The sequence below is a fragment of the Sphingomonas sp. LH128 genome (assembly GCF_000293195.2).
GTDB classification, from domain to species: domain Bacteria; phylum Pseudomonadota; class Alphaproteobacteria; order Sphingomonadales; family Sphingomonadaceae; genus Novosphingobium; species Novosphingobium resinovorum_A.
Window position 1 is genome coordinate 1 of sequence record NZ_ALVC01000397.1, and the last position, 51,989, is coordinate 51,989.

The 51,989-nt window shown below is 64.8% G+C and carries 49 protein-coding genes; 21 read left to right on the plus strand and 28 right to left on the minus strand.

Annotated elements, in window-relative coordinates:
- A partial coding sequence (locus LH128_RS26145; RefSeq protein WP_008829778.1) for an SDR family oxidoreductase occupies positions 1-276 on the plus strand: 276 nt, incomplete at its 5' end.
- 587 nt (positions 277-863) lie between these two features.
- On the opposite strand, the gene LH128_RS26150 is transcribed toward LH128_RS26145, so the two are convergent.
- The gene (locus tag LH128_RS26150) at positions 864-1,634 is read right to left on the minus strand and encodes an enoyl-CoA hydratase/isomerase family protein (RefSeq protein WP_008832702.1); all 771 of its coding nucleotides are present in this window, start codon (positions 1,632-1,634) and stop codon (positions 864-866) included.
- 33 nt (positions 1,635-1,667) lie between these two features.
- A complete protein-coding gene (locus LH128_RS26155) occupies positions 1,668-2,414 on the minus strand; it encodes an SDR family NAD(P)-dependent oxidoreductase (protein ID WP_008832703.1) in 747 nt (248 codons plus the stop codon).
- Positions 2,415-2,695: 281 nt separating this feature from the next.
- Here LH128_RS26155 and LH128_RS26160 point away from each other — a divergent pair, with 281 nt between their 5' ends.
- The 4 genes from LH128_RS26160 to LH128_RS26175 all read left to right on the plus strand — a co-directional run bounded on the left by LH128_RS26160 (position 2,696) and on the right by LH128_RS26175 (position 7,929).
- Positions 2,696-5,050: a TonB-dependent receptor gene (locus LH128_RS26160; RefSeq protein WP_008832704.1), complete on the plus strand. Its 2,355-nt coding sequence runs from the start codon at positions 2,696-2,698 to the stop codon at positions 5,048-5,050.
- Positions 5,051-5,113: 63 nt separating this feature from the next.
- Positions 5,114-6,196, plus strand: coding sequence for a zinc-binding dehydrogenase (locus LH128_RS26165; protein ID WP_008832705.1), 1,083 nt, complete (start codon positions 5,114-5,116; stop codon positions 6,194-6,196).
- A gap of 9 nt (positions 6,197-6,205) precedes the next feature.
- On the plus strand, positions 6,206-7,450 hold the full coding sequence (locus LH128_RS26170; RefSeq protein ID WP_008832706.1) for a cytochrome P450: 1,245 nt from the start codon (positions 6,206-6,208) through the stop codon (positions 7,448-7,450).
- Positions 7,447-7,929, plus strand: coding sequence for a flavin reductase family protein (locus tag LH128_RS26175; protein ID WP_008832707.1), 483 nt, complete (start codon positions 7,447-7,449; stop codon positions 7,927-7,929). The genes LH128_RS26170 and LH128_RS26175 overlap by 4 nt, the downstream gene beginning before the upstream one ends.
- Before the next feature lie 54 nt (positions 7,930-7,983).
- On the opposite strand, the gene ribB is transcribed toward LH128_RS26175, so the two are convergent.
- Both ribB and LH128_RS26185 read right to left on the minus strand, forming a co-directional pair.
- Positions 7,984-9,126 (minus strand): 3,4-dihydroxy-2-butanone-4-phosphate synthase, encoded by a 1,143-nt coding sequence (ribB, locus tag LH128_RS26180; protein WP_008832708.1) that lies wholly within the window; start codon positions 9,124-9,126, stop codon positions 7,984-7,986.
- Positions 9,127-9,152: 26 nt separating this feature from the next.
- Positions 9,153-10,856: a class I adenylate-forming enzyme family protein gene (locus LH128_RS26185; RefSeq protein WP_008832709.1), complete on the minus strand. Its 1,704-nt coding sequence runs from the start codon at positions 10,854-10,856 to the stop codon at positions 9,153-9,155.
- A gap of 265 nt (positions 10,857-11,121) precedes the next feature.
- Between LH128_RS26185 and LH128_RS26190 the strand changes: the two genes are divergently transcribed.
- Genes LH128_RS26190 through LH128_RS26200 form a run of 3 tightly spaced genes read left to right on the plus strand, consistent with a single transcriptional unit; the run spans position 11,122 to position 13,855 of the window.
- The gene (locus LH128_RS26190; protein WP_008832710.1) at positions 11,122-12,234 is read left to right on the plus strand and encodes an LLM class flavin-dependent oxidoreductase; all 1,113 of its coding nucleotides are present in this window, start codon (positions 11,122-11,124) and stop codon (positions 12,232-12,234) included.
- A gap of 55 nt (positions 12,235-12,289) precedes the next feature.
- Entirely contained in the window at positions 12,290-13,225 is a 936-nt protein-coding gene (locus LH128_RS26195; protein WP_008832711.1) for an SMP-30/gluconolactonase/LRE family protein, read from the plus strand.
- 54 nt (positions 13,226-13,279) lie between these two features.
- The gene (locus LH128_RS26200; protein ID WP_008832712.1) at positions 13,280-13,855 is read left to right on the plus strand and encodes a TetR/AcrR family transcriptional regulator; all 576 of its coding nucleotides are present in this window, start codon (positions 13,280-13,282) and stop codon (positions 13,853-13,855) included.
- Between the two features lie 116 nt (positions 13,856-13,971).
- Here the strand turns inward: LH128_RS26200 and LH128_RS26205 are convergent, their stop codons facing one another.
- The gene (locus LH128_RS26205; RefSeq protein ID WP_008832713.1) at positions 13,972-15,108 is read right to left on the minus strand and encodes an LLM class flavin-dependent oxidoreductase; all 1,137 of its coding nucleotides are present in this window, start codon (positions 15,106-15,108) and stop codon (positions 13,972-13,974) included.
- Between the two features lie 362 nt (positions 15,109-15,470).
- Here LH128_RS26205 and LH128_RS26210 point away from each other — a divergent pair, with 362 nt between their 5' ends.
- Together LH128_RS26210 and LH128_RS26215 are read left to right on the plus strand one after the other, a co-directional pair.
- Positions 15,471-16,121: a TetR/AcrR family transcriptional regulator gene (locus LH128_RS26210; RefSeq protein ID WP_008832714.1), complete on the plus strand. Its 651-nt coding sequence runs from the start codon at positions 15,471-15,473 to the stop codon at positions 16,119-16,121.
- Between the two features lie 50 nt (positions 16,122-16,171).
- On the plus strand, positions 16,172-17,014 hold the full coding sequence (locus LH128_RS26215) for an enoyl-CoA hydratase/isomerase family protein (RefSeq protein ID WP_008832715.1): 843 nt from the start codon (positions 16,172-16,174) through the stop codon (positions 17,012-17,014).
- Positions 17,015-17,224: 210 nt separating this feature from the next.
- On the opposite strand, the gene LH128_RS26220 is transcribed toward LH128_RS26215, so the two are convergent.
- A complete protein-coding gene (locus LH128_RS26220; protein ID WP_008832716.1) occupies positions 17,225-17,632 on the minus strand; it encodes a MarR family winged helix-turn-helix transcriptional regulator in 408 nt (135 codons plus the stop codon).
- A 91-nt stretch (positions 17,633-17,723) separates the two neighbouring features.
- On the opposite strand from LH128_RS26220, the gene LH128_RS26225 reads away from it, so the two are divergent.
- Positions 17,724-19,469, plus strand: a complete 1,746-nt coding sequence (locus tag LH128_RS26225; protein ID WP_037521493.1) for a chloride channel protein — start codon at positions 17,724-17,726, stop codon at positions 19,467-19,469.
- Positions 19,470-20,405: 936 nt separating this feature from the next.
- Here the strand turns inward: LH128_RS26225 and LH128_RS26230 are convergent.
- From LH128_RS26230 to acs, 4 genes are all read right to left on the minus strand, one after another.
- Entirely contained in the window at positions 20,406-21,323 is a 918-nt protein-coding gene (locus LH128_RS26230) for a TonB-dependent receptor (RefSeq protein ID WP_008832718.1), read from the minus strand.
- 50 nt (positions 21,324-21,373) lie between these two features.
- Complete coding sequence (locus tag LH128_RS26235; protein ID WP_008832719.1) at positions 21,374-22,249, minus strand: tyrosine-type recombinase/integrase; 876 nt, start codon at positions 22,247-22,249, stop codon at positions 21,374-21,376.
- On the minus strand, positions 22,198-22,365 hold the full coding sequence (locus LH128_RS34790) for an Arm DNA-binding domain-containing protein (protein ID WP_327195271.1): 168 nt from the start codon (positions 22,363-22,365) through the stop codon (positions 22,198-22,200). The genes LH128_RS26235 and LH128_RS34790 overlap by 52 nt, the downstream gene beginning before the upstream one ends.
- 560 nt (positions 22,366-22,925) lie before the next feature.
- A complete protein-coding gene (acs, locus tag LH128_RS26240; protein ID WP_008832720.1) occupies positions 22,926-24,875 on the minus strand; it encodes an acetate--CoA ligase in 1,950 nt (649 codons plus the stop codon).
- A gap of 216 nt (positions 24,876-25,091) precedes the next feature.
- On the opposite strand from acs, the gene LH128_RS26245 reads away from it, so the two are divergent.
- Positions 25,092-25,595 carry a GNAT family N-acetyltransferase gene (locus LH128_RS26245; protein WP_008832721.1) on the plus strand — a complete coding sequence of 168 codons (504 nt, stop codon included), beginning with the start codon at positions 25,092-25,094 and terminating at the stop codon, positions 25,593-25,595.
- Positions 25,596-25,680: 85 nt separating this feature from the next.
- Positions 25,681-25,998: a PilZ domain-containing protein gene (locus LH128_RS26250; RefSeq protein WP_008832722.1), complete on the plus strand. Its 318-nt coding sequence runs from the start codon at positions 25,681-25,683 to the stop codon at positions 25,996-25,998.
- A gap of 60 nt (positions 25,999-26,058) precedes the next feature.
- Here the strand turns inward: LH128_RS26250 and lpdA are convergent, their stop codons facing one another.
- The 4 genes from lpdA to LH128_RS26270 are packed head-to-tail and all read right to left on the minus strand — an operon-like array spanning position 26,059 to position 29,566.
- Entirely contained in the window at positions 26,059-27,474 is a 1,416-nt protein-coding gene (lpdA, locus tag LH128_RS26255) for a dihydrolipoyl dehydrogenase (RefSeq protein ID WP_008832723.1), read from the minus strand.
- Positions 27,475-27,476: 2 nt separating this feature from the next.
- Positions 27,477-27,857: an acyl-CoA thioesterase gene (locus tag LH128_RS26260; protein WP_008832724.1), complete on the minus strand. Its 381-nt coding sequence runs from the start codon at positions 27,855-27,857 to the stop codon at positions 27,477-27,479.
- 1 nt (position 27,858) lies between these two features.
- Complete coding sequence (locus LH128_RS26265) at positions 27,859-28,248, minus strand: acyl-CoA thioesterase (protein WP_008832725.1); 390 nt, start codon at positions 28,246-28,248, stop codon at positions 27,859-27,861.
- Position 28,249: 1 nt separating this feature from the next.
- On the minus strand, positions 28,250-29,566 hold the full coding sequence (locus tag LH128_RS26270) for a pyruvate dehydrogenase complex dihydrolipoamide acetyltransferase (protein ID WP_008832726.1): 1,317 nt from the start codon (positions 29,564-29,566) through the stop codon (positions 28,250-28,252).
- Between the two features lie 172 nt (positions 29,567-29,738).
- Here LH128_RS26270 and LH128_RS26275 point away from each other — a divergent pair, with 172 nt between their 5' ends.
- Positions 29,739-30,194, plus strand: coding sequence for a universal stress protein (locus LH128_RS26275; RefSeq protein ID WP_008832727.1), 456 nt, complete (start codon positions 29,739-29,741; stop codon positions 30,192-30,194).
- A 170-nt stretch (positions 30,195-30,364) separates the two neighbouring features.
- Here the strand turns inward: LH128_RS26275 and rnr are convergent, their stop codons facing one another.
- From rnr to radA, 9 genes are all read right to left on the minus strand, one after another.
- The gene (gene rnr, locus LH128_RS26280) at positions 30,365-32,695 is read right to left on the minus strand and encodes a ribonuclease R (RefSeq protein ID WP_008832728.1); all 2,331 of its coding nucleotides are present in this window, start codon (positions 32,693-32,695) and stop codon (positions 30,365-30,367) included.
- Between the two features lie 145 nt (positions 32,696-32,840).
- Positions 32,841-33,425 (minus strand): DUF805 domain-containing protein, encoded by a 585-nt coding sequence (locus LH128_RS26285; RefSeq protein WP_008832729.1) that lies wholly within the window; start codon positions 33,423-33,425, stop codon positions 32,841-32,843.
- A 34-nt stretch (positions 33,426-33,459) separates the two neighbouring features.
- Positions 33,460-35,007: a proline--tRNA ligase gene (proS, locus tag LH128_RS26290; protein ID WP_008832730.1), complete on the minus strand. Its 1,548-nt coding sequence runs from the start codon at positions 35,005-35,007 to the stop codon at positions 33,460-33,462.
- 155 nt (positions 35,008-35,162) lie between these two features.
- A complete protein-coding gene (locus LH128_RS26295; RefSeq protein WP_008832731.1) occupies positions 35,163-35,600 on the minus strand; it encodes an NUDIX hydrolase in 438 nt (145 codons plus the stop codon).
- Between the two features lie 21 nt (positions 35,601-35,621).
- On the minus strand, positions 35,622-36,182 hold the full coding sequence (gene phaR / locus LH128_RS26300; protein WP_008832732.1) for a polyhydroxyalkanoate synthesis repressor PhaR: 561 nt from the start codon (positions 36,180-36,182) through the stop codon (positions 35,622-35,624).
- Between the two features lie 106 nt (positions 36,183-36,288).
- A complete protein-coding gene (locus LH128_RS26305) occupies positions 36,289-37,278 on the minus strand; it encodes an alanine racemase (RefSeq protein WP_327195273.1) in 990 nt (329 codons plus the stop codon).
- Between the two features lie 112 nt (positions 37,279-37,390).
- Positions 37,391-37,810, minus strand: coding sequence for an iron-sulfur cluster assembly scaffold protein (locus tag LH128_RS26310; RefSeq protein ID WP_037521507.1), 420 nt, complete (start codon positions 37,808-37,810; stop codon positions 37,391-37,393).
- Between the two features lie 7 nt (positions 37,811-37,817).
- Positions 37,818-38,345 (minus strand): CvpA family protein, encoded by a 528-nt coding sequence (locus LH128_RS26315; protein WP_008832735.1) that lies wholly within the window; start codon positions 38,343-38,345, stop codon positions 37,818-37,820.
- 12 nt (positions 38,346-38,357) lie between these two features.
- The gene (gene radA, locus LH128_RS26320) at positions 38,358-39,725 is read right to left on the minus strand and encodes a DNA repair protein RadA (RefSeq protein ID WP_008832736.1); all 1,368 of its coding nucleotides are present in this window, start codon (positions 39,723-39,725) and stop codon (positions 38,358-38,360) included.
- Positions 39,726-39,795: 70 nt separating this feature from the next.
- On the opposite strand from radA, the gene LH128_RS26325 reads away from it, so the two are divergent.
- Complete coding sequence (locus LH128_RS26325) at positions 39,796-42,120, plus strand: patatin-like protein (protein WP_008832737.1); 2,325 nt, start codon at positions 39,796-39,798, stop codon at positions 42,118-42,120.
- A gap of 93 nt (positions 42,121-42,213) precedes the next feature.
- Here the strand turns inward: LH128_RS26325 and dnaJ are convergent, their stop codons facing one another.
- Positions 42,214-43,338 carry a molecular chaperone DnaJ gene (gene dnaJ / locus LH128_RS26330; protein ID WP_008832738.1) on the minus strand — a complete coding sequence of 375 codons (1,125 nt, stop codon included), beginning with the start codon at positions 43,336-43,338 and terminating at the stop codon, positions 42,214-42,216.
- Between the two features lie 81 nt (positions 43,339-43,419).
- Positions 43,420-45,324, minus strand: a complete 1,905-nt coding sequence (gene dnaK / locus LH128_RS26335) for a molecular chaperone DnaK (RefSeq protein ID WP_008832740.1) — start codon at positions 45,322-45,324, stop codon at positions 43,420-43,422.
- 188 nt (positions 45,325-45,512) lie between these two features.
- On the opposite strand from dnaK, the gene LH128_RS26340 reads away from it, so the two are divergent.
- Positions 45,513-46,085 (plus strand): copper chaperone PCu(A)C, encoded by a 573-nt coding sequence (locus LH128_RS26340; protein WP_037521497.1) that lies wholly within the window; start codon positions 45,513-45,515, stop codon positions 46,083-46,085.
- Between the two features lie 14 nt (positions 46,086-46,099).
- A complete protein-coding gene (locus tag LH128_RS26345; protein WP_008832742.1) occupies positions 46,100-46,570 on the plus strand; it encodes a hypothetical protein in 471 nt (156 codons plus the stop codon).
- A 187-nt stretch (positions 46,571-46,757) separates the two neighbouring features.
- Here LH128_RS26345 and LH128_RS26350 read toward each other — a convergent pair whose 3' ends face one another.
- From LH128_RS26350 to hrcA, 3 genes are all read right to left on the minus strand, one after another.
- Positions 46,758-47,018, minus strand: coding sequence for a hypothetical protein (locus LH128_RS26350; protein ID WP_008832743.1), 261 nt, complete (start codon positions 47,016-47,018; stop codon positions 46,758-46,760).
- Between the two features lie 140 nt (positions 47,019-47,158).
- Complete coding sequence (locus tag LH128_RS26355) at positions 47,159-47,725, minus strand: nucleotide exchange factor GrpE (protein ID WP_008832744.1); 567 nt, start codon at positions 47,723-47,725, stop codon at positions 47,159-47,161.
- 17 nt (positions 47,726-47,742) lie between these two features.
- Positions 47,743-48,786 carry a heat-inducible transcriptional repressor HrcA gene (hrcA, locus tag LH128_RS26360; protein WP_008832745.1) on the minus strand — a complete coding sequence of 348 codons (1,044 nt, stop codon included), beginning with the start codon at positions 48,784-48,786 and terminating at the stop codon, positions 47,743-47,745.
- Between the two features lie 89 nt (positions 48,787-48,875).
- Between hrcA and rph the strand changes: the two genes are divergently transcribed.
- The 4 genes from rph to LH128_RS26380 form a co-directional block, all read left to right on the plus strand.
- On the plus strand, positions 48,876-49,592 hold the full coding sequence (gene rph, locus LH128_RS26365) for a ribonuclease PH (RefSeq protein ID WP_008832746.1): 717 nt from the start codon (positions 48,876-48,878) through the stop codon (positions 49,590-49,592).
- Entirely contained in the window at positions 49,592-50,233 is a 642-nt protein-coding gene (gene rdgB / locus LH128_RS26370; RefSeq protein WP_008832747.1) for an RdgB/HAM1 family non-canonical purine NTP pyrophosphatase, read from the plus strand. Before rph ends, rdgB begins: the two co-directional genes overlap by 1 nt.
- Complete coding sequence (locus tag LH128_RS26375) at positions 50,217-51,725, plus strand: tetratricopeptide repeat-containing sulfotransferase family protein (protein WP_008832748.1); 1,509 nt, start codon at positions 50,217-50,219, stop codon at positions 51,723-51,725. Before rdgB ends, LH128_RS26375 begins: the two co-directional genes overlap by 17 nt.
- A gap of 31 nt (positions 51,726-51,756) precedes the next feature.
- Positions 51,757-51,989 (plus strand): radical SAM protein (locus tag LH128_RS26380; protein WP_008832749.1); only part of this gene is annotated, 233 nt, incomplete at its 3' end.

Here is a 51,989-nt window from a genome sequence, read left to right on the forward strand (position 1 = left end):
GTCTACAGCGCGACAAAATATGCAGTGCGCGCCATCTCGGAGGCGCTGCGCATGGAGCATGACGACATTCGCGTCACCATCATCGCGCCGGGCGTCGTGGAATCGGAACTGGCCCACACGATCACCGATCCGGTCGCGGCGCAGGCCATGGTCGATTTCCGCTCCATCGCGCTCACCCCGGACGCGATCGCGCGCGCCATCGCCTATGCGGTGGAGCAGCCGGCGGATGTGGACGTTAATACGCTGATCGTCCGGCCGGTCCGCTCAACAATCTGACGATGATGGGGGCATTCGCATATTGCCCCAATAACCCGCCAGCAGCCAAAGCCCTGCGCTCTCATGAATTTCTCGAAGCCTATAGAGGATAAAGGCGGCCAAACGGTGCAACCTCTCGAATTATTAATACAAAGCCGACTGCTCAAAATGGCGCTCGATCCGGTGCTCGCCCTTGCCCGAACCGACCCATGCCGGCCGTTCAGCGTCGAAATTATCGTTCCAACCTGCGCCCGGTCCGCTTTCACTTCTTGGACACTCAAGACGGGCCGAGGCGAAAGTCCGGTTCGAGGTTGGGTCGTGGGAATAACTGACATTCACGCCGCGTCGGCTGCCGCCCAAATGAAGCCTTTATAGCGCACAACCATGAACGGCGGCCCATACGATAGTCAGTCAATAGTTTGCTTGGCCACTGCTGAGCGGTGAAGTACTTTAGACTATTCGTTCGCGCAAGTAGAAGTGATGTTCCCGACACTGTACATTCGCTCAAGTGTCACTTGCTCGAACATTTTCCCCTGTTGCTAACGTGCTTTCTGATCAGATACCTTCGGTGAACCGCCAATCCGGAATTTCTCTCTTGTTCTAACCGATCAACGGCCAGTCCAAACAGGTCTTCGCCCTTGCACGATAGCGGCGTCGCGCTCGCGCGCATCGTTGCTGCCTGCGTAACGCTCGATCTCCTCGAAGCGGCTGCTCAGCGCCGCCTCGAGCGGGAGCGCCAACCCTCGCGCGACGGCGGCCTTGGCGGCCCGGTTCGCCAGCGGAGAGGCCTTGTTGATCCTCGCGGCCCAATCCATCGCCGCCTCGGACAACCCGGCAAGCGGAACCAGTTGATTGACGAGCCCGAAGCGTTCGGCCGCCCTGGCGTCGATCCGTTCCCCGGTGAGGATCATCGCCATCGCCACATGATGCGGCAACCGGCGCACAGCCCGATGCACCACGCCGCATTCGCCGATGATGCCCCGGCGGGTTTCCGGCAGGCCGAACTGCGCATTCTCCGCAGCGACTATGACGTCGGCGCACATCGCCAGTTCGAACCCCGCGCCGACGCAGAAACCCTGTACGGCCGCGACCAGCGGCTTGCTCAGGGGGACGAGCGGCCCGCCGATGCCGGTCAGGCCGCCGCCAACGGCCAGGCGCGGCGCCGCCGGTCTGGCTTCGGACATGTCCGCGCCGATGCAGAACGCCTCGTCGCCTTGCGCCGTCAGCACGACCGTCCAGATCTCCGGATCCTCGTCCACCTGCCGCCAGAACCGCGAGAGCAGGAGGTCCATCCCGAACGTCAGCGCGTTGCGGGCTTCGGGGCGATTGAGATGGACGCGCGCCGTGCGCCCTTCAACGAACAGTTCGACTTGCGCCATCGCCGCCCCCTTTCCCGCTTCCGGTCATGACGCTCAGTGAGCGAGCATGCCGGCATCGACGAGATGTTCGGCGCCGGTGATGTAGGACGATTCGTCCGAGGCCAGGAACAGCACCAGGTTCGAAACCTCCCGCGGGTCGGCGATCCGGCCCAGCGGGATCTGCGCCAGCGCCTCGCCGCCCACTTCGTCCGTCGCCTCGACCATCATCGGGGTCTGGATGAAGCCGGGATGGACCGAGTTCACGCGGATGTTGTGCTTCCCGAACTCCATCGCGGTCGCCTTGGTCATGCCCCGTACCGCGAACTTGCTGGCTACGTAGGCAAGGCTGGGGAAACCGTAGTTGGCCGCCATTCCCGCGATCGAGGAAATGTTCACGATCGAGCCGCCGCCCCGCTTGAGCATCGCCGGCAGCACCGACTTCATGCCCAGGAACACCGAATGCTGGTTCACCGCGCAGACGAGGTGATAGTCTTCCTCGGTCAAGTCCCTGGTATCGGCGAGCGGGCCGAGGATACCGGCGTTGTTGACCAGGATATCGACGCCGCCGAAGTTCGTGACGGCCGCGTCCACCACCGCCGGCCATTCGGCCAGCCTGGTCACGTCGTGCTTCACGAAGACGGCAGCGGCACCGATCTCGTCCGCCAGTGCCTGTCCCGCCGCTGCGTTCAGGTCGGTCAGCACCACCTTGGCCCCCTGCTCGGCGAAAAGCCGGGCATGTGAGGCGCCCATGCCCCGTCCTGCGCCCGTGATGATGGCCACTTTGCCAGCGAGTCGCGCCATTTGGATTCTCCCATGCGAGTTGTCGAATATCAGCCTATTATTGATTTGGCAGACAACAGGTTGTCAAGCCCATGGCGATCATAGTCACTCACAGATAGCGGAAATCCTGTCCGCCAGAAATCAGCGATTTACCTGTGATTTTCACGTTCGCCTCGCAAAATCCGGACAAATTCGTCCGCGCAGAAGCCTTTCCAAATTTCCGCTTGACCGTAGACTAATGGTTATTAGTTTAGAGCGAAGACCACGGGGCCTACGAGGGTCCGGGAAAGGGAGAAACTGCAATGACGTTCCGTTTCGGCGCGACCTCTACGATGGCCATCGCCACTGCGATGCTGGCGATGCCGGCTCATGCCCAGAGCGGCGCGGAGGCCGCCCAGGCCAAGGATGCCAAGCCCGAGATCGAGGAAATCGTGGTCACCGCGCAGCGCCGCGAACAGTCGCTTTCCAAGGTTCCGGTATCGGTCTCTGCATTCAACGCCGACGTGCTTCAGGACCGCAACGTCACCAGCGAACAGGGCCTTGCGGCGCTTGTCCCAGGCCTTGTCGTCAAGAGCGGGCAGAACTCCAACCAGCTCAGCTTCACCTTGCGCGGGCAGACACTCGATCCGTTCTCCGGCTCCAGCCCGGCAGTGCTGACCTACATCAACGACGCCCCGATGACCGAGGGCAACACCTCGACCGCCTTCTTCGACTTCAGTTCCGTGCAGGTGCTGAAAGGCCCGCAGGGCACGCTGTTCGGCCGCAACGCGACCGGCGGCGCGATCCTCTACGAGACGACCAAGCCCGGCGACGTGTTCGGCGGCTACCTCACGATCAAGGGTGGCGAGCGCAACTACATCCAGGCCCAGGGCGCCATCGACCTGCCGATCTCGGACGTCATCAAACTGCGCCTTGCGGGAGACTACAACAAGCAGGACGGCTACATCCGCAACGTCAACACCGGCAGCACGCTGGGCGACACCGATGCCAAGTCCGGCCGCGTTACCCTGGTGATCGAGCCGTCTTCCGGGTTCAAGATGACCACCGTTGCGCAGTACAGCGACTTCGGTGGAACAGAGGGTGCCGGCGGCCTCTATTCCTACCATGCCTGCGGCGAGACCAACAACGGCTACCAGCTCACCGCGACGCTGGACTGCGTCTACAGCATGAACAGCCCCTTCGCGCCGACGCTGGGCGACGGGCCGATGGGCGACGGCACCTGGCCCGGCGCGGTCGCCGGCTACCTCGCCTGGCAGCAAGCCAACCCCTACAAGGTCTGGCTGAGCTACGACCTGCCGCACAAGGCGCACACCGCCTTCGTTACTAACACCACGGAGATGGAACTGGGCGACGACGTTATGCTGAAGAACATCTTCAGCTATGCCGATGCCTTCGCCCGCACGCCCGGCATCCTTTCCGGATCGCCCTTCGGCTCGCTCAACCTCTACAACAACAGCGGTCTCGGCAACGGACCTCCGGGCGGCGAGGAATTCTCGACCAAGCGCATTTCCAACGAACTGCAGCTTCAGGGCAAGACCGGTCGCCTCGAATACATCGTCGGCGCGTACTACTCGTGGTCCCGCAAGAAGGAATACATCCCGGTCATCGTCGGATCGGAACTGGCGACGCCGCTGGCCGACATCGCCTATTATTATACCAACGACGATGAATCCAAGGCCCTGTTCGCCCAGCTCAGCTACGAGCTGACCGACAAGCTGACGGTGACTGCGGGCGGACGCTACACCTGGGAGCAGATGCGCCTGCGCCAGAACCCGGGCAGCCTGTTCAACCTCGATGGCGATACCCCGCTCAAGCAGAAGGCCAACCTCAAGGATCCGAGCTGGACGTTCAACATCCAGTACCAGATCAACCCGCAGAACATGGTCTACTTCGCGCAGCGCGGTTCTTTCCGGGCCGGCGGCTTCAACGGCGCGGTCGTGCCTTACAACAACACGAACTTCTTCAAGAACGAGAACACCTACGACTTCGAACTTGGCTACAAGTTCAACGGCTACATCGGCGGCGTGGCATCGCGGGTCAATATCGCCGCCTATCGCCAGATCGTGACCGACGCCCAGCATTCGATCTACGCGCTGGTGAACGGCAACCCGGCCGCATTCACCGTCAACGTTCCCAAGAAGCGCATCCAGGGCGTGGAATTCGACGGCAACTTCCGCCTGAGCGAATGGCTGGAAGTCGGGTTCTCCGGCGCCTACACCGACGCCAAGTTCACCAGGAATATCGTCGACTTGTCCTCTGCTACCGGCGTGGCCGGACTGACCATTCCCTTCGACACCTATACCGATGCACCGAAGTGGGCGGGCTCGGTCTATGCCGAAGTGGGACTGCCTGTGCCGGAAAGCGCCGGTGAGGTGAAGTTCCGCACCGACGTGTTCGGGCAGAAGATGACGTACTTCTCGAACAACGAAGGCTCGATCACGCCGCGCACGCAGTTGCCGGGCTACGTCACCGTGGACATGCGCCTGAGCTGGAACAACGTCATGGGCAGCAACGTGACCGTCGCCGGTTACGTGAAGAACCTGTTCGACAAGCTCTACTACAACTCGGGTTACGTCGAAGGCGCCAGCGGCGGCTTCAACACCGCGATCTGGGGCGCGCCGCAGACTTTCGGCGCCGAAGTTACCTACCGCTTCTGATAGGATGCGATCCGCCCCGTCCGCCTGTGCGGGCGGGGTAGACGCAAAGAGAGGATAAACGTCATGCGCGGCAGGGCCACCGTACTGGTCGAGAAGAACCGCCTGGAAACCTGGGACTTGCCCATCGCCGATCCGCAGGCGGGCGGCATCCTTGTGCGCACGGTGGTGGGCGGGGTCTGCGGCAGCGACGTCCACATCGCCTCGGGCGAGGCGGGCGAGATGCCCTTTCCCATCATCCTTGGCCACGAAGGTGTCGGCCGCATCGATAAGCTGGGCGCGGGCGTCGCCAAGGACTACGCAGGCGTCGACGTGAAGGTGGGCGACCTCGTCGTATGGTCGCCGATACCGCTGTGCGGGCGCTGCTATTCATGCTCCGTGCTGCAGCAGACCCCTTGCGAGAACACGCAATACTTCGAGCATGCGAACAAGCCGAACTGGGGCAGCTATTCCGATTTTGCCTGGCTGCCGAGCGGCATGTCGTTCTACCGCCTGCCCGACCATGCCGATCCGCTGGCGGTCGCGGCATTGGGATGCGCGCTGCCCACGGTGCTGCGCGGGTTCGACCGCTGCGGCCCGATCGCGCTGAACGACGCGGTGGTGGTGCAGGGAGCGGGGCCGGTCGGGCTGTCCGCCGTGCTGGTCGCCGCGCAGATGGGCGCGCGCTGCATCGTGGTCATCGACAAGGCCCCCGCCCGTCTCGCCGCCGCGATGAAGCTGGGCGCGACCGCCACCGTCTCGCTCGACCTGCCGGTGGAGGAACGCCGCCGCGCCGTCTACGATCTCACCGGCCCGGGCGGCCCGGACGTGGTGGTCGAAGCCGCCGGCGTGCTGCCCGCCTTCCCCGAGGGTGTTGACCTGACCGGCCCGCACGGCCGCTACATCGTGCTGGGCTTGTGGGGCGCGATCGGCACCCAGCCGATTTCGCCGCGCGACCTGACGGTGAAGAACCTGACGATCGGCGGCGCGGCCTTCCCAGCGCCGCGCAACTACTATCACGCGATGCATCTCGCCGTGCGGCTGCAGGACAAGGTGCCGCTGGCGGACCTCATCAGCCACCGCTTCTCCATCGCCGATGCGGGCAAGGCGCTCGAAGCCACCCGCACCGGCATCGCGACCAAGGCCGTCATCGACCCTTCCATCGCCTGAGGACATGTCATGAGCACAGCGCAGCTTGAAAAGCACCGCAGCATCGTTCCGGGTCACGTGCCCGCCCACCTCGTCCACGACGTCGACATGTTCGCGCCCGACGGCATCGAGGACGGCTTCCACGAAGCCTGGGGCCGGCTGCAACAGGACGGCATGCCTGACCTGATCTACACGCCGCTGACCGGCGGGCACTGGATCGCGACACGCGGCGAACTGATCGACGAGATCTACCGCGACCCCTCGCGCTTTTCCAGCGAGATCATCTTCCTGCCCAAGGAAGCAGGCGAGAAGTACGCCATGGTCCCTACCCGCATGGACCCGCCCGAGCACACGCCGTATCGCAAGGTGCTGGACAAGGGCCTCAACCACACCGCCATCCGCCGCACCGAGGAGCAGGTCCGCCAGACCGCCGCCGAGTTGATCGACGGCTTCGTCACAGATGGCCGCTGCGATTTCGGCAAGCAATATGCCGGGATCTTCCCCGTTCGCGTGTTCCTCGCCTTGTGCGACCTGCCCGAAAGCGACGCGCCGATGCTGGGCGAACTCGCCAACGACATGACGCGTCCGCCCGGTCGCACGCCCGGCGAACAGGCCGCCGCGCTCGACAAGGCGAACCAGGGCTTCTTCCGCTACGTCGAGCCGATCATTGCGGCGCGGCGCGGAGGCACCGGCACCGATCTCATCACGACGATGCTCAATTCCGAGATCAACGGCGCGCCGATGCCCGACGACAAGGCGCTGGGGCTGATCTCGCTGCTGCTGCTCGGCGGGCTGGACACGGTCGTCAATTTCCTCAGCTTCATGATGCTGCATCTCGCGCGTAATCCCGAGACGGTAGCGGAACTGCGCGAAGACCCGTTGAAACTCCAGCGCAGCGCCGAGGAGATGTTCCGCCGCTTCGGGGTCGTCTCCGACGCGCGCATGGTGGCCTATGACATGACCTATCGCGGCGTCGAGCTGAAGAAGGGCGACATGATCCTGCTGCCGACCGCGCTGCACGGGCTCGATGCGCACGCCAACGATGATGCCTGGACGCTCAGGCCCGGCCGCACCGGCATCGCCCATTCCACCTTCGCGCAAGGGCCGCACCGCTGCGCAGGCATGCACCTCGCCCGCCTCGAAGTGATCGTGACCTTGCAGGAGTGGCTGAAGCGCATCCCGCAGTTCACGCTCGCCCCCGATGCGAAGCCGGTGTTCCATTCGGGCATCATCGGCACCGTCGAAGGCGTGCCGCTGGTCTGGGACCGCGCATGATCGCCGAGCCCAGGGAATTTCGCCGTATCCTCGGCCACTACCCCACCGGCGTCTGCGCCATCACCGCCATGGGCGAGGATGGCAGGCCGGTGGGGCTCGTCGTCGGATCGTTCACTTCGGTTTCGCTCGACCCGATGCTGGTCGCGTTCTTTCCCGACAAGTCCTCGACGACATGGCCCAGGGTTGAGGCTGCCGGTCGCTTCTGCGTCAACGTTCTGGGCGATAGCCAGCAGGCCGTGTGCAGCGCCCTTTCGGCCAAGGGCGAGGACAAGTTCGCAGGGCTCGATTTCGCGTTGTCGGCGCTCGGATCACCGATCATCCACGGCGCCCTGACCTGGATCGACTGCGAACTGGACACCGTGCACGAGGCGGGCGACCACTACATCGTGCTCGGCCGGGTGCGCGGGCTCGACGTGCACCATGAAGGCAGCCCGCTGATCTTCCACAAGGGTGGTTACGGCAAGATACTACCGCTCTGAAAGTTCGAGAAAGAGGGGGAACCGGCGTCTGCCGCTTCCCCCTTTTGCTGCGTCCTATCCGTCGGCAAGCCGCAGCGACGCCACCGGTTCTTCACCGCGCAGCGCGGCGCGCGCGGTCACCGTCAGCCCGAACCCTTCGAGCGCCACGAGCTTGGCCTGGCTCGACGTCAGCAACGTCATCTGCCCCACCCCCAGATCCCGCAGGATCTGCGCACCGATGCCGTAGTCGCGGGTCGCATGCGTCTCGTGATAGGTCTTGCGCCCACCGGCGACGCGGCGGGAGATCGAGGTCGGATCGGGATCGCGGACGAACACCGCCACCGCCGGGCCGGAATGGCTCGATATCGCGCTCAGGGCGCGCGGCACGTAATCGCGGTGCGCGGCGGTCCAGCCGAACATGTCCGCGGTGATGTCGACCTGATGCACCCGCACCAGCGTATCGACGTTCGGCCGCACCTGCCCCTTCACGATGGCGACATGCTCGCCGCCGTCCAGCAGGCAGCGATAGACGTGAATGGTCAGCGGCCCTTCACAGTAATGGCTCTCGAACGGCGCGCTCACGACACGCTCGACCTGCTTCTCCGAACGGCGGCGATAGGAGATCAGGTCGGCGATCGTCCCGACCTTGAGCCCGTGCTTCCCCGCGAATTCGAGAAGTTCGGGCAGGCGGGCCATCGTCCCGTCTTCGTTCATCACCTCGCAGATCACGCCGGCCGGGGTGAGGCCCGCAAGGCGCGAGATATCGACCGCCGCCTCGGTATGGCCGGCGCGCACCAGCACCCCGCCGTCGCGCGCCGTCAGCGGAAATACATGCCCCGGCGATACCAGATCGGCCGCGCCGGAGTTGGGGTTCACGGCAACGAAGATCGTATGGGAGCGATCGCCCGCGGAAATTCCCGTCGTCACCCCCTCCCGCGCCTCGATGGAGACGGTGAAGGCGGTGCCGTAACCGGACTCGTTGCGGCGCGCCATGGGCTTGAGCTGCAGCTCATCCGCGCGGGCCCTGGTCATCGCCAGGCAGATCAGGCCGCGCGCATGGGTGGCCATGAAGTTGATCTGCGCGGGCGTGGCGAACTGGGCGGGGATGATGACATCACCCTCGTTCTCCCGGTTGTCCGCATCGACGAGTATGTAGGGGCGGCCCTCGACCGCCTCCCGGATGATTTCCTCGATCGGAGAAACTTGAACCTCGGGCATTCCTCTCATCCTTGTGTTGTGTGTCTTCACGCTCTGCTGACGGACATGTCCCAGACCAGCTTCAGCGCCTTTTCCTTGAGCTGCGCCTTCTGGACCTTGCCGGTGCCGGTCTTGGGCAGTTCCTCGTCGGTGATGAACCAGATGTCGCGCGGCAGCTTGTACGCGGCCACCTGCCCGGCCATGAACGCCTCGATTTCGCGCGCGGAGATCGCGCTCCCCTGCGCCCGCACCACCCATGCGCAGCCGCACTCGCCATAGCGATCGTCGGGCATGCCGATGAAGAACGCTTGCGAAATGTCCGGATGGCGGGTCAGCAACTGCTCCAGTTCCTTGGGCGAGACCAGTTCGCCCCGGCTCTTGTAGAGTTCCTTGGAACGGCCGGTCAGGAACAGGTTGCCGTCCGCGCGGAACTGGCCGAGGTCGCCCATCCGTATCCACCCGCCGGGCAGGAACAGTTCGGCAGTGGCGTCGGGACGGCGGAAGTAGCCCTTGCTGTTCATCGGACTGCGGCAGCACAGTTCGCCGGGACTGCCCCAGGGCAGGTCGGCGCCGGTTTCCGGGTCGATCGTCTTGAATTCGGCGATGCGGCCGCCCTGATCGGGCATGCCCGCGATGCCCGCCTCGACGATGCATCCCTGCGTTTCGGATACCACGTCGATCGGATCGCCGGGGCTTGTGCACACCACCGTCGCCGTCACTTCGGTCTGGCCGTAGCTGGTGATGATGTCCTCGCACCCGAAGGTCGCCTGGATCCGTTTCCAGACCCAGCTCGGCGTCGGCGCGGCCGCGCTGTGGATCGCGGTGAGCGAGGAGAAATCGTAGCTTTCCTTTTCCGCCTGTTCCAGCAGCGCGATCGTCATCGTCGGCACGCCCATCAGGTACGTCGCGCGGTGCCGCCCGATCGCGGTGAGGATCGCGTGCGGATCGAACTTCAGCAGGGGAATGATCGCCCCGCCCACCACCATGCCCGAAAGCAGCCCGACCACCAGGCCGAACCCATGGTAGAGCGGCAAGGAGAACACCGCCCGGCGCCCCTCCTCGAACGCCTGATGATAGGCGCCCGCATAGGCCGCGCGCATGAGGTTGTCGTGCGTGATGGCGACGCCCTTGGGCGATCCGGTCGTGCCGGAGGTGAACATGATTACCGCAAGGTCATCCGCCGAGACGGGCACGGCGATCTCTCCGGCATCGCCATCGCCGGCAAGCGCCTGCACGAAATCGGCCGGAGCGTCGCGATCGAACACCAGCCCGCCCTTGAGTTCGGGCGCGTCGGCGCAGGCGCCGCCCAGCCAGCCGGGCAGGACAGCATCGAGCATCGCCGGAAAATCGCGCGAGCCGAAACTGCGCATCACCACGAGCAGCGCGCACCCGGCCTCACGCACGGCATAGGCCAGTTCATCGGGCCGATAGAGCGTGTTGATCGGCACCGCCACCGCGCCTGCGCGCCAGATCGCGAAAAGCAGCGGCACCGTCATCGGGTCGTTCGCCATGACGAGGCCCACGCGGTCCCCGGCCGCAATGCCGCGCGCCGCCAGCCCCGAGGCCAGCTTGCGCGACAGCGCCGCGACCGATCCGTAATCGAGCACTTCGCCGTCCGTGACGACCAACGGACGTGCGGCAAAATCCGCCTGCGTCCAGTCGAGATAGGCGTGCAGCGTCCACGACAGCCATTCGGGATGCCGGTCGGCCATCGCCCGCCTGCGGCTCGTCACGCTGCCCATGCTCGTCATCACAACTTCTCCCTAACTCTCGTTAAATTATTCCACGACAGGTGCTGCGGTCAAGCCAGTCCGTGCGATCGCTTCCGGAGCGCCGTAATTCGTACGCTTTGAATGGAATGACGGCCTTTTTACAGGGATATCCGGCAAAAATGCGCGCCTTTTCCGGAATTACCCGCATGCCTCTCCAGCTGCCTCACCCGCAAAAACAGCCTTGCATTGATCGCCTAATATATATTAGGTTGAACGCAACGAATCAAGGATTGGAGATCGAGTCATGGAAGTTGGGTTGGGGCTGACGTTTCAGAACCTGCACGATCAGGTGTCGGACGTTGACGTGTTCCGGCACGAACTTTCGCTCGCGGCGCGCGCGGAAGACCAGGGCTTCGATTCTGTCTGGACGCCGGAGCACCACTTCACCGGCTACATGATGACCCCCAACGTGCCGCAGTTCCTTTCATGGGTCGCGGGCCAGACCAAGCGCATCAAGCTGGGCACCACCGTCACCGTGCTGCCCTGGCAGAACCCGGTGCGCATCGCCGAGAGCTTCCTGCTGCTCGACCAGTTCTCCGAAGGCCGCGCGGTGCTCGGCATGGGGCGCGGTCTCGGCAAGGAAGAGTTCGACGGCTTCGGCGTCCCCATGGGCGAGGCGCGCAAACGGTTCCGCGAATATGCGGAGGCGCTGCTGCAGGGCCTCGAAACCGGCGTGATGGAATACGACGGCGACTATCTGAAGCAGCCCCGCGTCGAACTGCGCCCGCGCCCCTATTCCAGCTATCGCGGCCGCGTCTTCGCCTCGGCCGTCTCGCCGGAGTCCGTGAAGCTGATGGCCAACCTCGACGTCGGCCTGATGATCATCGCCCAGAAGCCGTGGGACAAGGTGGACGAGGATCTCGCCACCTATCGCGACCGGTTCAAGGCGGTGAACGGCCGCAATGCGCCAAAGCCCGTCGTCGTATGCTTCATCGCCGCGAACGAAGACGCCGCCAAGGCCAGGGAGATGCGCGACAAGTACCTTGTCGAATATGCCCGCTCGACCTCGTCGTTCTACCAGTTCGGCAACAAGGAATTCGCCAACATCGAGGGCTACGAATACTACGGCGCCCTCGCCCGCAGCGTCGAAAAGCACGGGATCGAGAAGTTCAACGAATTCCTCGCCGACCTGCAGATCTGGGGCCGGCCCGAGGAAGTGGTCGAGAAGCTCAAGGTGATGAAGGAGCGCTTCGACGTGGGCAAGTTCATCATCTATACCCAGTTCGGCGACATGCCCTTCGACGTCGGCCTCGAAAACTACGAGCTGATCGCCCGCAAGGTACTCCCCGCGCTCAAGGACATCGACGTTTCGGTCGATCCGGTGGAGAGCGCGGCGGGCTTGCAAACGGCCGGCTGATCCCCGACCAGACCTGACACGCCGGGCACACGGCGAAGACCGGAGAGAATGCGCGATGATGGAAGGCGATGGCTGGCGCTGCCTGTGGGACGCCAAGGCGATCCTGGGCGAAAGCACGGTATGGGATGCCCGCGACGGCTGCATCTACTGGGTCGATATCGAGGCGCCCGCCGTCCACTGGTACGCGCTTGAAACCGGCCGCAAGCAAAGCTGGTCCACGCCTGCGTGGGTCAGCGCGCTGGCCCCGCGTGCAAGCGGCGGCTTCATCGCCTCCAGCGCCGACGGGCTGGTGCATCTCGACCCTGCCCGGCGGCTTTACAAACCGATCCTCCACCCGATCCCCGACCCCGGCAAGGCGCGCCTCAACGACGGCGTGACCGACCGCAAGGGCCGCTACTGGACCGGATCGTGCGACACCGCGCAGTGGGACGACAGCACCACCGCCGACGACAAGGAAAGCTCGCTCAAGGACTTCGACGTGCGCAGTACCGGCGAACTCTATCGCCTGGATGCGGACGGCTCGGTCTCGACGCAGGAGCGCGGCATCGTCACTGCAAACGGCCCGGCGTTCAGCCCGGACGGGCGCACCGCCTACGTCAACGATTCCATGCCGCTGGTCACCTGGGCCTATGACCTCGACGACAACGGCGAATTGTCCAACCGCCGCGACTTCCTCAACTTCACGCCCGAGGACGGCTACCCCGACGGGATGGCGGTCGATGTCGAGGGCTGCATCTGGATGGCCTTCTACGAAAGCTGGAAGCTGCGCCGCTTCGCGCCGGACGCCACCTTGCTGGAAGAACGCCAGCTACCGGTGATGCGGGGCCTGCGCCCGGCCTTCGGCGGCGCGAACCACGACCGCCTGTTCCTCGTCACCGGATCGCAGGGGTATTCCGATGCGCGCTTTACCCAGGAGCCGCTGGCCGGCGGACTGTTCGAAATTCTCTCGCCCCCCGTCGCAGGCCTGCCGACAATTCCCTTTGCCGGATGACCCTTCCGCGCAATCGGGGCTTCCATTAGGCTCCCGAACGGCTATTCGGCAGATATGAGCGACGGTGACTCCGGCAGGAAACGCATTCTCGATTCCGCAGCCTTCATTCTGCGGACCAAGGGCTTCGGCGCCGCCCGGTTGAGCGAGATCGCTCAGGGCGCGGGCATGCTGGCGCCCAGCATCTATCACCATTTCAAGTCCAAGGACGAAGTGGTCGAAGAGGTGATGCTCTCCGGCATATACCGCAATACGCGCCATATCGTCGCGAAAGTGGAAGTGCTCGGTCCCGAGACCGCGCCGGTCGATCGCCTGCGCGCCGCGATCGTCGCCCATGTCGAGTTCCTACTCTCCGGCGACGACTATTCCTCCGCCGTGGCGCGGTCGTTCGGCGATCTTCCCAGCGAGATGAAGCAGCGTGTCCTCGCCGCCTACGCGACGTTCGACAGCTACTGGCGCGACCTGCTCGTCGCCGCCAGCCCTTCCGGCAACGATGCGCAGACCACCGTGGCACGCAAGTTCCTGATCGCCATGCTCGACTCCTGCCCGAGCTGGTATCGCGCCGGACGCCTCGGCCCCACCCAGATCGCGAACCAGGCGGCCGACCTCTTCCTCGGCGGCTTCGCGCCCTGACGCCTCCGGGGCACCATCGCGCCCTGGAGCGTTACTCGCCCCGTCCCCCCAAACACGAAAAGAGGCGCCGCGTTGCCGCGGCGCCTCAGGTAGCCGGAGAGAGTCCGGGCGGATAATCAGGCGTCTGCGGTCGCGGGTGCCTTGCTGCCCTCGGGCAACTTGACGCGCGGCGCCACTTCCTTGGCCAGCAGGTTCAGCGAATGGAACCAGGGCTCCGGGTTGTCGTAATAATCGTGCGATTCCACCTGCAGCGTGCCCCAGCCGCCGCACTGCTCGAACAGCACGTTGAGCTTGTCGACGACCGTATCCGGCGAGCCGACCACGAAGACCTTGTCGACCAGGAATTCCAGGTCGGCGTCGTTCGGGTCGATGCCGTGGTCCTTGGCGAACCCGTCCATCATGCCGAAGCGCTTCCAGATCGGGATCAGGTAGCGTTCGAAGCAGTAGCCGATCGGGCCTTCCATCACCTCGCGCTTCGCCTCTGCATCGGTATCGGCGCAGAAGATGGTGTGCGAGACCGCATGGCGCGCGCGGTCGGGCGTGAAGCCGGCGGCGATGTTCGCTTCGGAATAGATCTCCCAGTGACGCTTCAGCGCATCGATGCCCGAGTAGATCGAGACCGGCTTGAAATTGCGCTCGCCGGCCAGCTTCATCGACGGGGAATTGGAACTGAAGCCGGTCACCGCGATTTCCGGGAACGCCCCGTTCCACGGCGCAAAATCGGCCAGCATGTGCTGCTCGTCTTCCTCGGTCTCGGGTGCGTCTTCCTGCGGGAATCCGGCGTTCCAGTACTTGCCCTCGAAGAAGAACGGCTCGCGCGCCCAGATCTTCTCCATGATCGAGAGCGATTCACGCACCATGTCGTTGAGCATCTTGGGCTCGGCGTCCTTGATGCCGTGCATGTAGGACGCCTGCGGATAGGCGCCTGCGCCGATGCCCATGAAGAAGCGACCCTCCAGGATCTGCGACAGCCAGCCGACCATCACTGCCAGCTTGGTCGGGTGCTGGTGCGGGAGGATATGAGCCATCGGCGCGAAGCTGATGTTTTCGGTCTGCAGCGCGGCGGCGGCGATGATGAGTTCGGGGTTGGGGATGTTCTCCCAGATCTGCGAGGCGTGCTCGGAGATCATCATCGTGTCGAAACCCGCCTTGTCGCAGGCGATGGAGCTTTGCACGCCCCAGTCGAAGGTCTGGCGGGCCGTGCGGCCCGGTCGCATGTACGGGTGGAAAATAAGGCCGGTCTGCATGACCATCAGCGCTCTCCTTCTTTGTTTCTGTCCTGGTGGCCACCCGCGAATCCGGCGAAGCAGCCTAACGAGTGATAGGCTACGGAATTTAAAACACTTGTAAAGTGAAATTCGGAAGAGCGATCGACGCCGGCGGCGAGCAGGCACGATGCGGCACATCGGCCGCATTCTCTTAGCATCTGCAACATAAACCGGCTGTTTTAGGTACGTTATCCAATGATCTACCGTCATCAGGTCAGCACGGCCAGTAACGATGCAGCGCACCGAAAAGTCGCGGCGTCAGCTTAAAACGCTTGGCATCCTTGCCATTCCTGCCTCATAAGCATGTCTGTTTGCAAACAGATGACTTATTCCGAAGAGCATGCACAATGGCTGAAACCCCGCAGATCTCGCCCGATATCGACGAAGCCGACCCCAAGACGCGGCTCATCCTGACGGGCGAACGGCTTTTCGCCGAAGTCGGCATCCAGGGCGTTTCGATGCGCGAAATCGCGTCGAAGGCGGGGCAGGGAAACCATTTCGCGGTGCAGTATCACTTCGGGTCTCGCGAGGGTCTGGTTCAGGCGATCTTCGACTTCCGGATGAACCAGATGGAGCCCGGACGCGGCGCGATGATCGCCGCGCTGGAGGCGGCCGGACGCACGCGGGATGCCCGTTCGATCTTGGAGGTCATCCTGCTGCCGCAGCTCCATCTCGACGGCGGGACCAATCGCTCCTACGGCACGTTCCTGTCGCAGTACCTGCTGCATGGCGACTGGGACGAATACGGACACTTCGGCGGCGAGGCCCCGCCCCAGCTCAACCGGGCGCTCGACCTGCTGCGCCAGCGCGTCGATTACCTTCCCGCCGCCGTCGCACAGCGCCGGCTGGTGAACGTCAGCCTGATGTTCTTAAACCTGCTGGTCCGCCACAGCCGCATGGAAACGCACGAATTTCCCGAAACCTTCGAGCACGCGCTGGAGGACACGATGGAACAGATCGTCATGGCCATGTGCCTGCCGCTCCGGCTGCAGGGCTGACGGCGACCGGGGCGGCGGACACGAAGACAAGAACGAGGACGGGAGCGAAGATGACGGACGGTACGATTGATGGAATCCGCCTTGAGCGCGGGAGCGCGATCGACTGGATCGTGCTCGACCGCCCCGAAGCGGCCAATGCGTTCTCGCGCGGGATGCTCGCCCGGTTCGGCACGGTGCTGCGCGATCTCAAGGCGGACGGCGCGCCGGTGATCGGGATTCGCGGTGCCGGCAAGGGCTTTGGCGCGGGGATGGACCTGGGCCAGTACAACGCCGAGGGCAGCCCGATGGAAGACGTGACGCGCTTGTCGGGCTACGTCGATCTGTGGCGCGAAATCTGGCGCCATCCCAAGCCGGTGATCGTCGCCGTGCACGGCTACTGCATCGGCGTCGCCGCCCAGATGGCAAGCTTCGCCGACATCCTCGTCGTGGCGCAGGATGCCGCGATCACCGAGCCGACCATCCCCATCGGCGGCGGCTTCATCGCGCCGACTTGGGTTCATCAGGTCGGCGGGCGGCGGGCCAAGGAATTCGCCTTCCTGCCGGGTAACAGCATCGACGGCCGGACCGCGGTGGAATGGGGCTGGGCCAACGCCGCGGTCCCTGCCGAGAACCTGATCGCCTGCGTCGAGGAGCTGGCGTCACGCATCGCGCTTGTCCCGCCCGGCGTGCTGGCGATGAAGAAGCGCTCGATCAACCGCGCGATGGAGGCGGCCGGATGGGACCAGGCGCTTTCCGCCATCGCCGAAAGCGACGCGATCCTGCATCTCGAACCCGAAGTCCGGCGTATCCGCGCGCAGCTTGCGACCATCGGACTGAAGGCGACGGTCGCGGAGTTCAAAGGGCACGGGTCGCAAGAGATCTTCAAGTTGCATGGTGCCGGATATCTTCCTTAGTGTTGGGCTCACTCTGTGCTTGTCTTCGGAAGTGGGCTCGCGTGAGAACAGAGGCAGGAATGGGTGCCAGAAACTTGGTCGTGCCGCAGATGACAGCGGCTCTCTTTAGAGCCGGCTTGCGAACCCCGAGGAAGCGAGCCTTATCTGTCTGTCAGACTGCCCGCCAATAAGGCGCAGTCCTTATCTTGGGCAATCTTGTCCCAAGGTTTGTCAATCCATCATCGTGCTCAAGAGACCCATGAGCAGGGGCTTGAGGCGCAGGATTTCTTCGCGATGCACGGCGCTTAGTCGCGCCAGCTTGGCGTGCGCTTCCTGAGTCAGGGCCAGCAGCGCCCGGCGCTTGTCCCGCGCCGACGCCCTGCGTTCGACCAGGTTCAGCACCACCAGCCGGTCGACCAGTCCCGTCGCGCTATGCGGCTTGAGGATCAGCCGATCCGCAACGTAACCCACCGTCGCCCCATCCGCCGGAGCGGCCCGGATCGCAAGCAGTGCCTGATGCTGTTGCGGGGTCAGGCCACATTCGGTCGCGCGACTCTCACTGAAGGCCAGAAACTGCCGCAGGGAAAATCGGAACTCCGCCAGCGTGGCGTAATCGGCGTCGGAAAGCTCTGCTGCCATCGTGCATACCTAACGCGGCAAGCCCCATTGATAAATATCGTATTGCGATATATTTGCCCGTTATCGCTTCTCTCTGTCGATCGGTCTCGCCATGAAAAATTTCGCTGCCCCTCCCACGCACCGCTGCCTCGCCGACCATAGTGCCGATCTGCGTATGCTAATGCTGGCCGCGGCGGCCGTGATCGTGGGAACGGGTAGCGCGATGGGGGCATGGCTGCTGCTGCGGGCCATCGCCATCGCCACCAACCTGTTCTGGTTCGGCCGCTTCTCTGCCGGGCCATCGGAGATAAGCGACAATGGGCTGGGCCTCTGGTTGGTCGCGATCCCCATCATTGGCAGCCTGATCGTCGGCCTGATGGCGCGCTATGGGTCGGACAAGATCCGGGGCCATGGCATCCCCGAGGCGATCGAGGCCATTCTCTATGGCGAGAGCCGCCTATCGCCCAAGGTCGCACTGCTGAAGCCTCTGTCCTCCGCCATATCGATCGGCAGTGGCGGCCCCTTTGGCGCAGAGGGGCCGATTATCATGACCGGGGGCGCCATCGGATCGCTGTTCGCCCAGCAGTTCGACCTGAGCGCGGCGGAGCGAAAGACCCTTCTCGTCGCCGGTGCGGCGGCAGGGATGACGGCAATCTTTGGCACGCCGGTCGCCGCCCTGCTCCTCGCCATCGAAGTGTTGCTGTTCGAGTGGAAGCCGCGCAGCTTCGTTCCGGTCGTCGTCGCAACCCTTTCCGCCTTTCTCTGGCGTCCGCTCCTTATCGACAGCGGGCCGCTGTTCCCCGTCATGCACCACGCGCTGCTCGGTCCCGCGACCATCGCCATCGCTTTGGCTATGGGGGCTCTGGCGGGGTGTCAGGCGTCGCTCCTGTCCATCCTGCTCTACCGGGTGGAGGACATGTTCGGCCGCCTGCCGCTTCACTGGATGTGGTGGCCGGCCATCGGCGCAGTGGCGGTGGGGATTGGCGGGCTGATCGACGCCCATGTGCTCGGCGCGGGTTATGAGAGCATCCGTGCGCTGCTCGACGGATCAATGGCGCTGCGGGTCGCGCTTATTCTGCTGGTGGTAAAAGCGGCGGTGTGGCTCATCGCCCTGGGGTCCGGAACATCAGGCGGTGTCCTCGCCCCGCTCCTGATGCTGGGAGGAGCATTAGGTTTCGTGATCGGCCATTTCCTGCCGGGCGGCAGTGCATTATGGGCGCTGGCGGGCATGGCCGGGACGATGAGCGGAGCGATGCGCGCGCCTCTGACGGCGGCGCTCTTCGCGGCGGAACTGACCGGCGATTTTGCGATGCTGCCGCTGACCATTGCCGCGTCAGTGGGCGCCTATGCGGTCAGCGTGCTGCTGATCCGCCGCTCCATCCTGACCGAGAAGATCGCGCGGCGCGGACGGCATGTGTTGCAAGAGTATAGCGTCGATCCGCTCGACTTCCTTCTAGCCGGCCAGGTGATGTCAACCGATCCGGAGACGCTGCCGGGCGGCCTGTCCCTGGTCGAGGCGATCAACTTCTTCGCGACGGCAAAGCATCGTAGCTATCCGGTGGTCGATGCGGAGGGACGCCTGATAGGCCTCATGTCCCGCTCCGACGCGCTACGGTGGCAGATGGAGGATAACGCTCCGCTCAAGGCATCGCTGGCGGAGGTTCTGTCGGACGTCTCCCTCCCCGTTGCCACGCCACAAAAACCCGTCAGCCAGATTGCGGACATGATGGTCGACAGCGGCATCGGCCGTATCCCGGTCGTAGATCCGGCAACCTCCCGGCTCGTGGGCATATTGAGCCGTCAGGACCTGCTAAAGGTTCGCCATGTCCACCGCGCATCCGAATGGAAGAGACGCTGACCGAACCTTCTTGGTCGTTCATCGGCTGAGCTCGTGGGCCCGGAAACAGATTAACCGCTTTTCTTTGCGGTATATGGGATGCGATCTGAAAATTTCAGAAGATATCTATTTTTCGTATGCGCCTTCCCTCCGATATAGCGACCACGCCCCGGTCGTGCAGTCTTCCGGATTGAAAGGAGCGACGGTGCGCATAGTTTGAACGGGTTCACTGGGCAAAGCGGCGCGGAACCTGACCATAGCGGCCCACTCCCCGTTGAGTTTCGGCTTATCAACCGTGAAATGTATGAACTCGAAGCCACTGCTGCCGGGTGGCAGACCGGCGCTAATCCGCAGCAGCAAGTCGCGCAGGAAGGCGGGGTGGCGGGTTCGGCAGATATCATTGGGCTCGGTCGCAATGAGGTCTGCCGCTCCAATATCATAAGTGGTAGGTGTCGGTTCAGGCTGTGCTGCATCTGGGCTGCACGCAGACAGTGTACCCGCCATTAGCAGCGCGCCGGCTCTAGCGGCTGCCAGACCATTCCGCGTCCTCATCGCCTTCTCCCAAGCTTCGCCTTCGCCGTTCTGTTGTAAACACCTAAATGCCCGACTTTCCCAGCGAACACCCCACGTCCCGCGACGCACATCTGAAGGGACAGCAGGGGATTAGACGCACGCGAAAATTTCGGGTGGGATTCAGGTCCCGACCCTTAGTGGAAGCTCAACATCCGATTTTTGATCCAGGTGCTGACGGTCTGCCTTTCCGGCAGGTGAGGACCAAAAACCTCTCCCAACCAAATTTCAGAGGTGGAACATTTCGCATGCGATGAGGTCTAACATTGGGCTTTAAGGCAATGTCCGCACAATAGCGGCCCGTATGATGATTCTGCTCCTGTCCTGGTTGGAAGCCCCTTTCCGAATGGGCGATTGCATGATGGGGGTTCACTCCCTGCGACGCCGCTAGAACCTGCCTTCGAAGCTGAGGCCGAAGGTGCGTGGATCGGTCAGTAGACCGCGCGTGCGCCCGTCGAAGTCGAGGAAGAAGACCGAGGGCTTCTGGACGGCGAACAGGTTCGAGACGATCAGGTACGCCCCGAAATTCTCGCCCTGCCAGCCCAGCTTGGCATTGACGATCGTGCGCCCGGGCAGATCGCGGAACGCCTGATCGACGGTGTCCTGATAGACGGCGCTGCGATAGTTGGCATTGACGTTGGCGGTGATCCCGCCCGGATGGCGCCATGTCGCCCCGCCCGACAGCGTCCAGCGCGGCGCATTGGCGAACTCGTTACCCTGCGCGCTGGCGGAAAGCTCGCCCACGGTCACGTCGAAATCGGTGAACTTCGTATTACTGTAGCCCGCCCCGGCATAGAGGTTAAGCGTATTGGTCGGCCGTCCGCTCAGTTCCAGCTCGAAACCGTACAGGCGTGACTTGCCCGCGTTGACGGTCTGCGTGTCGAACACCGCGCCGGGGCTGAGGCGCACGGCGACCTGCTGGTCGGTCCAGTCGATCCAGTAGGCATTGGCGTTCACCGTCAGCCGCTTGTCCAGCCACTGCGACCTTAGCGCGACTTCGTAGTTCCAGGTATATTCCGGGCCAAATGAATACGCCTCGCCGCGCTGTTGGTTGAGGCCCGCGCCGCCCGCCCGGTAGCCGCGCTGCGCCGTGGCGCTGAGCGCGAGGTCGTCGGTGAAGTCATAAGTCAGGCCCGCCTTGGGCAGCCAGGCGTCGTAGCTGATGTTGCGTACCGGCTCGATCACGGTGGCATTGGCGGCGGTCTGGCGCAGCAGCGCGTTGAGCTGCGTGACAATCGGCGCCAGCGCCGGGATCGGCAGGTTGGCGGGATCGGGCAGGTCGCGGTCGATCACCACCGTCTGCATCGAACCACGGTTCTGCGTCTCATGATCGTAGCGCAGGCCCAGGCGCAGCTTCAGCTTGCCGCCCTCGGTGCCGGAAAGAGGTGCTTACCGCCAAGCCCCTGAGCGGTCTTCAGCAGTTCCAGAGCTCGGGGCGATAGCGGCACGCGGTGCTCTTTACAGGCCTTCATGCGATCCGGGGGCACCGTCCATACCGCTTTCGAGAAGTCGACCTCTTCCCACGTCGCCTTGAGCGCTTCGGAGGTTCGGGCTGCGGTAAGGATGATGAATTCCAGCGCCATGGCCGTGACTGCCTGTCGCTTGCGCAACGCGGCGATGAAGGTCGGCACCTCCTCGTAGGGTAGCGCCTTGTGATGACCGTCTCGGCCGAGCTTGCGGTTGCGGGCTTCCTTGGTCTTGGACACTTTGGGGAGGATCTGGGCTAGGTGCCCGCGCCAACGCGCCGGGTTCTCGCCCTTACGGTACCCACGGGCCTTGGCGGCATCGAGAATGGTTTCGATCCGCCCCTCACCCGGCTCGCCGTCTCGGGCTTCTCTCGCCAAATCGACTCCAAAAATCGACAGCACATGGGGTGTGTCCACGTCGGCCACCGAGTGATCGCCGATCTTCGGATAGACATAGTCAGCCATAGTCTTGCGCCACTGCTGCCGGTGCTTCGGGTTGCGCCAGCTTTCCTCGTTCGCATCGATGTGGGCTTCGGCAACTTCCTTGAAAGTGGTCTCGGCGATCAGGGCTGCTTGGGCTGCCGCGAGCTTTTCGGCCTCTTCGCGATCGCGCTCCTCGATGGGGTCGATCCCGGACTGGACCTTGAGGCGCAGCTTGGTCGCTTCGACGCGGGCTTTCGCCAGCGACAGGGCATCAGGACCAGCGGCAGCGCCTAGACCGACATCACATGCGCCTTCCCGTTCAACATGAAGCGGAACACCCACGAGCGGGCGCCTGTAGCCTTAACCAACAGGTAGAGGCCGCCGCCGTCAGCATGCCTGCCACTTTTGGCATTCTTCACTGAAAGTGGCGTCAGAGCATTGGTGACTTTGCGCGGCATGCCGAAGACCGTTCCCTAAACGGCTCCCCTAAAGATAGCCCGGTTTTATGGGAACGCAAATGGACAGCACGGGACAGTTGTGCAGAATAGCTGGTCAAAGACTCGCCTATATCAGCCAGTGTTCCGTACATGTCGAATACACAGGGACGATAGTATTGCGGACACCCTGTCCGTCATCATTCCCGTCGCGGGAGGATACACAGGGTGTTCCTGCGTGCCTGCGTTTCTCACCCGTCATCGCCGCCCGGTTTCTAACTCTCGATACGCCACTTGCGTCGAGCCAGCCGTGTGATCGGCCGTGAGCAGCGTCGGCAATCGCTGCGATAGTGCGAGCCATCCCATTCGACCGCGCGGCGAGGGCGATGACGATTGAACAAACAAAGAAAGCGCCCGAAAGCCACTCTTGCCCCCCGTTGATGCGAAAATCTCTGACGGGATAATTGAGCACGCCATCGAAGCTCAACGAAACAAACCCGTCCTATTTTCTCTCCGCTGCGCTGCAGCCGGCGGCAAGAGCCCGCATCATCTCTGGCGCGGGCTCCTGGCATTTCGGTCGAGGGTCAGGCGCTCACGGGCTGCGGGCGATTGGCGAGCAGGTTGTCGACTACCGACGGGTCCGCCAGCGTGGAGGTGTCTCCCAGGTTCGAGACATCGTTCTCGCCGATCTTGCGCAGGATGCGGCGCATGATCTTGCCCGAGCGGGTCTTGGGCAGGCCCGGTGCGAACTGGATCACATCTGGCGTGGCGATCGGGCCGATCTCGTGGCGCACCCACGCGATGAGTTCCTTGCGCAAGGCGTCGTCGGGCTCGACCTCGGCGTTGCAGGTGACGAAGGCGTAGATGCCCTGCCCCTTGATCTCGTGCGGCATGCCTACGACCGCCGCTTCCGCCACCTTGGGGTGAGCGACGAGTGCGCTTTCGATCTCCGCGGTGCCCATGCGATGCCCGGAGACGTTGATGACGTCGTCGATGCGACCGGTGATCCAGTAGTAGCCGTCCTCGTCCCGGCGGCAACCGTCACCGGTGAAGTACGTGCCCTTGAAGGTGCTGAAATAGGTCTGGAAGAAGCGCTCGTGATCGCCCCAGACGGTGCGCATCTGGCCGGGCCAGCTGTCTGTGATGACGAGGCAGCCGTCGCCCGGCCCCTCGATTTCCTTGCCGTCGTTGTCGAGCAGTTTCGGCTGCACGCCGAACATCGGGCGGGTGGCTGAGCCGGGCTTGAGCGGGGTGGCGCCCGGCAACGGGGAGATCATCACGCCGCCGGTCTCGGTCTGCCACCAAGTATCGACGATCGGGCAACGCCCCTCGCCCACGACCTCGTGATACCAGGACCATGCCTCCGGGTTGATTGGTTCGCCGACCGAGCCGAGGAGGCGCAGCGACTGGCGGCTGGTCTTCTTCACCCAGTCGTCGCCTTCGCGCATGAGCGCACGCAGCGCGGTGGGGGCACCGTAGAAAATCTCGACGCCGAACTTGTCGACGACCTGCCAGAAACGGCTGGGATCGGGGAAGTTGGGCACGCCTTCGAACATCACGGTGGTCGCACCGTTCATCAGCGGGCCGTAGACGACGTAGCTGTGGCCGGTGACCCACCCGATGTCGGCCGCGCACCAGTAGATCTGGCCGGGGCGGTAGTCGAAGACGTACTCGTGGGTCATTGAGGCCCATACCGAATAGCCGCCGGTGGTGTGCAACACGCCCTTGGGCTTTCCAGTGGAGCCCGAAGTGTAGAGGATGAACAGCGGGTCCTCCGCGCTCATTTCGACCGGCTCGCATTCGGCGGCCTGATCGGCGACGGCCGAGGCCCAGTCGATGTCGCGACCCTCGGCCATCGGTACGCCGGACTTGGTGTGCGCGAGGACGATCACGCTGTCGACACCGGGACAGGCCTTGAGCGCCTCATCGACATTGGCCTTGAGCGGGACTTTCTTACCCCCACGCAGGCCCTCGTCGGCAGTGAGGACGACGCGGCTGTCGCAATCCTGGATGCGGCCCGCCAGCGCGTCCGGCGAAAACCCGGCGAAGACGATCGAGTGGATTGCGCCGATCCGCGCGCAGGCCAGCATGGCAACGGCCGCTTCCGGCACCATCGGCAGGTAGAGAGTGACGCGCTCACCCTTCCGGACGCCGCGTGCCTTGAGGAGATTGGCCAGGCGGCAGACCTGCTCGTGCAACTGGCGGTAAGTGATGCGGCGGTCGGGAGCGGTGGGACTGTCCGGCTCCCACAGGATCGCGATCTGGTCGCCACGCTCCACGAGATGACGGTCGAGGCAGTTGGCCGAGAGGTTCAGGGTGCCGTCGGTGAACCACGAAATGCCGAAGTCCTCTTCGTGGAAACTGGTCTGCTTGACCACGCTGAAGGGCTTGATCCAGTCTATCCGCCGCGCTTCCTCGCGCCAGAACGCTTCGGGCTCGGAAACCGACCTTTCGTACATCTCCTGATAGCGGGCATCGTCGATCAGGGCGTTCCGGCTCCACTCGGCGGGAACGGGATAGACGGCCTCGGCCATGCGGATTCTCCTCTCATATCGTAGGGTCGGGCTCTCCCGGCCTTGCATGTTGCATAGCACAATGGACCCGGGCCGTTCCCATTGGACAATGGTAGAACGGGCCGGGCGGAATCTCGTGCCGTTTCGACGAAGATGGCGGGCGATCTGATCTCGATCAAGGTGCATCGCATGATCGCGGTCTAGAGATTCGGCATTCAATCGAAAGGTAACGCCGTCATGATCGTCACCCTCCCCACCCGTTCGGGCATTGACCTCGACGTGCGCCCAGCGACCGAGGCGGATGCACCCGCGCTGACCGATTTCTTCGCCCGCGTGACGGACGAGGATCGCCGCTTCCGTTTCCTGTCGGCGACCGAGCACGTCGGGCCGGTATTGCTGGAGCCGCTGGTCCACGCCGACCACTTCCGGACCGAATCGTGGGTCGGGATCAACCAGGCCAGCGGGCAGATCGTCGCGTCGGGGCTGTTGGCTTGTGACGGACCGCTGGATACCGGCGAGATCGCCATTTCGGTCTGCGGCAATCACCGCGGCAAAGGGATCGGCTGGGCCATGCTCGATTACCTCTCGGCCCAGGCCAAGGTCCGTGGCTGTCGCCGCGCCATTTCCATCGAGAGCCGTGACAATCGCGCCGCCATCGACCTCGAACGCGAAAGGGGCTTCAGGCCTGAACCGTTCGACGGCGATCCCGGGCTGGTCGTACTGGAAAAGACCTTCCGCTGAATAGGGTGGCAGCGTACGCGCGCCCGAATGCTAACGCGCTGGTAACCTGTTTTACGGCATGGGGTTCTCCCCCCAAGGAGACCCCATGCGCGATTCCCTCAAGCCCGGCCCGGCCGAAAGTCGGACCCCTCGTTCCGCACGCGTCGGCGTGTCGATCCTGTGCGAGGTGCGTCAGGGAACCCGTCCGTGGAAACCGGCGCGACTGGAGGACTTGTCGCCCGGAGGCTTCCGCATCGGCATGTTGCCCGATGCCCGGATGGAAGTGCCGCTGCGCATCCGCATCCCCGGCCTGCAGTTGCTAAGCGCACGCATCTGCTGGGTGCGCGAAGGCGCCGTCGGTTGCGAATTCGCCGAGCCCCTGCACGTGGCCGTGTTCGAGCATATCGTGCGCGCCGCTGGCTGATACGAAAAAGGGCGGACCTTGCGGCCCGCCCTCCTCGTTTTTCCAGACCTTGCGGCGCGATCAGATGTGGATCGCGCGGCCGTAGGCGGCGAGGGTCGCCTCGTGCATCGTCTCCGAGATCGTCGGGTGCGGGAACACGGTGTTCATCAGTTCCGCCTCGGTGGTCTCCAGCGTCTTGCCGACGACGTAGCCCTGGATCATCTCGGTCACTTCCGCGCCGATCATGTGGGCACCGAGCAGTTCGCCGGTCTTGGCGTCGAACACGGTCTTCACGAAGCCCTCGGGCTCGCCCAGCGCGATCGCCTTGCCGTTGCCGATGAACGGGAAAGTGCCGGCCTTGACCTCGTAGCCTTCTTCCTTGGCCTTGGCTTCCGTCAGGCCAACCGAGGCGATCTGCGGGTGGCAATAGGTGCAGCCCGGGATGTTGCGGCGGTCCAGAGCGTGCGGATGCACCTCCTTGTTGCCCAGTTCCTTGGCGATCGATTCGGCGGTGGTGACGCCTTCATGGCTGGCCTTGTGGGCAAGCCAAGGGCCCTTCACGCAGTCGCCGATCGCCCAAACGCCGGGGACGTTGGTGCGGCCATAGTCGTCCACCTTGACGAAGAACTTCTCGTCCGGCTCGATCTTGAGTTCTTCCAGGCCGATGTTCTCGACGTTCGGGACGATGCCGATGGCGACGATGACGTGGCTGAATTCCTGCGTCTCTTCCTTGCCGCCCTTCGGGGTGATCTTGACCGAGACGCTCTTGTCCGAAGCCTTGACGTCGCTCGCCTTGGCGCCGGTGAGGATCTTCATCCCCTGCTTGACCAGCGCCTTTTCGAGGAACGCGGACACATCCTTGTCCTCGACCGGCACGATGCGGTCCATCATCTCCACGACCGTCACGTCGACGCCCATGTCGTTGTAGAAGCTGGCGAACTCGATGCCGATCGCGCCCGAGCCGAGGACCAGCAGCTTCGTCGGCATTTCCTTGGGCGTCATCGCATGGCGGTAGGTCCAGATGCGGTTGCCGTCCGACTTGGCGCCGGGCAGTTCGCGCGCACGGGCGCCGGTGGCGATGATGATGTGCTTGGCCGAGAGGGTCTCGGTGCCCTTCTCGCCGGTCACTTCCAGCTTGGCCGGAGCCACCAGCTTGCCGGTGCCCATGTGGACGGTGATCTTGTTCTTCTTCATCAGGTGCGTGACGCCCTGATTGAGCTGCTTGGCCACGCCGCGCGAGCGCTTGACGATCGCGTCGAGGTCGGCAGTGATGTTCTCCGCCGCGAGGCCATAGTCCTTGGCGTGCTTCATGTGGTGCAGGATCTCGGCCGAGCGCAGCAGCGCCTTGGTCGGGATGCAGCCCCAGTTGAGGCAGATGCCGCCGAGCAGTTCGCGCTCGACGATGGCGGTCTTGAGGCCAAGCTGCGCGCTGCGGATCGCCGCGACATAGCCGCCGGGGCCGGAACCGAGAACGATGACGTCGTAAGAATCAGCCACTCTTAACTCTCCTGTTCGATCGCGCGGGGGCGGCCCGCGTCGTCGATTGCGACGAAGGTGAAGACCGCTTCGGTCACCTTCACCTGTTCTTCTTCATGCCGGTGGCGCCGCCAGGCCTCGATGCCGATGGTCATCGAGGAGCGGCCCACTTTCCTGAGTTCACCGTAGACGCTGACTTCGTCGCCCACCTTGACCGGCTTGTGGAACTGCATGCCGTCCATCGCGATGGTGACGGCGCGGCCATGCGAGTGGCGCGCGGCGATCAGCCCTGCGCCCATGTCCATCAGGCTCATCAGCCAGCCGCCGAAGATGTCGCCATAAGCATTGGCATCGGCGGGCATCGCGGTGATGCGGATGACGGGTTCGCGGTATTCTTCCGCCATGTCAGACGATCTCCGAAGTCGCGGCAATGGCCCTGGGGCGGTCGTTTTCATCCAGCGTCACGAATGTGAACAGCCCGGTGGCGACTTCGACCTGATGCTCGCTCGCCCGCGCCCGGCCAAAGCCGCGCGTGGCGATCGTCATCGAAGTGCGCCCCGTCCTCTGCACGCTTGCATAGACGTTGAGTTCGTCGCCCACGAGCATGACGCCGGGAAAGGTGAAGTCGGTCGCTCCCACCACCACGGCCTTGTGGCCGGTGCGGCGGGTGACCAGCGAGGCGGCGCCAAGAGCAAGCTGGCTCATCAGCCAGCCCCCGAAAACGCCGCCATAGGGGTTGAGGTCGGTGGGCATCGCGGTGACGCGGATGACCAGCTCTCCGGCCTCGTGCTCCATATCAGGCGATCATGCTCAGCGGGTTCTCGACGAACTCGCGGAACGCGGCCATCAGGCGCGCTCCGTCGGCGCCATCAATGGCGCGGTGATCGAAGCTGCCAGTTGCCGTCATGATCGTCGCCACTCCCAGCGATCCGTCTGGCATCACCCACGGACGCTTGTCACCTGCACCAATGGCGAGGATGGTCGACTGCGGCGGGTTGATGACGGCAGTGAACTGCTTGATGCCCATCATGCCCATGTTGGAGATCGAAGCGGTGCCACCCTGATATTCCTCGGGCTTGAGCTTGCCTTCCTTGGCGCGGGTAGCAAGGTCCTTACTCGCCTTGGCGATCGCCGAGAACGACTTCTCGTTGGCACCCTGGACGATCGGGGTGATGAGCCCGCCGGGGATCGAGACCGCCACCGAAACGTCGGCGCGCTCGTACTTGATCAGCTCGTTGCCGGCGAAAGTCACGTTGCATTCCGGCACCGCGATCAGTGCGGCGCCCAGCGCCTTGACCAGCATGTCGTTGACCGAAACCTTGACACCCTGCTTTTCCAGCGTGGCGTTGATCTGCGAACGCAGCGCCATCAGCTTGTCGAGCTGCACGTCCACAGTCAGGTAGATGTGCGGCGCTTCCTGCATCGACTGCGTAAGGCGGCGCGCGATCGTCTTGCGCATGCCCGAAAGCTTCTCGACCGTATGCGGGACGCGGGCATCGAGCAGGGCGCGGGTCTCGTCGGCCATCTCGACCGAAGACGTCGCGGCGGCGGCGGGAGCAGCGGCCGGGGCCGGGGCCGCGGGTGCCGGAGCGGCCTTCTTGGCGGTGCCACCCTGCGCGGCCTCGACGTCGGCCTTGACGATGCGGCCGTTCGGGCCGGAGCCAGCGACGCCCGAGAGGTCCACGCCCTTGGCATCGGCGATGCGCTTGGCGAGCGGGGTGGCGACGACGCGGTCACCCGAAGCTGCGGCCTTCGGCGCGGCTGCCGGAGCGGGCTTGGTTTCAGCCTTTGCTTCGGCCTTCGGAGCCTCTTCCTTGGCGGCGGCCTCCGGGGCTTCAGCCTTGGGCGCTTCGATCGCCGAGGCGTCCTCGCCCTCTTCGACCAGCACGGCGATGACGGTGCCGACCTTGACGCCTTCGGTGCCCTCGGCGACGCTGATCTTGCCGATCACGCCTTCATCGACGGCTTCGAATTCCATGGTCGCCTTGTCGGTCTCGATCTCGGCCATGATGTCGCCGGAGGAGACGGTATCGCCTTCCTTGACCAGCCATTTGGCCAGTTTGCCCTCTTCCATGGTGGGGGACAGGGCGGGCATCTTGATCTCGATGGGCATGGAAACTGTACGTTCCTTATTGTCCGTAGGGAGGCCGCTTTCGGGCGCTGGCCCCCTCCTTGGACGGCTTGAGCGTTGCGTTCAAGAACCTTGCAGTTTCTTTTTTCGCAACAGTGGTGGCTTGTCTTGCAGGCTTCGCGTATCGATAAGCCGGTTGGAGAGGGAACCACCCATGCGCATCTACCTGGTGATCGTCGACGAGAGCGAGGAAGCGCTCGTCGCCCTGCAGTTCGCGGCCCGCCGCGCGGCCAAGACCGACGGTGCGCTGCACCTTCTGGCGCTCGTTCCGCCGCAGCCCTTCAACGCCTTCGCCGGGGTCCAGGCGACCATCGAGGAAGAGGCCCGCGCCCGCGCCGAGACGCTGGTGACGGCGGCGGCCGGAAACCTTTTGTCGCAAGGCGCAAAGATGCCGGTCATCTCCGTTCACATGGGAGAAGACATCAAGATCGTGCGCAAATATCTGGAGGAGCATCCCGAGGTTTCGGCGCTGGTGCTCGGCGCGGCGAAGGAAGGCGGACCGGGCGCTCTGGTCGCGCACTTCACCGGGCCGGGCATGGCGCATATGACCTGTCCGGTGTTCGTGGTCCCCGGCGGGCTCGATGCCGAAGCGATCGAACGGTTGAGCTGAGCGGCACGGGGCGGCACCTAACGGCACCCAAGGGTGCCACAAACGGTCCATGGCCCCATGGTAACTCGTCATTGCGAGCGTAGCGAAGCAATCCAGGGCGGCTCAAAACTGCCCTGGATTGCTTCGCTACGCTCGCAATGACGATGAGGGGCTGGATCGAGTGCGGGGCGTTACCGCTTGCCCCGCCCCTGATGCCGGATGTTCTTCGGCCGCCCGCGCTGGCCGACGAAGTGCTTGCCCTTGTGCTTGAGCGCCGGAGCATTCCCGCGCGGCTCGATCCGGCCGCCGCCGTCGGGAAGCTCGTACTTGAGAGCGCCGGTCAGCGCATTGGCCTCCGCCAGTCGCAGCTTGAGGATCTGGCCGATCGAGAAGACCGTGCCCGTCTCGTCGCCGACCAGCACTTTGGCTTTCTCATCGAACGTGAAGCGCTCATCCCCCAGCGTCGAGACCGGGACCAGACCGTCACCGCCGAGGCCGACGATGGTGGCGAAGAAGCCGAACTTCTGGACGCCGGTGATGCGGGTGTCGAACACTTCGCCCACGCGGCTCGCCAGCCAGGCGGCGACGTAGCGGTCGATGGTCTCGCGCTCGGCCTCCATGGCGCGGCGCTCGGCCTGGCTGATCGCGTCGCTGACGCGGCCGAGGTCTTCGCGGTCGCGCTCCGACAGGCCTGACAGCGCCGGAATGTCGGCTTTTGGCTTCGGCTGCTCCAGCCCATAGGCATCGACCAATGCGCGGTGCACCAGAAGGTCCGCATAGCGCCGGATCGGCGAAGTGAAGTGCGCGTAGGACGCCAGCGCCAGCCCAAAGTGGCCGGCATTGGCGGGGCCGTAATAGGCCTGCGTCTGGCTGCGCAGGACCGCTTCCATGATGAGCGCTTTCTCGGTCTCGTCGGTCACGTCCTTGAGCATGCGGTTGAACAGGCTGGGCGTGATGACCTGCCCCATCGCCAGCTTCTTGCCGAACGTCGCGAGGTAGTCCTTGAGCGCCATCAGCTTCTCGCGGCTCGGCGTCTCGTGGATGCGGTAGACGACGGGCGCGGTCTTGGCCTCCAGCGCCTTGGCGGCGGCGACGTTGGCGGCGATCATGAAGTCCTCGACCACGCGGTGGGCATCGAGCCGCTCGCGGATCGCGATCTCGGTGATGCGGCCCTTCTCGTCCAGCTTCACCCGGCGCTCGGGCAGTTCGAGTTCCAGCGGATCGCGATTGCTTCGCGCCGTGGCCAGCGCCTTCCACGCGGCCCACAGGTTCGTCAGGTGCTCTTGAGCGCGGCCCTCGTCGATGCGCGCCTGCGCTTCTTCATAGGCGATCACTTCGTCGATGCGCACGATCGCGCGGGTGAAGCGCCAGTCGGTGATCTTGCCCTCGGCGTCGATCTTCATGTGGCAGGCCATCGCCGCGCGGTCCTCGCCCGAGCGGAGCGAACACACGTCGGCGCTGAGCACTTCGGGCAGCATCGGCACGACGCGGTCGGGGAAATAGACCGAGTTGCCGCGCCGACGCGCCTCGCGGTCGATCTGGCCGCCGGGGCGGACGTAGAACGAGACGTCGGCGATGGCGACGAGCGCGTCGAAGCCGCCCTCCCCGTCCGGCGCCGCCCAGATCGCATCATCATGGTCGCGCGCGTCGGAGGGATCGATGGCGACGATCGGCAGGTGCCGCAGGTCTTCGCGGTGCTCGGCGCTGAGCGGCAGCTTGGCCGAAACCTGCGCCTCTTCCAGCACTTCCTCGATGAAGTGGTTGGGAATGCCGTGCTTGTGGATGGCGATCAGGCTGAACGACTTGGGCGCCAGCGGTTCGCCGAGCACTTCGGTCACCTTGACCGAAGGCCGCGCCGAACGGCCGATCGGCACGCCGAGCACCAGTTCGCCGGCCTTCGCCTCGCCAAGGTCGGAGATCGGCGAGGAATTGCGGATGCGCTTGTCCACCGGCGCCAGCCAGGGCTTGCCGCCGCCGTCGATCTCGACGACGCCGAGGATCTGGTCGGCGCGCAGTTCCAGCTTCTTCATCGGGAAGGCGCGCCAGCCGGTAGCGCTTTCCTCGGTGCGCGACAGCACGCGGTCGCCCTTGCGCAGCGCCGAGCCGCGCCCCTTCTCGATCAGGCGGATGCGCGGCGGCGGGGTGGCGTCATCGGGCTGCCAGGTATCGGGGACGGCGATCGCCTCTCCCTCGTCGATGTCGATCACGCGCAGGACGGTGACCTTGGGCAGCCCGCCCATCTTGTGGAAGGCAGTGCGCTTGCCGTCGATCAGGCCCTCTTCGGCCATGTCCTTGAGCAGCGCCTTGAGCTGGATCTTTTCATTGCCCTTGAGGCCGAAGTGGCGCGAGATTTCGCGCTTGCCCGCAGGTTCGCTCGAGCTCTGGATGAAGTCGAGGATCTGCTTGCGGGTGGGCAGTCCCGGCGTGGGGCGATCCTTCGCCGAACAATCCTTGACCGGACGGTTGGCGGTGAGCCGATTGCCTGAGGTTCGGTTATTGGCGGGGCGGTTGTTTGCGGGCATCCCACGCAGATGCCCCCTGCAGCCGTGCAATGCAATCTCGCAGGCGCGAATTGCCCCCGGAAGCCAGGCCGCCTTGTGCGATCGCTCGTCTCATCCCCCTATTTCGTCATTGCTTCGCTCCGCTCGCAATGACGAAAAGTGGGCCTTAGATGTGATCGGGCTCCGCACCGTAACGGTTGGTGCCGTCGCTCGAGGGCCAGACGCCGAACACGATGATGAGCAGCAGCGGCACATAACCGAGCATGCCGTTCAGCATCACGCTGGCCTGCGCCTCCTGCAGCTTCACCATGTCGCCGCTCTGGGCGATGATCATCATCTCGGCGACCTTGTCGACCGAAGCGACCGCCATGCCCAGCGCCGCGAACTGGATCAGCGCCGTCAGCCCGGCGATCCAGCCCGGCTTGTCGGAATCGTGCAGCCGCCGCGTGAACGAGGCGACCAGCAGACCGGTCAGCACGAGTGTGCTGGCGACGGAAGCCCAGACTGAAGTGCGCATCATCCCCGAAAGGCGGCTGAACATGCGCTTCTGCATCTCGGCTTCGCTCAGCCCCTGCTTCGCAGCCTCGAACACGTCGGCCATCATCGGTGCCGTCATCACAATCGAGATCACGATGGAAATCACGATCTGGATGATCGCCAGGAATAGGAAATAGAACCAGAAGGCCGAGCGACCCTCGCGTCCCTTGAAGTTGGTCAGGTTCGCGAGGTTGTATTTAATCGCTGCGATCATCCGGAGCCCCCGTGTGAAATCAGTAAGACCCCATTCAGTAGGATCGGGCGACGTATATCTTCTCCACGGCGCCACGTCCCGTGAAAATGCAGTTACCGGTCGCGGGTTCGGCGCCCAGCGGCGTATTGCGCATGGTGAGCTTAAGGCCCTTCAGCTTCTGGACCACCGCTTCGAGTTCATCACCGGTCGGGCGCGCCCACTCGACTTCGACCCAGCCCGGATAGCGCTTGTCCTCGGCGAAGAACGCCGCGAGTTCCTCGAAGCTGGAAGCCTTCGAGATGTTCGCATCGCGCCTGGCCTTGGCTTCGGCGTGGAGTGAGGCCTGGATGTCCTCGATCTCGGCCGAAGCGCGGGCCAAGAATTCGTCCTTGGCGAGGCCGACGAAGTTCGCCTTGCCCGCCTCGGTCCACAGCTTGTCGCGGCGCAGCATCGAGACCTGACCGCCCGCCGCATCGCGCCCGCCGATCTCGAGGATCAGCGGCACGCCCTTCTTGACCCAGGCCCAGCGCTTCTGCGTGGCCTTGCCGGGGCGCTTGTCGAGCAGCACGCGCACGCTTTCGCCAAGGGCCGACTGGCCGACGAGGGCCTTGCGCAGTTCCTCGCAGTAGGCGAGCAGCGCGTCGTCCTCGGGCGTGTCGCGCAGCATCGGCAGGATGACGATCTGGTGCGGCGCCACGGCGGGCGGCACGCGCAGGCCGTCGTCGTCGCCGTGCGTCATGATGAGGCCGCCGATCATGCGGGTCGAGGTGCCCCAACTGGTCGTGTGGGCATACTGCTGCGTGCCCTCGCGGTCCTGGAAGGTGATTCCGGCAGCATGGGCGAAGCCGGTGCCGAGGTAGTGCGAAGTGCCCGCCTGCAGCGCCTTGCCGTCCTGCATCATCGCCTCGATCGAATATGTCGCGACGGCGCCGGGGAAGCGCTCGTTCTCGGGCTTTTCACCGGCGATGACGGGCATCGCCAGCTCGGTCTCGGCGAAGTCGCGGTACATTTCGAGGGCGCGCAGCGTTTCGGCCATGGCGTCGTCGCGGTCGGCGTGCGCGGTGTGGCCCTCCTGCCAGAGGAACTCGCTGGTGCGCAGGAACATGCGGGTGCGCATTTCCCAGCGCACCACGTTGGCCCACTGGTTGACCATCAGCGGCAGGTCGCGCCACGACTGGACCCAGCGCGCCATGGCCTGGCCGATCACGGTTTCGGAGGTGGGGCGCACGATCAGCGGCTCTTCCAGCTTCGCCTCGGGATCGGGCACGAGGCCGCCCTTGCCGTCGCCGACGAGGCGGTGATGGGTGACGACCGCCATCTCCTTGGCGAAGCCCTCGACGTGCTCGGCTTCCTTGGCGAAGTAGGAGAGCGGGATGAACAGCGGGAAGTAGCAGTTCTGCACGCCCGCCGCCTTGATGCGGTCGTCCATCAGGCGCTGGATGCGTTCCCACACGCCGTAGCCCCACGGCTTGATGACCATGCAGCCGCGCACGCCCGATTCCTCGGCCATTTCGGCTTCGGAGATGACTTCCTGATACCACTGAGCGAAATCGTCTTCGCGCTTGGTGGAGAGGGCGTGGCGGATCGCGGTCTTCTGATTCATGGCGCGCCTGTTAGCGAGACTTGGCGCAAGGTTCAAATGAATGGCGACGCGCTCTGCACGACCCTTCGACAAGGTCAGGGTGAGCGGGGGGTAGTGCAAACCTCCCAAACCCGCTCAGGCTGAGCTTGTCGAAGCCCCCGAAAGCCCGCGCGACCTTAGAACATCTCGGCCAGATCTTCCGGAAAATACGGTTCCTCCAGCGCGGCCAATGCCGCGCGGTCGAACCAGCGCCAGCTGCGCATCACCGAGCGTTCCAGTTCGGTGTGGCCGCCGGTGTCGATCGCCTCGGGATCGGTGCCCGCAGGAGTGCGTATGCGGAAATAGCGCTCGTCGGCCGTCACCGGCACGCCTTCGATGGTGATGAAATCGGCGATCCGCTGCGCCATTTGCGGTCCCGGCTCGGCAACGAAGCCGGTTTCCTCCAGCAGTTCGCGCCTTGCCGCGTCCTCGTAGCTTTCGCCGGGATCGACCGCCCCGCCCGGCGTACACCAGAACGGCGGACGGTCGGGCGGGTCGAACCGGAACAGCAGTACGCGCTCAGCCGGATCGAGCAGAATGATGCGCGCGGCAGGGCGAGCGACGCGGGAGGTCATCACTTCGCCCCTTCGGCTTGCTTACTTGCCCAGCGCGTCGAGGCGCTTCTGGATTTCAGCCATCTGGTCGCGCAACGCGGAGAGATCGCCTGCGTCCTCGGCGGGCGGCGCCTTGGTTTCCGGCTGCTTTTCCGCACCGGGCATGAAGGCGGAGGACGCAGCGCGGAACATCGCCATGTTTTGCTCGGCCAGCTTGGCGAGCGGGTTGTTGCCCAGGCTGTCCTCGAACGCCTTGGCGAGCTTCGCCTGGTTGGCGCGAAAGTTCTCCATCGAGGCTTCCAGGTAGTGCGGAATCAGCGACTGCATCTGGTTGCCGTACATGCTGATGAGTTCGCGCAGGAAGTTGACGGGAAGCATCTGCTCACCGTTCGATTCCTCTTCCATGATGATCTGGGTGAGGATCGTGTGGGTGATGTCGGCGCCGGTCTTGGCGTCGAGAACCTTGTAGTCCACCCCTTCGCGCGTCATTTTCGAGAGATGATCGAGCGTGATGTAGCTTGACGAACGGGTATTGTAGAGCCGCCGGTTAGCGTACTTTTTGATGATTACGGTGTTGTCTTCGCCAGACGCCGTTTCAGTCATTTCCAGTCCCCATTTGCCGGATAGTTAAGTTACCATTCCGGGATATCGCATTGCAACACAAATTGCTGCGCAGCAAAAGAGGAAATCGGCGGAAATTCCGCGATTTTCAGCGCCCGAACCGCCTGCCGAGCAACGTCAGCAGCTCATATTGCGACAGCCCCGTGGTTACCGCAGCCTGAGGCAGCGCATAGTCCGCCGTGATCCAGTCGCCCTCCGCCACGTCGGGAGCATGGGTGAGGTCGACGACGGTGAGGTCCATGCTCACCCGGCCTAGTACCGGCAGAATCGTTCCTGCGGCGCAAAAGCGTCCCTTGCCAGACCAGCACCGCAAATAGCCGTCGGCATAGCCGAGGGCGATCGTCCCTACCCGCATTGCGGCAGGCGCGGTGAACGTCGCGTTGTAGCCGATGGTCTCGCCCGCTTCGACATGACGGACCTGCAGGATCGCGGTCTGCGGGCGAACGACCTGGCGCAGCATGGGCGCCATCTCCGGCCGGGGCACTCCGCCGTAAAGGGCAATGCCGGGGCGGGTCAGATCGCCGTGATAGGCCTCGCCCAGCGCGATGCCGCCGCTGTTGGCGAGGCTTGCCCGCTTGTGGCGAACCCGCGTGCGGGCATCGTTCCAGCGCTCGCACTGGATGACGTTGAGTGGCGTATCTTCCTCGGCGGCCACGAGATGCGAGAGCAGGACGTCGATCTCGAGCTGTGCCAGCACCGGCTCGGCCAGTTGGTCCAGCGTCACGCCCAGACGGTTCATCCCGGTATCGACCATCAGGTCGCAGCGCCCGCCTCCAGCGTCGATCCAGCGCCGTGCCTGTTCGAGCGAGTTGATGACCGGCTTCACGCCTGTCGCCTGCGCATAAGCGGCGTCCTGCGACGTCAGCGGTCCGTGGAGAACAGACAGCGAGCCGGGGCTCGCCACTTCAAGCACCGCGCGGACTTCCGACCAGTGCGCCACGAAGAAATCTTCGCATCCAGCGGCTTGCAGCAAAGGCACGACCTTGTGCACGCCGAGGCCGTAGGCATCCGCCTTGACCGCTGCCCCTGCCCGCGCGCCGCCCGACATGCGGTCGAGCGCGCGCCAGTTGGATTGCAGCGCGTCTTAGTCGAGATCCAGGCGGAGCGCCGGAGCGGGCAGGTCGGAATACGAAGTCACGTGATGGCCCATAGACCCAGCTGTCATGCCGGGGCAACTCGGCTGCAGTCGCTCAGATGTGGGAGATCGCCTCGACCGCCGCATCCCATGGCAGCAGGACCGCACCGTGCCGCGCAGGATAGTCCCGCGCGGCGGAGATCGCGGCGAATCCGGGCCATTGCGGCAATGCGCCCTCGCCTGCCAGCCACGCTACCACGGCGGCGCGCGTCGCAAGGATGTCCTTGACGGACGCGCCCGGTGCATTGCGGGCGAAGATAGCGGCGGAGGCCTGCCCGATCGCGCAGGCGTGGCTGCGCAGCCCGACGCGCGCGATCGCACCGGCATCGTCGAAGGCGAGGCCCAGCGCTATCGTGCTGCCGCAACTGCGCGAACGGGCTTCGCCGCGCAGGGGCAAGTCGTCGGTCAGCGGATGACGGGCCAGTTCGATCGCGAGTGCGAGAACGTCCGGCGTATAAAGTACGGCCGTGGACACGCCGGTCTTACTGCGCTTCGTGCGCTGCTTCGGCCGCACGGGCCTCCGCACGGCGTTCGGCGATGAGCTGTACCAGCGCTTCGCTGCTGGCGTTGATGAAGGGGTAGGTGCGGGCCTGCGTGATCCATTCGGGACGGCCGCCGATGCCCCAGATCGTATCGTAGCCCAAGACCAGCACCGAGAAGCCCAGCACGATCACGATCACGCCCTTCACCGCGCCGAACCCGAAGCCCAGCACCCGGTCGATCGGGCCGAGCACGGAGGCGCGGCTCTTGGCACCGGCCCACTTGGCGACCAGCTTGACCGCCAGGAACGGAATGCCCAGCAGCAGCGCGAAGGCCAGCACCGCCGCCCCTGAATCCGAACTGATGTAATCGCCCAGTGCCGCTGTCAGCGGCGTATGGAACAGCCGGATGGCGAAAATGGCGAAAATCCACGCGGCAAGTGCAAGGATTTCCTGCACGAAGCCGCGAATGAAGCCGGTAATGGCGCCAATTCCCACGAAGAGGAGGACGGCGATGTCGAAGCCAGTCATAGACTCGCTGAATTAGGCATCGGACAGGATGCGGTCAACGAGGTTGGGCAGCATCGTCAGCCCGGAAAACGTCAGGCCCTTTTCCGGCACCGGACCGTTCGCAGGACCGAACGCTTTCGAGAACCCCAGCTTGGCCGATTCGCGCTGCCGGATCGAGGCATGGGCCACCGGCCTGATCTCTCCGGCCAGCGAGACTTCGCCAAACCATACGGCATCGGTGGACAAGGGCTTGTCGCCGAGCGCCGAGACCAGCGCGGCCGCCACTGCAAGGTCTGCGGCCGGATCACCTAGCCGGTATCCGCCCGCAACGTTGAGGTAGACTTCGGCATTCGAGAAACTGAGCCCGCAGCGCGCCTCCAGCACCGCCAGCAGCATCGCCATGCGGCCCGAATCCCAGCCCACCACCGCGCGGCGGGGCGTGGCGCCGCTCTGCAGCCGGACGATAAGCGCCTGGATTTCCACCAGTACGGGGCGGGTGCCTTCCATCGCCGGGAACACGGCGCTGCCCGCCATCGGTTCCTCACGACCCGAGAGGAAAAGCATCGAGGGATTGCCGACTTCAGCCAGCCCCCAGCCTTCCATCGAGAACACGCCGATTTCGTCCACCGGGCCGAAACGGTTCTTGATCGAACGCAGGATGCGGTACTGGTGGCTGCGCTCTCCCTCGAAGCTCATCACCACGTCGACCATGTGTTCCAGCACGCGGGGGCCGGCGATGCTGCCGTCCTTGGTGACGTGGCCGACGAGGACAAGGGTGACGCCGTTTTCCTTGGCATAGCGGATCAGTTCGAAGGCACAGCCGCGCACCTGACTGACCGTGCCCGGCGCGCCTTCGATCTGGTCGGAATGCATCGTCTGGATCGAATCGATCACCAGCAACGATGGCTTGTCCATCATCCCCAGCGTGGTGAGAATATCCCGTACCGACGTTGCCGCCGCGAGCTGGATCGGCGCCCTGGACAGCCCGAGGCGCTCGGCCCGAAGGCGCACTTGCCCTGCCGCTTCCTCACCGCTGACGTAGACCGACAGCCCTCCTGCTTGGGCGACGTTGGCGGAAACCTGCAGCAGCAGCGTGGACTTGCCGATACCGGGATCGCCGCCCATCAGAATGGCGGAGCCGGGCACGAGCCCTCCTCCGAGCGCGCGGTCGAATTCCGATATGCCGCTCGTCTGCCGCCTGGGCACTTCGCCGGGCTGGTCGAGCGGGGTGAACTGTATCGGACGTCCGCCCGAGGACAAATCATGCTTCGCCGAGAACACCGTCTGCGGCGCGTCCTCCGCAAGCGTGTTCCACTCCCCGCAATCCGGGCATTGGCCCTGCCATCGGGTGGAGACGCCCCCGCAGGCCTGGCAGACATATCGACGTTTGGGTTTCGCCATGCCGCCCGCGTAAACGGAACGGAATGAGAACGCAATTGCCAATCCTGTAACCCTGCGTAAGATAACCCGCATGCAGCAAAAAGAACTGCGGATCGCTCTGGTCTGTTATGGGGGTGTCAGCCTCGCCGTTTACATGCATGGCGTCACCAAGGAGCTGTGGAAGGCCCTGCAGGCGAGCCGCGCCGCGTGGGCGAACGCGGCTGACGAGGAGGCGCCGCAAGGCAGCGCTGCGGTTTATCTCGACCTGCTCAGACGGCTCGAGACTGCCGGCAACTTGCGCCTCCGGATACTCACCGACATCGTCGCGGGAGCGAGCGCGGGCGGAATCAACTCCATCTTCCTGGCGCAGGCGATCAATTCCGGCCAGTCGCTGGAGCCGCTGACCGACTTGTGGCTCGATACCGCCGACGTGGACGTACTGCTCGATCCCGAGGCGAAGCCCTGGTCGAAGGCCGCGAAGTTCTGGGCGACCCCGCTTGTCACTTATCTGCTGCACCGCCCGGGCAACGCCGTCAGCGAAAGCGTAGCACCCGAGACACGGGCGGAAGTGCGCGAGAAGCTGTCACGCCTCGTGCGCTCGCGCTGGTTCGAGCCGCCGTTCGGAGGGATCGGCTTTTCGCGGCTCCTGCACCGTGCACTGACGGCGATGAGCAAAGTTCCGGCAGGCCGGCCTTTGCTGCCGGCCGGGCATCCGCTGGACCTCTTCGTGACGGCGACCGACTTCAAGGGCCATCTGGAGACGCTCCGCCTCCATTCCCCTCAGATGGTGCTGGAAAGCGAACATCGCCTGACCTTCAGCTTCCGCGCGAAAGTTGGCACGCAAGGTGCTGCGCTGGCGCCGATTCCCGAACTGGTGATGGCGGCGCGCGCCTCGGCGAGCTTCCCGGGCGCCTTTCCGCCTCTGCAGATCAGCGAGATCGATCGCCTTGTCGACGAACAGGGCGAGGTCTGGCCGACGCGCGATGCGTTTCTCGCCCGGATCATGCCCGAGCATGCCCGGCGCGGCGATCTCGGCTGCGTTTCGCTCATCGACGGGTCCGTGCTGGTGAACGCGCCGTTCGCCGATGCCATGGAAGCCCTGCGCGACCGTCCCGCCGCGCGGGAAGTGGACCGGCGCTTCGTCTACATCGACCCCACTCCCGACCATCTCGGAGCGGAGATGCGCCGGGACGATCAGTTGCCGGGGTTCTTCCCGGTGATCTTCGGTTCGCTTTCCGCCATCCCGCGCGAGCAGCCCATCCGCGACAACCTCGAGGCGCTGGAGCAACGCTCGCGCGAGATGGCGGCGCTGCGCGAGATCGTGGTGGCGCTGCGCCCGGAGATCGAGGAGACGGTGGAGAAGCTGTTCGGGGGAACCTTCTTCCTCGACCGACCGACACCGAAGCGCCTCTCGGCATGGCGCACCAAGGCGCAGTTCGCGGCGTTCGAGCAGGCGGGCTTCGCCTATCACGGCTATGCGCAAGTCAAGTTCAGCGGCATCACCGCGATGCTGGCGCGCATGGTCTTCGAAGCGGCGCCCGAACTCGAACTGCATTCACCCGAGCCGGTGCGTGACCGGTTGATAGAGCATCTTGCCGCGAACGGCCTCGACCGGGCGCAAGGGCTGCGGGATGCGCATTCGCCGGCGATGATCGAGTTCTTCCGTACGCACGACCTGCCCTTCCGGGTACGGCGTCTGCGGTTGCTCGCCCGCCGCGTGACGCAGGAGTGGGAGGCCGAGCCCGGCGTCACCGATCAGGACCGCGACGCAGCCCGCACGGCCATCTATCGTGCGCTGGCGCTTTATATCGACCGGGAACCGCTAGTCGCGCTTGGCGAGGATTTTCCGGCGCTGGCGCGCATGTTCTTCGAAGATCCTCAGTCCGTCGTCGATCACGTGGCGCAGGCAAGGAGTCTGCTGGAAACCGACGCCGCGGTGGACGAACTGCTGGCCGAAGCGCTGTCCGCCATGCCGCAGGCGCTGCGGCGGCGCGTGCTGCTGGCCTACCTCGGCTTCCCGTTCTACGACACCGTCACTCTTCCTCTGCTGCGCGGCGAGGGGCTGACCGAGTTCGATCCCGTGCTGGTCGATCGCATCTCGCCTGAGGACTGCCACGCGATCCGCGACGGACTTCGCGAGGAAACGCTGCGCGGCAAGGAGTTCTTCAACTTCGGCGCGTTTTTCAGCCGCAGCTACCGGGAGAACGACTATCTCTGGGGACGGCTCCACGGCGCCGAGCGGATGATGGACCTCATGGCCTCGACGCTGTCGGCGGAGCATGCGATTTCCGCGCCGGAACTGCTGGGGTTCAAACGGCGCGCCTTCCTGGCGATTCTCGACGAAGAGAGGCAGCGACTGCGCGCCGATCCGGGGCTGGTGCAGCGGATCAGGCGCGAGGTCCTGGCAGGGAAATAGGAAGCCACAGTTCGTCATCGTGAGCGTAGCGAAGCAATGGCGAGGTTGGAAAGGGGAGCGGGTGAGCCAAAATCGGCCCTACCCGCTCGCCACTTACTCCGTCAGGTCGGTCCAGGCGTCCTTGATGCGGTCGAAGAAACCCTTCGACTGCGGGCATTCGTCGCCGGTTTCGGTCGACTGCAGCTCGCGCAGGATTTCCTTCTGGCGTGCCGACAGCTTGGTTGGGGTTTCCACCGCGATCTCGATCACGAGGTCGCCGCGGCCGCGGCCCTGCAGAACCGGCATGCCCTCGCCGCGCTTGCGCAGCTGCTTGCCGGACTGGATGCCTGCCGGAATGTCGAGCTGGATCGCCTCGCCGTCGATGCCGGGAATCTCGATCGAGCCGCCCAGCGCCGCCGTGGTGAAGGTGATCGGCACCTTGGTCACCAGCGTCGTCCCATCACGCTCGAACACCCGGTGGCGCTTGACGTGGAGGAAGATGTAGAGGTCGCCCGGAGGCGAGCCGAACGGCCCGGCCTCGCCCTTGCCGGAGAGGCGGATGCGGGTGCCCGAATCGACGCCCGGCGGAATGTCCACCTGCAGCGTCTGTGGCTTGTCCACCCGGCCCTCGCCGCCGCACGAACGGCAGGGCTTCTCGATCACCTCGCCCCGGCCGTGGCAGGTGGGGCAGGTGCGTTCGACCACGAAGAAGCCCTGCTGCGCCCGGACCTTGCCGTGGCCGCCGCACATCGAGCAGCCGCGCTTGCCGGTGCCGGGCTGTGCGCCCGAACCGTTGCAGGGTTCGCACGATTGCGAGACTTCGATGGTGATCTCGGTGCTCTTGCCCCGGAACGCTTCGTCGAGGCTGACTTCCATGTCGTAGCGCAAGTCGGCGCCGCGCCGCTGCTGCTGACGAGCACCGCCACCGAAGGCGCTGCCGAAGATGGATTCGAAGATGTCGCCGATATCGCCGAAGTCTCCGCCGCCCTGGCCGCCGCCCGCGCCCTGCTGGAACGCGGCATGGCCATAGCGATCGTAGGCCGCGCGCTTCTGCGGGTCCTTGAGGCAGTCGTAAGCCTCGCTGATCTGCTTGAAGCGCGCCTCGGAATCAGCGCAGCCCGGGTTCTTGTCCGGGTGGAAGCGCATGGCGAGCTTGCGGTAGGCCGACTTAAGGACCTTGTCGTCCGCCGTGCGCTCCACCTCGAGCAGTTCGTAATAGTCGATTTCAGTCGCTGACACGTGATATTTCCCCGTCGGAATACCTTAACCGCCACCGGCGCGGTTTGCACAGGTGGCGGCCAGGGTTTTCATCAGGACTTGTCAGCCCTTGTTTTCGTCGACTTCCGAGAACTCGGCGTCGACCACGTCGTCGTCGGCCTTGGCGGCTTCCGGCGAAGCAGCGGAAGCCTGCTCCTTCTCGTAGATGGCCTGACCGACCTTCATCGCCACCTGGGTCAGTTCCTGAGCCTTGGCGTTGATTTCGGTCGCGTCGTTGCCTTCCAGAGCGGTCTTGGTCGCGGCGATCGCGGCCTCGACTTCAGCCTTGAGCGAAGCGTCGATCTTGTCGGCGTGCTCACTCAGCTGCTGCTCCGTCGCGTGGACGAGGCTGTCGGCCTGATTGCGGGCCTCGGCCGATTCGCGGCGCTTCTTGTCCTCTTCGGCGAACTTCTCGGCGTCACGGACCATCTGGTCGATGTCGCTGTCCGAAAGGCCGCCCGAGGCCTGGATGCGGATCTGCTGTTCCTTGCCGGTGCCCTTGTCCTTGGCGGAGACGTTCACGAGGCCGTTGGCGTCGATGTCGAAGGTCACCTCGATCTGCGGGACGCCGCGACGCGCCGCCGGGATGCCGACGAGGTCGAACTGGCCGAGCAGCTTGTTGTCCTGCGCCATCTCGCGCTCGCCTTGGAACACGCGGATCGTTACCGCCTGCTGGTTGTCCTCGGCGGTCGAGTAGACTTGGCTCTTCTTAGTCGGGATCGTCGTGTTGCGGTCGATCATCTTGGTCATGATACCGCCCAGCGTCTCGATGCCCAGCGACAGCGGGGTCACGTCGAGAAGCAGCACGTCCTTGACGTCGCCCTGCAGCACGCCGGCCTGGATCGCCGCGCCCATGGCGACGACTTCGTCCGGGTTCACGCCGGTGTGCGGTTCCTTGCCGAAGAAGTCCTTCACGACTTCACGCACCTTGGGCATGCGGGTCATGCCGCCCACGAGCACGACTTCGTCGATGTCCTTGGCCGAAAGGCCGGCATCGGCGATGGCCTTGCGGCAGGGCTCCAGCGTGCGCTGGATCAGGTCGGCGACCATGCGCTCCAGGTCGGAACGGGTGATCGTCTCGACGAGGTGCAGCGGGGTGGTGGCGCCGCCTTCCATGCGCGCGGTGATGAAGGGCAGGTTCACTTCGGTCGTCGCGGTGGACGACAGTTCGATCTTCGCCTTTTCAGCCGCTTCCTTCAGGCGCTGCAGAGCCAGCTTGTCGGTCTTGAGGTCGAGGCCTTCCTTGGCCTTGAACTTGTCCGCCAGCCATTCCACGACCTTCGAGTCGAAGTCTTCACCGCCGAGGAAGGTATCACCGTTGGTCGACTTCACCTCGAACACGCCGTCGCCGATTTCCAGAACCGAGACGTCGAAGGTGCCGCCGCCGAGGTCGTAGACCGCGATCGTCTTGCCGTCCTGCTTGTCGAGGCCATAGGCCAGCGCCGCAGCGGTCGGCTCGTTGATGATGCGCAGCACTTCGAGACCGGCGATCTGGCCGGCGTCCTTGGTCGCCTGGCGCTGGGCGTCGTTGAAATACGCGGGAACGGTGATGACCGCCTGCGTGACCGTCTCGCCCAGATACGATTCGGCGGTTTCCTTCATCTTCTGGAGCGTGAAGGCGCTGATCTGCGAGGGCGAGTAATCCTCACCGCCAGCCTGAACCCAGGCATCGCCGTTCTTGCCCTTGACGATGTGGTATGGAACCAGCTCGGTGTCCTTCTTGGTCACCGGGTCGTCGAAGCGGCGGCCGATGAGGCGCTTCACCGCGAAGATCGTATTGTTGCCGTTGGTCACGGCCTGGCGCTTTGCAGGCTGCCCGATCAGGCGCTCACCATCCTTGGTGAAAGCGACGATCGAGGGCGTGGTGCGCGCGCCTTCTGAATTCTCGATGACCTTGGGCTTGCCGCCGTCCATGACGGCGACGCAGCTGTTGGTGGTGCCAAGGTCGATACCAATTACTTTAGCCATTATCCCCATTCCTCACGTCAGTGGGTGACACCGTGCGGATCGCCTCCCTTACACAAGGCAAGGCAGCTTGCACGGCTCGGTGACGTTCCAAGTCGTCGAGGCCGGATATAGGTGACGTTTCGCTTGGAACAAGCCTGTGTGAATGGCATTAGGCGCAACGATTCAGAAACGGGGCATAACAAAGGGAAATGCCTGTGACCAAACGTAACCTGCCCCCCCATGCCTCGCTGGTCCTGATCTGCTCCGTGGCGCTGATGTCCATGGTCGCCGGTTGCGGCAAGACGCCCGACAGCCCGACCGAATCGAATGAGGCCACCCTTTCCGGCCCCGACGCCAAGCCTGGCATGGTGGCCAGCGACGGCAAGCTGGTGCTTCCGATCGTCGCGGGCCGCCCGGGCGCAGTCTACTTCACCGTGCGCAACGACGGCGCCGAGCCGGTTACGCTGGCAGGTGTCCATGTCTCGGGCGCAGCCAAGGCGGAGATGCACCAGAGCAACGGCGGCAGCATGGCCAAGGTCGACAGCCTGCCGATCGACCCGGGCGCCTCGATGGTCTTCGCGCCAGGCGGCCTTCACGTGATGGTCTTCGACGTCTCGCCCGATCTCAAGCCCGGCGGTAAGGCGGAGCTGACGCTGACCTTCTCCGATGGTGACAAGCTGTCGATGCCGCTGCAGGTCGAGGCCTTGGGGAGCGATACGGGGGGCGGTGGCATGAACCATGAGGGCATGGATCACGGCTCCATGGAAGGAATGCAGCACTGATCGTCGGTCCGGCCGTGGATCAACGAGGTGAGCGGGCGCTGACGGCAGGCGAGGTCGATCTCGTCGGCTCGATCTTCGGGGATGCGGTGGACTGCGCGCCGGTGCGTGTCCGTCGCCGCCGATGGTTCCCGTTCCAGCCCGTCAACACGGTCATGGCGCCTTGCGGGCACCTGCACTTCCATCCCCGCAGCGATCTCTATCTGGATGATTTCTCGCGCGCTGCGCCGGGACTGCAGGGGTTGTTCATCCACGAGATGACCCATGTGTGGCAAACCCAGTGCAAGGGACGCTGGTATCTGCCTCTGATGCGTCATCCGCTATGTCGTTACGATTATGTGCTGAGGCCGGGCTGGACACTCGATCGCTATGGCATCGAGCAGCAGGCGGAGATCGTGCGGCACGTCTTTCTGCTGCGTGAGGGGCTGCACTTTCCCGGAGCGCCGGAACTGGCAGCCTATCGCGGGATTCTGCCGTTCGGGGCGTAACTATAACGCCATTGCGAGCGCAGCGAAGCAATCCAGGGCAGTTCCACCCCGCTCTGGATTGCTTCGCTGCGCTCGCAATGACGATGTAACTCGCAAAGGCGCATGTAAATCGTAGAACAAGCCTCTACGAAACAGGGCGCAGGCACTTATGCGCCCGCGCCCTGCTCGAATTAACCTGACTGCCTGATCAGCAATCGCGATCCCAGTAACGGTCGCCGCGACGATCGTAGCGATAGCAGCCGCGATCGTTCTTCTTGGCCTGCGAACCGGCTACGGCACCAGCCGCAGCGCCGATCGCCGCGCCGGTGCCGACGTCACCGCCCGCGATCGCGCCGACGCCCGCGCCGAGCGCACCGCCTGCAAGGGCGCCCTCGCCCGCATAGTTGCTCGCGCAGCCACCGATGCTCAGCGCACCGGCGGCCAGAATGGGAAGGATGAGCTTGCGCATCGATGTTCTCCGAAAATTCTGTAGCCTATGCACAAGTGAACGGAAGCGCGCGCGTGAGGTTCCCCGGCAACAATACGATACGGCCCGCCTCCGGTATTTGCGGAGGCGGGCCGAATGTTCAGCTTAATGGAGAAACCCGATCAGTCCGGCTTCTTGGCCACCGCGACCATGGCCGGGCGCAGCAAGCGGTCCTTGATCATGTAGCCAGCCTGCATTTCCTGCAGGACCGTACCCGGCTCGGCGTCCGCCGAGGGAAGCTCGATCATCGCCTGGTGCTGGTTGGGGTCGAGCGGCAGGCCCATCGCGGCGATGCGGGTGATGCCGTGGCTGGCGAAGACCTTGTCGATCTCACGACCGGTGGCCTCGATACCTGCAACGAGGCCCTTGAGCTTGTCGTCTTCGCGCAGTTCCGCGGGGATCGCAGTCAGCGCGCGGGCGAGGTTGTCGGACACCGAGAGAATATCGCGCGCGAAACCGGTCGCAGCATAAGCGCGGGTGTCGGCGATGTCCTTTTCGAGGCGGCGGCGCACGTTCTGCGTTTCGGCGCGGGCGTAGAGTACGTCCTGTTCGGCCGTAGCCAGTTTCTCGCGAAGAGCCGCGATTTCCTCGTTCTCGCCCTTGGTGTCCACGAAGTCCTCCGGCACGCCCTGAAGTTCCTCTGCCACTGCGGGATCTATGGCGGGCGACTGTGTCTTGTCGTCGGTCATTTGTTCTTTGGTTCCAGCTATCCGATGAGCTTGCCCAGGCTCTGGGCAGTGAAGTCCACCATGGGGACGACGCGCGCATAATTCAACCGAGTCGGGCCGATTACCCCCACCACGCCGACCACCCTGCCCTCGCGGTCGCGATAGGGTGAAGCGATGACCGAGGACCCGGAAAGCGCGAAAAGCCGGTTCTCCGAACCGATGAATATGCGCGTCGACTGCGCTTCGCGCGCGGTGTCGAGCAGGTCGGCGACGGACTGCTTGTTCTCGAGGTCGTCGAGCAGCGAACGGACGCGTTCGAGGTCGGTCAGCGCGGCCTCGTCGAGCAGGTTGGCCTGCCCGCGCACGATCAGCACCGGCCTTGCAGTGGCATCCTCGCTCCACACGGCGAGACCGCGCTCCACGAGATCGCTGCTCGCAGCATCGAGGGCGGACTTGCCCGAAGCGATTTCGGCGCGCATCGCCCGCGCAGCCTGCGCCAGCGTGCGACCGCCCAGATGCGCGGAGATGTAGTTGGAGGCTTCCTCCAGCGCGCCGGAGGGAAGGCCCATCGGCAGTTCCAGCACGCGGTTCTCGATCCCGCCATCTTCGCCCACCAGCACCGCCAGCGCCCGGCCCGGTGCCAGCGGCACGAGTTGCAGGTGCGTGAGTCGCGGCTCCCGGCGCGGCACCATGACCACGCCTGCACCCGACGAGAGGTTCGAAAGCAGGGCGCTGGTAGCCTCCAGCGCCGCTTCGATCGGCCCGGGCGCGGCGATGCGGCGCTCGATGGCCTGTCGTTCCTCGGCTGTGGGTTCGGCCACCTGCATGATGCCGTCCACGAACAGGCGAAGCCCCGCCTCGGTCGGCAGGCGCCCCGCGCTGGTATGCGGTGCGGCGAGCAGCCCCAGCCCTTCGAGGTCTGCCAGCACCGAACGGATTGAGGCGGACGACAGGCTCACCCCGCCCGGCCCGGCGAGCGTCTTCGAGCCCACTGGCACGCCGGTCGCCAGATACCCCTCCACTACAAGGCGGAAGATGTCGCGGGCGCGGGTGGTCAGTTCGGTGATCGGGGGCGTGGGCATATCGCGTGTCAATTTAGCCATCGCTCTTGAACCCTCAAGCCCAATGCGCCTAGGGCGAGCGGGTATTTTCACGACGAGGATTCCCAAGAATGCGCCCTTCCGGCCGTGCACCTGACGAAATGCGTGCCATCGACATCCAGACCGGCTTTACCAAGCACGCGGAAGGCTCTGTCCTGATCTCCTTCGGCGACACCCGCGTGCTGGTCACCGCCTCGGTCGAGGAGAAGGTGCCGCCGTTCCTGCGCGGCAAGGGCGAAGGCTGGGTGACGGCGGAATACTCGATGCTGCCCCGCGCCACGCATACCCGTGGCAGCCGTGAAGCCGCCAAGGGCAAGCAGTCGGGCCGCACGCAGGAAATCCAGCGCCTTATCGGCCGCTCGCTTCGCGCCGTGGTCGACATGAAGAAGCTCGGCGAACGCCAGATCGTGCTCGACTGCGACGTGCTGCAGGCCGATGGTGGCACCCGCACCGCCTCGATCTCGGGCGCCTGGGTGGCGCTGCGCCTTGCCGTCGACAAGCTGATGGCCGACGGCAAGATCAAGGAAGATCCCATCACCGCGCGCGTCGCCGCGATCTCCTGCGGCATCCACCAGGGCACCCCGGTGCTCGACCTCGACTACATCGAGGACAGCGGCGCCGACGCCGACGCCAACTTCGTGCTGATCGAAGGCGGCCTGATCGCCGAGGCACAGGCCACCGCCGAAGGCGCGACCTACGACGAAGAGGGCCTGCTGCGCCTGCTGCGTCTCGCCCGCATCGGCTGCGAGGGCATCTTCGCGGCGCAGGCCAAGGCGGTCGGCCGCTGATGACGCGCAAGCTCGATGGATCGAAGCTGGTCATCGCCACGCACAACGCGGGCAAGCTGCGCGAGATTTCCGCGCTGCTGGCCCCGTTCGGTGTGGACTGCGTCTCGGCGGGCGAGCTTGGCCTGCCCGAGCCGGAGGAGACCGGCACGACGTTCGTCGAGAACGCGCTGCTCAAGGCCCATGCCGCTGCGAAGGCGGCGGGGCTGCCCGCTCTGGCGGACGACAGCGGGCTTTCGGTGACGGCGCTCGGCGGCAGGCCGGGCGTCTACACCGCCGACTGGGCGGAACGGCAGTGGTTCGAGGGTGAGCCCGGCCGCGACTGGTACATGGCGATGGGCAAGGTCGAGGGCTTGCTCAGCGAGCAGGGACCGGATGTGGACCGCTCGTGCTGGTTCACCAGCGTCCTTGCGATCGCATGGCCCGAGGGCGACGAGGCTATATACGAAGGTCGAGTTGACGGCACGTTCTCCTGGCCACCGCGCGGCACTATGGGATTCGGCTATGATCCCGTCTTCGTGCCTCAGGGCCAGAACGTCAGCTTTGCGCAGCTCACCGTCGCGGAAAAGCAGGCGATGAGCCACCGCGCCGACGCTTTCGAGAAGCTGGTGGCCGATCAGTTCGGCGATGCCGCTCACGGCTGACGATGCCCGCCTTGGCCGGGAGGCGGCCGCGAAGGGGCAACTCGGCGCGGCCATCCGGCATTTTCGCGCGGCGCTGGAGCAGATGCCGGGCGATCCGGCGATCACTCTATGGCTTGGACAAGCGCTCTGCGCGTCCGGGCAGCTCTACGAAGGCGTGCCGTGCCTGCGCGATGCGGGCCTGGCGCGTCTGTCCGGTGGTATCGCTCCCGCAGACCTGCTCCCGGTCGCGCAGCTGCTGCAGAGGGTCGGCGATCCGGCGGCCTCGCTTGCGCTCTTGCAAGGCATCGCCGCAAGCGGCCTCGACGAGTTCGGTTTGTGGCATGCAACCGCCACTGCCGCCGCGCAGTTGTCGCGCCACGAACTGGCGCTCGACGCCTGCGAGCGCGCCTCGCGGCACGCCCCCGACGCGACCGCCCTTTCAGTCCTGACTGCAAGCATAGAGATCGATGCCGGAAGGGCGCATGATGCAGCGGCCCGGCTCGACGCCGTTCTTGCCCGCGAGGCTCCCGTTCGCGACAGAATGCGCGCCCATCGGGAACGCGCTCGTGCGCTGGACAGACTGGGCCGCTGGTCGGAGGTCTTTCCCGACATCGAGGCCGGAGCCGCGCTCGCCGCGCAAGTCCCGGAATATGCCGCGCAGGATGCCGGTGTGGTCGCCCGCATCCTGAAACGGGACGCTGCGGATTTCGACGCCGCCATGGTTGCACGCTGGCGCCGGGAGGCACCGGCCGACGACCATCCAGCGCCTGTGTTTCTCATCGGCTACCTTCGCTCCGGCACCACGCTGATGCAGGAGGTTCTTGCCTGTGCGCCCGGCGTCACGGTCGCCGATGAGGCGCCGCTGCTGTCCGGCACGCAAGCCGCTATGCGGCCGGGACCGTCTCGCCTGAGTGCCCTCGATGCCCTCGATCGCAGCACCGTCGCCGCGCTGCGGGCGCGCTATCGGGCACTTGCGGCCATGCGCCTGGGGCCGGGAGTTGCCACCGGCCGCCTCATCGACAAGTTCGCGCTCAACGTGATCGACCTGCCGGTGATCCTGCGCCTGTTCCCGGAAGCGCCGATCCTGTTCATGGTCCGAAGCCCACGCGATGCCTGTCTGTCAAGCGTCCTGCAGATGATGCCGCCCTCGCCTTCGACTGTGAACCTGCTGCGCTGGGATGACGCGGTGCGCTTCCACGCGCTGATAACCGGCGCATGGCGGCGTTGGCGCGATGCGCTGGGATTGCGGGCCTGCGAAGTACGCTACGAAGCACTTGTCGATGACCTCGAAGGCACCATGCGCGCGATCCTGCCCGCCCTCGACCTGTCATGGACCGAGGGCATGCGCGATTTCCACAAGAGCGCCGCCACGCACGCGATCAACACCCCCAGCCGCAGCCAGGTGACGCGCCCGCTCAATCGCGCCTCGGTGGAGCGCTGGCGCCATTACGAGGCCGAGTTCACGGCGGTAGAACACCTGCTCGTCCCCGCCCTCGACGATTGGGGCTATTGACTTCGCGCGCCTATCCGCGCCTGAGAGAACGATGGCCCGCGCCCTCTACATCCATTGGCCGTTCTGTCTCGCCAAGTGCCCTTACTGCGACTTCAACAGCCATGTCCGCGACCGTATCGATCACGCGCACTGGCAGGAAGCGCTGCTTGCCGACATGCGCCACGAACACGCGCTCGCAGGCGGAGAACCGCTGGAGTCGATCTTCTTTGGCGGCGGCACGCCCTCGCTGATGCCGCCCGCGCTGGTCGCGCGGCTGCTGCAGGA

Coding starts and splice junctions, on each gene's coding strand:
- LH128_RS26150 (WP_008832702.1), bottom strand. CDS start 1,634: ATGGCGCAAGTCGAACTGTTCGTTGAAGGGCGCACGGCGCGCGTCCAT.
- LH128_RS26155 (WP_008832703.1), bottom strand. CDS start 2,414: ATGGCGCGACTCGCTGGCAAAGTGGCCATCATCACGGGCGCAGGACGG.
- LH128_RS26160 (WP_008832704.1), top strand. CDS start 2,696: ATGACGTTCCGTTTCGGCGCGACCTCTACGATGGCCATCGCCACTGCG.
- LH128_RS26165 (WP_008832705.1), top strand. CDS start 5,114: ATGCGCGGCAGGGCCACCGTACTGGTCGAGAAGAACCGCCTGGAAACC.
- LH128_RS26170 (WP_008832706.1), top strand. CDS start 6,206: ATGAGCACAGCGCAGCTTGAAAAGCACCGCAGCATCGTTCCGGGTCAC.
- LH128_RS26175 (WP_008832707.1), top strand. CDS start 7,447: ATGATCGCCGAGCCCAGGGAATTTCGCCGTATCCTCGGCCACTACCCC.
- ribB (WP_008832708.1), bottom strand. CDS start 9,126: ATGCCCGAGGTTCAAGTTTCTCCGATCGAGGAAATCATCCGGGAGGCG.
- LH128_RS26185 (WP_008832709.1), bottom strand. CDS start 10,856: ATGACGAGCATGGGCAGCGTGACGAGCCGCAGGCGGGCGATGGCCGAC.
- LH128_RS26190 (WP_008832710.1), top strand. CDS start 11,122: ATGGAAGTTGGGTTGGGGCTGACGTTTCAGAACCTGCACGATCAGGTG.
- LH128_RS26195 (WP_008832711.1), top strand. CDS start 12,290: ATGATGGAAGGCGATGGCTGGCGCTGCCTGTGGGACGCCAAGGCGATC.
- LH128_RS26200 (WP_008832712.1), top strand. CDS start 13,280: ATGAGCGACGGTGACTCCGGCAGGAAACGCATTCTCGATTCCGCAGCC.
- LH128_RS26205 (WP_008832713.1), bottom strand. CDS start 15,108: ATGGTCATGCAGACCGGCCTTATTTTCCACCCGTACATGCGACCGGGC.
- LH128_RS26210 (WP_008832714.1), top strand. CDS start 15,471: ATGGCTGAAACCCCGCAGATCTCGCCCGATATCGACGAAGCCGACCCC.
- LH128_RS26215 (WP_008832715.1), top strand. CDS start 16,172: ATGACGGACGGTACGATTGATGGAATCCGCCTTGAGCGCGGGAGCGCG.
- LH128_RS26220 (WP_008832716.1), bottom strand. CDS start 17,632: ATGGCAGCAGAGCTTTCCGACGCCGATTACGCCACGCTGGCGGAGTTC.
- LH128_RS26225 (WP_037521493.1), top strand. CDS start 17,724: ATGAAAAATTTCGCTGCCCCTCCCACGCACCGCTGCCTCGCCGACCAT.
- LH128_RS26230 (WP_008832718.1), bottom strand. CDS start 21,323: ATGCAGACGGTGGTGATCGACCGCGACCTGCCCGATCCCGCCAACCTG.
- LH128_RS34790 (WP_327195271.1), bottom strand. CDS start 22,365: ATGCCGCGCAAAGTCACCAATGCTCTGACGCCACTTTCAGTGAAGAAT.
- acs (WP_008832720.1), bottom strand. CDS start 24,875: ATGGCCGAGGCCGTCTATCCCGTTCCCGCCGAGTGGAGCCGGAACGCC.
- LH128_RS26245 (WP_008832721.1), top strand. CDS start 25,092: ATGATCGTCACCCTCCCCACCCGTTCGGGCATTGACCTCGACGTGCGC.
- LH128_RS26250 (WP_008832722.1), top strand. CDS start 25,681: ATGCGCGATTCCCTCAAGCCCGGCCCGGCCGAAAGTCGGACCCCTCGT.
- LH128_RS26260 (WP_008832724.1), bottom strand. CDS start 27,857: ATGGCGGAAGAATACCGCGAACCCGTCATCCGCATCACCGCGATGCCC.
- LH128_RS26265 (WP_008832725.1), bottom strand. CDS start 28,248: ATGGAGCACGAGGCCGGAGAGCTGGTCATCCGCGTCACCGCGATGCCC.
- LH128_RS26270 (WP_008832726.1), bottom strand. CDS start 29,566: ATGCCCATCGAGATCAAGATGCCCGCCCTGTCCCCCACCATGGAAGAG.
- LH128_RS26275 (WP_008832727.1), top strand. CDS start 29,739: ATGCGCATCTACCTGGTGATCGTCGACGAGAGCGAGGAAGCGCTCGTC.
- rnr (WP_008832728.1), bottom strand. CDS start 32,695: ATGCCCGCAAACAACCGCCCCGCCAATAACCGAACCTCAGGCAATCGG.
- LH128_RS26285 (WP_008832729.1), bottom strand. CDS start 33,425: ATGATCGCAGCGATTAAATACAACCTCGCGAACCTGACCAACTTCAAG.
- proS (WP_008832730.1), bottom strand. CDS start 35,007: ATGAATCAGAAGACCGCGATCCGCCACGCCCTCTCCACCAAGCGCGAA.
- LH128_RS26295 (WP_008832731.1), bottom strand. CDS start 35,600: ATGACCTCCCGCGTCGCTCGCCCTGCCGCGCGCATCATTCTGCTCGAT.
- phaR (WP_008832732.1), bottom strand. CDS start 36,182: ATGACTGAAACGGCGTCTGGCGAAGACAACACCGTAATCATCAAAAAG.
- LH128_RS26315 (WP_008832735.1), bottom strand. CDS start 38,345: ATGACTGGCTTCGACATCGCCGTCCTCCTCTTCGTGGGAATTGGCGCC.
- radA (WP_008832736.1), bottom strand. CDS start 39,725: ATGGCGAAACCCAAACGTCGATATGTCTGCCAGGCCTGCGGGGGCGTC.
- LH128_RS26325 (WP_008832737.1), top strand. CDS start 39,796: ATGCAGCAAAAAGAACTGCGGATCGCTCTGGTCTGTTATGGGGGTGTC.
- dnaK (WP_008832740.1), bottom strand. CDS start 45,324: ATGGCTAAAGTAATTGGTATCGACCTTGGCACCACCAACAGCTGCGTC.
- LH128_RS26340 (WP_037521497.1), top strand. CDS start 45,513: ATGCCTGTGACCAAACGTAACCTGCCCCCCCATGCCTCGCTGGTCCTG.
- LH128_RS26350 (WP_008832743.1), bottom strand. CDS start 47,018: ATGCGCAAGCTCATCCTTCCCATTCTGGCCGCCGGTGCGCTGAGCATC.
- LH128_RS26355 (WP_008832744.1), bottom strand. CDS start 47,725: ATGACCGACGACAAGACACAGTCGCCCGCCATAGATCCCGCAGTGGCA.
- hrcA (WP_008832745.1), bottom strand. CDS start 48,786: ATGCCCACGCCCCCGATCACCGAACTGACCACCCGCGCCCGCGACATC.
- rph (WP_008832746.1), top strand. CDS start 48,876: ATGCGCCCTTCCGGCCGTGCACCTGACGAAATGCGTGCCATCGACATC.
- rdgB (WP_008832747.1), top strand. CDS start 49,592: ATGACGCGCAAGCTCGATGGATCGAAGCTGGTCATCGCCACGCACAAC.
- LH128_RS26375 (WP_008832748.1), top strand. CDS start 50,217: ATGCCGCTCACGGCTGACGATGCCCGCCTTGGCCGGGAGGCGGCCGCG.